Genomic DNA, 57,671 nt, shown 5'->3' on the forward strand with positions numbered 1-57,671 from the left:
TGTATTAGGCACGCCGCCAGCGTTCGTCCTGAGCCAGGATCAAACTCTCCGATAAAAGTTTGAATAGCTCTTTTTTGTAACGATATTCGTTACGGTAAATCTAGAATTAACGTTGACGTGTTGTCTTGTTTTGTTCAGTTTTCAAGGTTCAATTTGTTGCGCGCTCCGTCCGAAGCGACTTTATTAATGTAACACATTTTCAATCGTTGAGTCAACAACTTTTTTAAATTCTTTTTTCAGAATGTCGGTTGTTGTATCAGCGACGTTTATTAATATATCACGCCCTTAATATTATTGCAATATATTTTTTACAAAAAGTTATTTGGATTTCATTTTTTAGACATTCCAGCGGGACAACCATCATATCTATAAGAATAGACTGCATATGAAAGGAGTTAGCGTCTCATGACACTTATACAACTTGCACAATATCTATCTTACTTTATGGCCATTTATCTATTTGCCTACTCATATGTATTGGGTCTGAAGATCAGCGACAGCACTCGACCGGTACGTGGATTCACATTCATCCTTTCGGTAGTGATGGCATTTGTGTTTTCAGGATTTACATACACATTCTCTTAACCACTCCCGTATCCCCAAGTAAGTCAAAATTCAACATTCGCAAACAAAGGGAGAGCCGCAGTTCAATCAGAACTGCGGCTCTTGTCTTTGATTATTATACAGCATACTTCAAGAAATAACTTGCAGCTGTCTTAGGAGTGCCTGCTTGTTTATAAAAGTTAAAGAGTGAAAAGAAGTCCTTCTTCATCATACTCCCTGTCGCCGATCATGATTTTTTGTTCCTTACAGCTTTTAGGTTTGAATGAGTAATAGAAATGCTTTGAGGGATTATCCCTTAACACCCAAACAAGCATATTGGAATAGCCCTGCGACTTTAAGGTATCCATAGCAAACGTAAACAAGCTGCTCCCCAGCCCTTTTCTTTGGTAGTCCTTCAATAGGTAGATGGCATATAACTCACCATCTTGGTGTTCATCCCGTTCCCTCCCAATAGAAACAAAACCGGATATCTCTCCATTATTCATTTCACACACATACGTTTCATGTGGACCAGAGAGGATACCATCCCACCTTACTTTTCTATCCCCCACATTCAATGAATCGAGGTATTCATCCGAGACAATATTTTTATACGTCGTTTTCCAGCTTCCTATATGGACGTTCGCGATTCCTTCTGCATCATCTGGTACAGCTTTTCTAATTTGAAAATCCTTCATTCTTATTCACCTCATTGACTTGTTGAATCATTCTTTTCACTTTTCTTTCTTCTATTAAGAAGAGAGTCACTCCAAAGATGATGATGACCCCTCCCGCGATTTGTGTAAAAAGAATTTTTTCCCCCAATAGCCAAAACGCCAACATAGAGGCACCTATCGGTTCAAAGAGGATCGCCATTGAAATGGTGGATGTGCTCAACCACTTTAGTGACCAGTTAAATAACGTGTGGCCGAGCAGGGTCGGAATGATGGCAAGCATCAGAAAGTAGATCCAGTCTTCTTTCGGATACGGACCGAGACTCTCTCCCCGCATTAGTACATACGCCAGTAAAACTACCGCGCTTATCGCATAAACCAAATATGTGTAGGTAATCAAGGATACTCTTTTGCGTACAGTCTGACCGAATAAGAGATAGCCTGTCACCAATCCACACGCGATGAGCGCGAGGATATCACCCCAAAGGGCGCTGCCACTGATCCGGAAATCACCCCAGCTGATGATGAAACTTCCTGCGATTGCCAAAATGGCGGATAAAACGGCTTTTCCAGTCATCTTTTCCCCAAAGAATAAATAAGCGCCAAGGAACGCAAATAAGGGCTGAAGGGTCACAAGTACCGTGGAACTTGCGACAGAAGTGTAGTTGAGCGATTCAAACCACAAGATGAAATGAAACGCCAAGAACACGCCTGCAATGATTGAATATGCCCAGTCCTTCAAGGTAATAACTTTCAATTCTTTCACATAGGTTAAGAAAAATACAGGCGACATCAGAAGTACCGTAAACAGCAATCTGTAAAATGCCAGTACGCCTGAAGGGGCACTTGATACTTTCACTAATATGGCAGACGTGGAAACGGAAATAACCCCGATAGCCAAGAGAAGATATGGATTTACTTTTGTGTCAGTCATGATTTCATCTCCTGTACCATAAAAATTCAATGCGGTTCCCCGCCTTTTAAACAATGATTGTTTTCATTTTAATCAATTGATTGAGAGATTACTATATCCATTCGTTACTTTTCGGAATTTATTTACTCAGGAGTTGGAGGAGGTCAAAGTGGAGTTCATAGACACAGCACTATATATGAAACTTGGGATTTCTGCTGTCCTTGGATTGATCATTGGGTTGGAAAGAGAATTAAAACGGAAGCCTGTTGGCCTCAAGACTTCTTTGGTCATTTGTATTGTGAGCTGTCTTCTAACCGTTGTGTCGATTGAGTCAGCGTATATAGCCGAAGGTTCAGATCAGGTGAATATTACGATGGATCCGCTTCGTCTGGCTGCACAAATCGTATCAGGGATCGGCTTCCTTGGAGCCGGCGTCATCCTAAGACGTGGAAACGACAGTATTTCGGGATTGACTACAGCAGCCATGATTTGGGGCGCTGCCGGAATCGGGATTGCTGTCGGGGCTGGTTTCTATCTGGAGGCAACCGCAGGGGTCATCCTTCTTATCGTTTCGGTGGAAGTCGTTCCTTCAATCATCACACTCATCGGACCAAAACGATTGCGGGAAAAGGAATTGCATCTTCGGGCAACCATCAAGGAAAAACAGGATATCAGGACGATCATTGAGCGAATAAAAGATGAAGACATCGCAATCGAAAATATCAGAATTAAAGACTTAAAGAACAACCAACATCTTCTCGAATTGAAAATCATCGTTGACTTCAGGAAAAAGACAACGGATATCTATTATACGATTTCTGAAATAAAAGGCATCAAGGATGTTGAAATTGAAAGTTTATAACTAGAAAAGACCCCTGGCAAAAGACAGGGGTCTTTTCAATTAAAAGATTATCTAATCGATTTAAAGCTTGGAATGACTCCCGCTAATTTAACTTCTTTAAAGTCATAAGGAGAAAAGCTTCCCTAAATCGGTTCTTCCCCCACTAGAACACGCCTTTGAAGTCTTGCATGGAATCAGGCAGAGGTGTCTAACAGTGCCAAAAATTAAAACAGAAGGGTTCTACACTCCATAATCTGTATATAAATTCCAAGTAAATAATGAAGGGTACCCTCCGATAAAAAGATATAAGGGTTTATCTAACCATTCACTTAATTATTTTTTTATTCATATTAATTCAGAAGTATATGAAGTAGATCAAACTTCCATTACTACAGCTGTGATGTAAAACAGGAGGGAGAAACAACAAATGAACGAATGGCTTGGCATGATGAACGAGTGGATCAAGAATAATCAACTACTGAGCGTGCATTACTTAAGAATCAAGAAGGGGCCAAGCTCTTTTTCGGGAAGACTGCTACAAATGAATGATGACTATCTGCTTTTCTATGGTGATGACATGAAAGAAGTGATCAACCTGCATATACATCAAATCGATCACATCGAACCTTTTGAGTGATGCCTTTTATCATGATCGCTGATCATGAAAGGAACCATGCCATTCAATACATAGCAAAAAAGCCAGCTCCCAACCGGGAACTGGCTTTTTTCTATAATGGCTTATTCATGATTTTCTTCATGACCGGCTTCAGGATTTTCCGTACTCTTCGGGTTAGGATTCACATATTGGTAATCGTTGCGATCGATTGGTGTGTATCCTTCCGGTTTATAGAAACGGAGTAAATCCTCATATACCACTTTATCGGAAAGCTCAAGTCGTTTTTGAGCATCCTTACTCATATCTTCACAAGCCTGTTTTGCTTCTTCGTTTCCTTCATCCACAGGCTTACCAGTTTCATTGTCGTAGCATGCACCTTTGATGTTTGAATACTTCTCAGTAATAACATCTCCATTACGGAAAGGTACGATTTGCTTTCGTTCTTCAGACAATAAGTCCTGACCAAAGCTTAGATAGTCTTTCGTATCCACTCCAAGAAGGTGCATGACCGTAGGGCGAAGGTCGATCTGACCGCCGTACGTATGGTTGACTCCACCTTCGGCACCAGAGTTCAGGATGAATACTGGTACACGTTGAAGCTGGGCACTTTCATAAGCATTGACTTCTTTGCCAAGGATATCAGACATCGCTTTATTATGGTTGTCGGAAATTCCGTAGTGATCTCCGTACAGGACAATCATCGTGTTGTCATATAGACCTTTTTCTTTTAAATCGTTCACGAAGTTCTCCAGCTGTTCATCCATGTAATGTGCCGTTTGGAAGTAACGATTCACTACACCATCACTTGTTTCAGCCGTTGGGAAGTCCGTATCTTCCTCGTGACGGTCGAATGGGAAGTGGTTGGATAACGTGATGAACTTTGTGTAGAACGGTTGTTTTAAACTTTGGAGCATCGGCATCGATTCTTTAAAGAACGGTTCGTCCTTCAGACCATATGGAAGCTGTTCTTCAGGATTGCTCATATCAAAGTAGGTTGCATCAAAGAACTGATCATAACCGATGGATCGGTACATTTCAGAACGGTTCCAGAATGTCTTGTAGTTACCATGGAACACGGCAGAAGTATACCCTTTATCCTTTAATAAGGCAGGTGCTGACTGATACGTATTATTTGCATGCGTCATGAAGACTGCACCTTGCGGAAGAGGGTATAAAGAGTTTTCAATGATGAACTCGGCATCGGATGTTTTACCCTGCCCTGTTTGATGGAAGAAGTTATCAAAGTACATTGCTTCTTTGCTTCCCACCAGTGAGTTCAGGAATGGTGTAACTTCCTCTCCATTCAACTCTCTTCCAATCATGAATGATTGCAGGGATTCCATCGAGATATAAATGACGTTTTTCCCTTCTGCTTTTCCAAATGCTTCAGGGTTAGGAGCAACTTTGTTGGCTTTGACGAAGTTCTCCACCTCTGAGACCTCGTTGCTATCGGCCATTGCCCGCTTAGCATGGGTCTTAGAATTCTGGACAACATCATAAATCGTAAAGTTCGTCGTCCCCAGATACTTTACCAGATAGTTACGGTCGAAGCTTCGCGTTAGAAGCTCGGGACGATCGATGTTCGCAAGGCCAAGATTCAACAGGAATACGAGAACCGCTGAAGTCATAACAGCGAATACCGCTCGGAAACGCAATTTCTCCTGTGGTTTCACTTTCTTAAGGACCATCAATCCAATGATGATGAATAGATCCGTGAAATAAAGGATATCCACTGGATTCAAGAGTTCCATCGCACTTCCTCCAAGACCGTTGTTGGTCTTAGCCTGTAGGATGACCGGCACCGTGATGAAATCATTAAAGAAACGATAGTACACCACGTTTGCATATAAGATGAAAGACATTAGAAGGTTGATGACGATGAACGCAACGTATCTCCCCCTGCCTTTCCAAAACAGTGCTAATGCAAAGAAAAATAAAGCAGAACTTAATGGGTTGATGAATAATAAAAATTGCTGCATAACATTTTGAATACCAAGATTGAACTCTGCTAAATAGACAACGTAGGTCTTTAACCAGAATAAGATGACTACTGTAAAGAAGAAAGTCAACTTCCCAGCACGCATCTCATTACGCATATCGTTGAAACGGTTCTTTAAGAAGTTCATATTTCAAATCACCTTTTATATTAAGATTTAGTAAACGTAATTTGTAGTTTTTGTAAATTGGATGAGTCAACAAGGAGTATTATAGCAGAAATTAATTTCAGCTGTATAACATTTTGGTATAAATCGTAACAAAAATATTTCATGGAAAATCGACAAATTCAAACCAATCCTTAAGAAAAGCTTTCACACTAATGGATAAAGCGTTTTCATGTTTAAACCTATCCTCTGGGTGGTTGTATGATAATACCACTAATGGAGATACATACTAAGATGATGCCCCACCACAAGTATGTTTTATTACTACCCAAAGCCAACACCCTTTAAACTGAATCAGCGCGTACATTGTCTTTGAAATAAGTTCCAATTGTTTCAACCAGGACGTAAGAAAAGCAGAAAAAAATCCGGAATCATCCAGCTCCTGATTCAGGAATGGATGATGGTCCGGATCTATTCTTCATACAGGACATGTTCGTCCCGTTTTCTTCTATTACTTATTCAATGATTCTGCGGGCAGTAACATAGTTTTCTTGGTACCAGCTTCTATTCAGGCTTCGCTTCACTACGCCCAATGTCTGGCCAGCGGACATGACCACTTCATTATTACCGACGTAAATCGCTGTATTCACTACTTTCCCATCACTTGAAGAATTTGATAAGAAAACAAGGTCTCCTTCTTGCAAGTCGCCTTTGGAGACATAACGTCCTTTTGTCGATTGCCCAATCGATGTTTTGTCCTGTAAATCGATCCCGTTTTGTTTGTATAGATAGTAAGCTAACCCTGAACTATTAAAGCTCATCGTGCTTTCATCATACGAGCGGCCATATTGTGCATTTCCAATTAAGGATTCTGCAAGATTTGAGATGGCGGTGCCTTTATCCTGTTGGACAGGAGCAACATCTTCCTTGTCTTCCGGTTGCTCGACAGGCACCTCAGGCTGGGTTTCCGTTTCTTGTTCCGGCTTGTCTGCAGGTGTTTCTGGCTGAGGATCCGTTACAGTATCAATCGGTGCCTCTGGTTCAGGACTTGTCGTTGATTCTTGGTTCCCTTCCGTTCCTGTAGTAGGTTGATCAGTAGGCTTTTCCTCCACCACTGGCGTTTCACTACCTGTGGAATCCCCGGAGGAAGCAGCGTCAACATCAATCACGCGGCGTGCCGTTACATAGTGTTCGTCATAGTACCCATTCAGGATGACACTTTTCTTAACGCCTGAATCAGAGCCTGCAGCGTGGATGATCTGGTCATTTCCTGCATAGATGCCTACGTGAACGATCTTCCCATCACTTGAGTTGTTTGATAGGAAAACAAGATCACCCTTTTTGAGGTCTTCACGTTTTACCGGTTCGCCAAGCTTTGATTGTTCGATGGCTGTCTTCGATTCAAGGTCGATACCAACCTGTTTGAATGTATAATACGTCATCCCCGCTCCATTGAATGTAAGGGTTCCTTCATTATAAGGAGAACCGTAAGACGCTTTACCGATCAATCCTTCAGCGATTTGGACCACCTTTTCTGCCGTGGAAGACGGAGCCTCGTTGTACATGAATGAAGGCAGTACTCGTCGTGCTGTTTTGTAGTTATTTTGATAATAATCTTTTCCATCTAGGTCCGAGATGAGAATATCATTCTCTTCATCAGCCATATGTATGATCTTATTGTTCCCTATGTAAATTCCATTATGGGTAACAGGGTCATCATCATTGGGATTTGAATCAAAGAATACAAGGTCACCTTTTTGAAGTTCATCCTTTGGCACGTATTCACCCAGCTGCGCCTGGACATTAGTATCCCTTGTCGCTAGGTCGATGCCGTTCTCTTTGAATGCATAATAAATGAATCCGCTACATCCGAATTCATACGGCGGGTTATAGACATATCTTTCATATGTTGCGGTCCCGATCAGGCTCTTGGCCGTCGAGATGATATCGTCCGCCTTCATTTCCACCTCTGTTTGTTGAGGAGCGGTTGCCGCTATCGATTGGGAAATCGGTGGGATCGTAACAGAGCTGAACGTCAAAGCAACTGTACAGACCGTTGTCGTCACTAGTTTCTTCATATTAAACCTCCTGTGAATATCTGTTAATTAAGTGCAATATTCTAAAAATAGCCACAGCAAGTATAACATCCCATTCCTTCCGATGATTTATGTAATAATTGCCAGTACTAAAGCCTTACAAAAGAGTGTAAAGACCAAAGGCCTTTACACCCATTACCAGTGAACTATCCCTTTAGTGACTGTGCAAACTCAATCAGTTCGGTATCCATCATAGACCCCTTAATTAAAAGAATGGTCTCATCGTTCAACAAATTGTTCAGCACACCCTTAATGTGAGCCGGAGACCTTGATGTATGAATCTCCCCTTTAAACCCATATGTTTTCGCCTGTTGTGCCAAGTATTCCGTTTTCTCACCGACCGCAATCAAGATATCGATCCGCTTGGATGCAAGTTGCTTTCCTAAATCATCGTAAATTTCTGTTTCTCCATCACCCAAATAGGCAATATCACCTAATATTAATGCACTTCGCTTTTTAAGCCCGAGGTTTTCAAGGACATCGATTGCAGCAGAAATGGATGTAGGATTTGTGCTCCATGTATCATCTATGATGATCGAGCCATTTATGCCTTTTTCCACTTGTAAGTGTCTTTCTAAGTTCTCGAATGTCCTCAACCGTGCCGAAGCCTCGACTAAGCCTAGACCGATTCTATGGGCCGCTGCCACGGCAAAGAGTGCATTGTAGATTTGATGAGTTCCAAAGCCTGGGATATACATATTGAATTTCTGCTTCTGATGGTGCAAATAAAAGGACATACCGTTCCTTTTGTACTCAATATCGCTTGCACGGTAATCAGCCTTTTCACTCATTCCGCAATAAATGATGTCACCCTCGAACCCATGGAGTGATACCTTTTGAGAGTTTTCATCCTCACTGTTCAATATGAGCGTTCCACCTTTTCTGACCCCTGAGACGATTTCTGATTTGGCTTTGATATAGCCATCAATCGTTTTACATTTATCCAGATGGTCAATGCCGATCATGGTGATGATGCCGATCGTAGGCTGAAACACTTTACAGTGATAGCTCAGGTTCCCCGGTCCCCGCAAGCCTGTTTCAAATACCGCTGCATCTGTTTCTTCATCAATTCCCATTAAATATTGAAAGGACTTTCTGGTGGCGTTTCTGCTTCTGATTGTGGATTGTATGGAGTGCGTTGGAGATAGAAGATGGGAAAGGATCTCTTTCGTAGTGGATTTCCCACATGTTCCGGTTACTGCGACGATCGGTATGTCGATGAGGCTCCGGTAATAGCGGGTAAACTTCCAGAATGCATCATCACAATCCTGTACCTTGACAAGTCCGGCTGCCTCGATTTCTTCAATTTCATCATCATTTTTGTCGGTTACAATGATGTAAGGGGCATACCGTTTCAGCTTTTTCAACTGAAATGGCTTCCTTTTTTTCAAGAATATCAATGTGTTCTTCATTTTGATCCTGTGTAAATGCGCAACCATTGCATCCATCACAACGAAGTCTTCATCTCCGTACACGTACTGCCCATCCATCACATGAATCAAGTCTTTCAATTGCAGTGCTTTCATGTCTTCACTCCTGTCTTTGTTCTATATTGGTTCCGGTTTCTTCATCCGGAATTCTTCAATCACCCCTTTTGTAATAAGGGTGCACCGCCGATTATCAGAGTGATTGAAATTATCCTTCCATCAAGCGTTCTTTAAGTTTCATCAGCGGTTCATCACCACGACGACACTTTATCAGTAGATAAGACTGATCATCCAGGTATCTCATCACTGTCTCTTCAATTCCATCTATAGAGGTGAATGAATGAACAATGAGATCCGGATTTTCTATTTCTGCGGATTTGGCAATATATCTTGCTTTCACACCAAAGGTAATAAGCACATCGATGTTACTTTCTGCCACATACTTACCGATTTCCGAATGAAGTTCATTCGCCTCATCACGGAGCCTTCCAATGCCGCCAAGCAAAGCGATCCGTTTCTTCCCCTTCCCGATGGCATTCAATGTCTTGATGGCTTGCTTTAATGAAGTAGGGTTGATATTCCATGTATCATCCACGATGGTGGAGCCGTTCCTTCCTTCTACTAATTGGAAGTGTCGGTCCAAGTTCCTGAAAGTACTCAATCTTTGGATTCCCGTTTCGATGTCGACTCCGAGCTCCGCAGCTGCACGTAAAGCAGCAAGCCCATTGTATACTTGGTGTTCGCCGACCTCAGGGATGAATCCAGGATATTCTTTACCGTATGCAACCAAGGTAAAGCGTGTCCCTTCTTCGCTGATCCTAATACTGGTACCCCTGAAATCGGAAGGTTTTTGGATACTGAAATAATGAACTTTTCCTTTATATTCGCCGAGGCTGATTTTCGCAATATTCTCATCATCCGCGTTGAGGATCAGTGTGCCTTTGTTCCGGAGTCCCTCAAGCATTTCCGCTTTAGAAGCCAGGTATCGTTCAAAGGTTTTACAACGGTCCAGATGATAGACCCCGATGTTGGTGATGATCCCGATATCAGGTTGATAGACATTACAGTGATAACGCAGATCCCCAGGTCCTCCAAGACCTGTTTCAAACACTCCTACATCCGTCCGTTCATTTATTTTCATCAAGTATTCCAATGAACGATGAGGTGCGTTGTCATTCTGGTCTGTTGAAACGACTGAATGATTTTCTTCCATAATATGTGCAAGCATCTCCCGGGTTGTCGTCTTCCCGCAAGTCCCTGTGATCGCCACAACCGGTACGGGACAGATTCCACGGTAGTAGCTTGTAAACTTGAAGAACGCCTCTCTAACGTCATCAACCTGAATGATGGTCATACCGTTGGCACCCTTCAAGACACCGGGTTCATAATCGGTGATGACGGCACATGGAGCATTTCTTAACATCCTATCCCACTTTTTCTCACTAACGTCCTTCTTTTTGTCAATGAAAACCAGTGTGTTCTTCATCTTAAATTTATGTTGATGAAAGATGATCACATCATGGATATCCATCCTGTCAGAACCACTGACCACCGTTCCGTTCAATGCCTTTCTGACATCCTTTAAATTCAGCGTAATCATGTCATTCCTCCTGTCAATGATTGAGCGTATGGAGCTCTACATCTGTGTATTTCCTTGATCTGCTTGCCTTTTTCTCAAATCCGTAAGACAGAAAGCAGCTCAACGACATTTTCGTACACGATGCTTTTATCACGTGTACTTCCTCGAAATCCTTTATATACTCCAATCTCTTTTCGAACAACAGCCTATAAATGCCTTTGCGTCTGAATTCCTCCCGTACGTAATCACTTTTAAAAACGGCTTTTCCGTGTTTCGTTCTAATATAGCAAGAGACAAAACCTGCTATCTCTCCATCGACCCTTGCACAGAACCAAACGGATCCAGGTACATCTTTCACCCTCATCCCATCTCTTATAGCCATCGAAATGACTGGTTCAAGCTCCTTAAATGAGGATCGTTCTATCGATACAACCACAAGGAGTACACCTCTCTCTCATTCGATTATTTCAAACCTTCGTATTACTTTATGTACAAGTTTCCATTGTGGAAACGGCGAAAGACCATTTGTAGGGATTGCAATGCTTCAATTATGGCAAGAACGCTTGGATAAAGTGCAACCATTGCACCATTCTTGTCCAAAAAGGGCACTTGTCCATCGCATAATGGATGGGTCTCGAATCAACTATAGAAAGGAGGAATTGTATGGAATACAACAAACTTTCTTACGAAACGTTAGTACAACTTATAAAAAAAACGACAAGTAACTCTCCATTCCTTTCTATTTCTTCAATTGGAAAGTCCGTACGCGGAAGGGACATTTGGTGTGTGACAATCCAGAAGCCAGAGCGTACGAAGATGATGAATAAGTGGAAAATAAGCAACCCTTCCAAGAATAAGACCTCGATCGTCATCACCGCTTCAATTCATGGCCATGAGGCCGCGGGATCGTCAGCCATCTTGCGTTTACTGGATCACATCCGGGAGAAAGGTGATAGTCTTCCTTGGATGGATGATTTGGTCATTCATTGTGTAGTGAGCTGCAATCCGGATGGTTATGTGGATAACACTCGTTATAATGCAGCTGGATTCGACCTCAATAGGGACTTTATCACCCAATCACAGCCGGAAACCTTGAGCATCGTAAATCTGATTGTGAAAGAAGAGCCTGCAGTTGTATTGGACTTGCATGGGTATGTTTGGCGAAATGACTCTTATATCGGATTGATCGAACCATGTACCCCCCCACACAATCCCAGCTATGAATATGATTTATACCTGAAAGGAGCATTGCCACTTGCAAAGGCGATGGAAGCCTCTTTAGTGTCAGAAAAAGACACATTCTCATCTGCAAGGTTCAAGTCAATCAAAGGTACTTATATCCCTTATCGAGACGAAGAAAGTGGATGGGACGACTACAGTCCTTTCAGTTGTTCAATGTACTCAATCCTGCAAGGGGCAATCGGGATCACCATCGAATCCCCAAGCCGGTCCGAAGACGGAACCACCTGGTTACTCATCGCCCTCTTATCGGCTCTCACTCACATCTCGAAAAACAAGAAACAATTGAATGACACTCATTCTGCCTTCTTCCGCCGGGGGACTCAACAGAATCATCCCGGACAAGCGCCAGACTATTTCCCGGCTTATTATTATCTAAGTGATAAACCGTTGTTCCCCGATCAACTCGGGAAGCTTTCATCCCACCTGATACAGAATGGGATCCATTTATATTCCACAACGAAACCATTCAAGTCCGGTGGCCATACGTTCCCGACCGGAACGATCGTTGTGCCAATGAATCAACCACGTGCGAATCTTGCGCACTGTTTGCTTTCGCAGGGGGAAAATTTGTCCGATGGTCCAGAAAGAGTGTCCGAGCTTTGTGCCTGGAGCCTCCCATTATGCTGGGGTATTCAAAGTCTCTCCTCATCCGTACGGTTGCATAAAAGGATGATCCCTTACAAAGGAAACAAGGATGACACTCCCCTCCCGTTCTCATACACAGCAAGCTCAGCAAAGAGGGTACGAGTCGGAATCATCATCGATGGAGGCATGTTTCATAAGAAAGCACATGCGGGGCTTGCACTCGCACTTCAAGAAATGAACATCCCCTACACGGAACACGAATCAAAGGAGCTCGCTTCAAGTACAACATTATCCAAAATTGATGTTCTGATTTACAACGGCTACGAGCACCTATTCTATCCAGCGTCCAAAGTACGGAAACAGTACCGTGATTATGTGCTGGAGTCACAGGCACAGCAAGATGCATGCAAAAAAAATCTTCAACAATTCATGAGAAAAGGCGGGAAAATAATCGGAATCGGTGCGGGTGCTTCAAAGGCGTTGACCACCCTCTTTGAGTTATGTGATGCAGAAACACACTCGAGTGGATTCAATAAAAACGCACTCGTGCAAATGAATTATAAAAGGCATGCTCTCACAAAAGGGTTCGAAGCAGAGGATAGCGGATTTGTTTACCGGCCCGCCTGGTTCACGAACACCGGGAACATGGTGGTGGCCGCGACTTACGGGACTGATCCAGAATCCATCCTCGCCGGATATTGGCCGGAATACGGTGAGGCAAAGGGCCTGCCTGCCATCATTACCAGCAGGGACGGCCTCCTCACCCTTTTTGGACTGGAGGTCTGCTTCAGGGGACATACCCGCTATTTTTACAGACTATTGTGGAATAGCATTTATGGGTCCCACAGTTCATAGCGGATCCCCTTGTCACTTAAAGAGGAAACAGCGCTACGATGCTTTTATAAAAAAAGGCTCATGACCCAATACAAGTGTCGTTCCCTATATCGTGTTGTTGTCATTTACTAGTTAGGAAGAAAACATTAAGAGTTATGAAGGAGGTCAATCATTTGATCCGAATTGGAATGCTCCACCATAGAAAGCATCCCGACAGTGTCATTAAATCGTATGCATATGCAGCAGTGGCAAAGGCAGAAGGCACAAAGATGATCTATTTCTCACCTGGTGGAGTGGACTTTACTACCAGAACCATTTCCGGTTATGAATATGAGGACGGGAAATGGGTCCAAGGGACATTTCCGTTCCCTCATGTCATCTATAACACCGGGAGTCCTGAAAAACTTGCAAAATCTAGTGAAGTGATTGAAAAACTGAAACAGGACATTCCGTTTACCACTCATTCAATCGGCAATAAAATGTCCGTTTATAAACGACTGATGGAAGCAGGCGAGTTGACCCAATATTTGATCCCTTCTGAAGTGATCAAAGGGACGAGTCATTTCTTCTCGATGCTCGATGCTTATCGTAAGATTGTGTTTAAACCCGTGAATGGCCGAAAAGGGATGTCGATCATCCTGATTGAACGTGTGGGAAATGATTTCAGGCTATTGATTGACACGGACGAACACCTTTATTCTTATGATGAATTAAAGGAATTTGTTTCTGCTCAACTTGAAGTAGAGGAGTTTCTCGTACAGCCCTATATCAATTGCAGAACGAAAGAAGGCAGTGTGTTCGATTTCCGGCTTCATGTCCAGAAAAACGGTGAAGGCAAATGGGTCATCACAGCGATCTATCCTAGGATCGGTGCACCTGGAACAATTGTCTCGAATATCAATAGCGGTGGTTCGATGAATTATCTTGTCCCTTTCCTGAAACAGGAGTTCGGGGATGAGTATTATAACATCAAGCGCTATTTGGAGAGCTTCTCACTCGTTCTAGCGCGCCATATGGATGATTTGCAAATGGAACACTATTCAGAAACAATCGACGAACTTGGAATTGACGTTGCTTTGGATGACCGTGGAAAGATATGGATTTATGAAGTCAACTGGAGACCTGGATGTCCGCCGACCTTTTATCTTGAAATGGATGTGGTCAAGAATACAATCAGATATTGCATCCATTTAGCCCAAGGGCAACCATTGAAAGGAGGAGTACGATGAGTATAGATTTCTCCGTCGAAAGACCAATCGTTGCAGTGACAGGAAGTGCCGGAAAGACTACGACGAAATCTTTCATCGCATCGATTCTCAGAACACGCTGGATCATATTCGAATCGAGCGATTATTGGAATCGGACCGATCATACCGAAAAACACCAGAGTGAAATCAACTTCATCCATCGAGCAATCGTACTTGAATACGGAATGGCCTATAAGGGCGTCATTGAAAAGCATTGCAGAATCATCCAACCAAATATCGCAGCCATCACCAATATCGGCACTGCCCATATCGGTAATTTCGATGACGGCATCAAAGGCATAGCAGCCGCTAAATCCGAGCTGATCAAAGGGTTGGACCCAGATGGCCATTTGTTCATAAACGGGGACGACAAAAACTCAAAGCTCCTCCATACGAAGAACTTTACGGGCGAGCTTAAAAAGGTAAGCATACACACCCCTTCCGATTATCAGGCAAAGAATGTGAAGGTAAACTGGGAAGGGATTACCTTTGATCTTAAATTGCAAGGGAAATCGCATTCATTCTCCATCCCCTATCACGGTGAATTCCACGTATACAACGCCTTACTTGCGATTGCCGTCGCCGATCTCCTTGGCTTTACGGCAGATGAAATAAAGCAGGGATTGAATGAAGTGAGGAAGCCTAGGCACAGGCTTGATATTGTGAAACTTAAGAAAAACATCACGCTCATTGATGATACGGTACATGCTTTTCCCGATGCGATGAAAGGCGCCCTTGATGTCCTATCAAGCCTGGACGGAAAGAAGAAGGTCGCAGTCCTCGGCAGCATGGCTGGATTCGCTGACCAACATGAAATCGTCCATAAAGACATGGGGAATTATGTCGCTGATAAAAAAGTCGACTATCTCTTTACTTATGGTAATCTTTCAAAGAACATCGGTGTCGGGGCGATTGAAGCGGGAATGGACGCACAACGTGTCTTTCATTTCAACCGTTCCGATATGAAAGAGTTGAATAAAGCATTACTCAAGATGATTCAGCCGGATTGGACCATTCTCATAAAGGGAGCAAGCGGACTCGGGATGGTCGAGACCGTCGATTTCCTAAAAGAAAAGTTGGGGTAACCGCACTCATCTAAAAAAACGCTTGGTTCAGGCTTTCAAGCCTGAACCAAGCGTTTTTGCTTGTCGCTAATTCCGATTGTCACAAGTGTTGAATGCTATTGAATGATCGTCGTGATGTTTTCCCCTGGCGCTTCTTCAATCCAAAAGCGGATCTCGGAAGCGGCCTTCTTTGCATTCATTTCAGCCTCTTCAGGAGTGTCCCCCACAGCGGTCACGTATGCATAGCGATGCCCCATCGATAAAGGCGGAGTCAATGCCTGGCCCCTGCGAGGTTTAACATATACCTCCACTACGCCTTTCGATGCTTTGGCCCTTTTTTTCCCCGTGACCTTCTCAAGCGTCCCTTTTCGATCGACTGTCACATATTGCATATACACATACTTGTTGAATTTCGGCTCCAAATCAGGGGTCTTCCCCATCGCCATCTTTAACGTCTCTTCAACGAGATTGATTCCATAAGCCGCTTTGATCATATTATTCATCCCTGCCCCTGAAATGCGGGCATTGATTTCAATGAGCTTCCACTGCAGTCCTTTCCGGCGCAGCTCCAAGTGACAAGGTCCGTTCTCCAGTCCATGTTGGGAAACGATTTCTTCCACAGCCTTCTTCAGTCCGCTAAAGAAGTTCTTTCCTGGTTTTAACAATAGTTTATATCCCATGACAATGAAGCGTTGACCATACTGAATATCCTGTTTGATCACGGCCATGATCTGGACCTTTCCTTCTACGACCATCACTTCCACAAGATACTGAGGTTCAGGTAAGTATTCTTCTATTAAAACAGGCTGATTTTCATAGGTTTTCGTCAAGGCACGGAACTGCTTTCGATATTCTGTCAGATTCGCGACTTTGTAGACATCTTTCGACCCAGTGGATTGCGGGGATTTCATTATGAGTGGGAATTTTTTTTCGATTTCACCCTCTAGCGCTTTACTTTCATCCGGTGTTGAAACCGTCCAAAATGCCGGCGTGATGGGTGAACTTTTCATCAGTTTCCGAGACTCGATTTTATTTTGGATATTCTTCATCCCTTCTGTTGAAAAGTGATTAATGTTGAACCGGTCGGAAAGCGCGCATGCCATGTAGCTATGTGGATCTACAAAGCTTACAATTGCGGTGGCCTCGATCCCTTTCATGAGCAGCGCTTTCACTTCCTTAATAAGTACATTCATATCACTTAAATCACAGTATTTCATGAAATGGACATCCGGGAAGTCCTCACGTTTGTTGATGAAATTGATTCTTTCCGTGAATAGTACAGTATAATAACCCAATCTCTCAGCCGTCCTGATCGCTTCCCTGCTGGAACCCGATTTATTCGTTTCAATAAAAATGATAGACTTCATTCAAGGTACGCTCCTTCTTTAAACATATTCTCTTTCAAAGCTCAAAAATGGGTACGAGCAATGCTTTACTGTATAGTCTATTCTGCAAGGTTATAAGGGGTATAGGCTGATTCATTGATGTTTCCGCTATTTATTTCATGAAGGGACATGCGCCTCCGTTCTTCAATCCACGCCCCCGTCCAACTGCTCCACTCTATTAAAAAAACCAAAAAAATGCTAGTAACTGCCCATACACCTCTCCGATTGTGTTCATATACTAAACTAACGATACGTCGAACCAATTGAAGGAGCTGTTTTTTTCCATGAGCAATTACATCATCTATATAGGGGCGAACCGTTCCGGATCCACCCTGGACGGTATTGAAGCAGGAAAAAAACTTGGCTATTCCACCATCCTACTCACAAATATAAGAAAGTATTTGAGAGAAAGGGAGCTTTTTCCGGAGGTGGACGAGATGTTCGAAGTTGATATTGAACGGGAAGAGGAGATCAGGAAACAAATTCATTCCCTCCGGCAGAAAGGGAAGAAAATAGCTTGCATCATCAGCTTTCTTGATGACTACGTTTATCTGGCAGCCAAGCTGTCCAATGAATACTGTGGAACCGATCTATCATTGCAGCCCATCGCTGACTGCTTGGATAAAACGGAATTGAGGTCGAAATTAAAAGGAAAAGCGTACTCTCCCATTTTCTTTCCCTTGTCTCCCCCTTTTTCTTATGAGCACATGAGTGACATCCCATATCCCGTCGTGTTAAAATCCCCTGTATCCAACGGATCAAAAGATGTCCTCTTGATCCAAGATGAAGAAGAACTCCAAAGGGGGATTGCAAGATTAAGCAGAAGGAATCCGCCGAGCCTCCTCGTGGAGGAATATTTAGACGGTCCGCAGTATCTGATTGAAACGGTGATCAAAGACGGAACCCCTATCGTCGAGGTTGTCGTCAAACAGGAAATCGACTTCCAGAAACGATTCATCGTGACCGGTTATAGTGTTTCAACGACCCACCACCATCCAGGGTTGCTGAAAGAAGTCAGGGGGATCATTTCCGATCTGGGATTTGAGAATGGAAGTTGTCACTTGGAGATGCGGCTCGTTCAGAACAAGTGGAGACTGGTTGAAATCAATCCCCGGGTATCGGGTGGATCCATGAACAAAATGATCGCCGCAGCCTATGGACTGAGCATTGTTGAAGAAACGCTGAGGGTCTACTTAAAAAAGAATCATGAACCCCGATTCAAATGGGAAAAGCATGTTTATACCAGTTATATGACGGTTAACAAAATGGGAAGCTTGTTGAGGGTTACCGGGGTGGATGAAGCAGAAGTCCAGGAAGGAATCATTGACGTACACGTCAAACCGAATATCGGAAAGATCCTGCGACCACCTACCTCCATGGCACATCGCTACGGATATGTCATGGCGGTTGGAAAGTCCGTTCAGGAATCAGAGATCCGGGCAAAAAATGCCGCTAACTTGATTAAATTTTATATCGAATCAACCTAAACCGTTATATTTGCACTACACCACTTCTCCATCTGAAAATACACTGATAATAAGAGATCGGTGAAAGGAGGAGGAATCGCTTGAAGAGTTGTCACGACGAACATTGCATCTGCAAGGTCTTGACCGAACTATTTCTTGAACAGTCAAAGCTTGCGGCTCAAACCTTCAAATTTATTTGTGAGCATGATCGGATCGATACAATTCCATTCATTTTATATACAAAAGAAAAAAGCGAGCCCTTCAAGGCTCACTTAAAATCCGGTTGTACAATCTTCTTTATGGTGTCTGACATCAACGATGGATGTGTCACGCTGCGTTTATTGGCAGGTGTCGATATTGACGGGTACATCACCGACGATACAGAAGATGTCTTCGCCCTATATAAAACAGATCAATGCATCACGGTTGACTGCAATTGCTTCCTTGGGATCCAGCCCCTCCCTCCGAAATTGGTCAATCGGAAGCTCCCAACCATTCACGGAGGGGACGGGAAAGAATGCATTTCAAACCGATATAAGGCGGAATGACCCTGAATCAATGCCGCAGCCGAGCTTTGGCTTCGGCTTTTTCTATGGAAGGAGATATTTCACAGACTCCCCTAAACCCTGGACAATCTATTCAATACAAACTTTTCGACCACTTCCGCGACACCGTCATCCATATTGGAAGAGGTCACATGGTCCGCCTTTTCCTTGATGTCATCAGGGGCATTGCCCATCGCCACCCCAAGGCCGGCGAACTCGAGCATCGTCAGGTCGTTATAGCTGTCTCCGATGGCAATGACTTCCTCCCTCTTGATCCCTAGCGGCTCTATCAAATAATCAAGGGTCGCACCTTTGGTCACGCCAAGCTGGGTGAATTCAAGGAAATAAGGCTTTGAGCGCATGACGGATAATTCTCCGTCCAGTTCCTCTTGAAGCTTCACTTCCACTTCTTTCAGGCGATCTGCTTCTTTCAGCATGAGCGCCTTTACGACCGGTCCCTTTACCGCTTCCTTGAAATCCGGGACGACCTCCACGGGCAGTCCAGTGAGCCTGCTTTCGATATCGGCGAATTCGTCCGGCTCTTCCACAAGGATGGCATCCTCTGAGTACGTAAGGATCCCGACTCCTTCACGCTTGCTCAGATCGTATAATCGATGAGCGGTCTCCGCAGATAACGCCCTACTATACATTTCTTCATTGGACTTGTAGTTTATGATCTTTGAACCATTGAAAGGCAGGATGTAGCTTCCATAATGATCAAGCTGCAGCTCATCTGCCACCCAGCGCATTCCATACGTCGGTCTCCCTGAAGCGAGGACCACCTTCACGCCTTCTTCCTGTGCCTGAAGAATCGCCTTCTTGGTACGATCCGAAATGGTCTGGTCGTCACGCAGCAATGTATCATCTAAATCAAGAACAATCATTTTATATCCCATGATGGTAAATCCTCTCCCTGTCGGTAGAATAATATTTTCCTACTATAACATCAAAGTGATTTTTAATAAAAGGAAAGGTTTACTAGTCATATACGATTTGGAGCGACTATTTCTTCTCTTTAGAGTTCATACCCTGCAATTCATTCGGAGCATCACGAAATTCCAATGGAGGCATCAGAGGTTCATTAACTCCACTATATCCCCTCGACTCTCCACTTACGGCTCGTTGTGCTGTTCCTTCCTACAATTATCTTTATTCCCACGTACTTATACGGTTTTGTATTTCTTCTAAAGTGGGAAGTGCCGTCATCGCTCCTTTAGTCGATGCAGCAAGAGCCCCAGATATTGATGCAAAACGCGCCATTGCCGCCGCTTCTTCAATGGACATAGCTTCAATCGTCCCCTCATATTGATTAAGGGAATAAAGGATACCGGATACAAATGCATCACCGGCACCAGTAGTATCAACTGCTTGCACTCTCATTGCAGGAACATGCAAACGGACATCGCCTTTAAATAAAAGACTGCCCTCGGCCCCCATAGTAACGATGATGAGGGGGATACCGTATTCCCCAAGCTTTGCTACACCTATATCAATTTCCTTTTCACCGGTAATGAATTCAAGCTCTTCCTCGGAGACCTTCAACACATGCGCGTGCTCTAGCATACTTTTTATGGTTTCCCTTGCCTGTTCCTCTGAATCCCAAAGTCCAAGGCGCAGGTTCGGGTCATAGGAAACGATCATTCCACTTTGTTTGGCGAGCTTCACGGCATACTCAGTGGCTTCCTTTGAAGGACTGCTGATCATTGAAATCGAACCGAAGTGAAGGATCTTATGGGCGATGAAGTCGTCTTCATCGATTTCTTTACTCTCCAAATAACGGTCTGCGCTTGGATCGATGTAGAAATCGAAGCTACGTTCTCCATCTTCTGCATTCGTAACGAAAACAACACCAGTCCGAGTTTCTTTTGTCATTAGCATCTGGTTCGTCCTGACTCCAAAGTCGTTCAGCGTGTCGACTAAGAAGTTCCCCAGAACATCATCCCCTACCTTCCCCAAGAAAGTTGATGTTGCGCCTAAACGGGCCAGCCCTACCGCGACATTGGCCGGGGCCCCACCAGGACTTTTTTGAAACGTGATATTCTCCTTATCCAATGGGATGAAGTCGATCAAGGCTTCCCCGAGAGAGATGATTCCTTTTTTCATTAAGATATCCTCCTCATTACTTTTCTTCTATTGTGTATAGTTACAGTAAGTGGCATGGTCTACCGTATCCTAAAAAGGTACATGGTGCCTCTTCATTATACTGAGAATATCATACATCTTGACGAATTCAGCAAATGAACTATTTTTTCAAAAGTAACCATAATCTTATTGACAACAAAACAACCTATCAATTAAAATATTTTCATAGACGTTAAAGAGTCATACATAGAAACACGGGGCATTAGCTCAGCTGGGAGAGCGTTTGGCTGGCAGCCAAAAGGTCAGCGGTTCGATCCCGCTATGCTCCATACCGAAAAACAGGGAAGACTCATCAGAGTCTTCCCTGTTTTCTTATATATGATCACTTCTCTATGGATAATCAGCTCATCCTGCCCACTCAAAGCTTCTTTGCGTTGTTTGATTGATTTCCGGCTTTATATCGGGTACAGCCGAATCCATCTCCACCCTATCCTTATATCCGGTCATTAATAACGGATCATCAACGATTTTCACGACCGTTCCCAACGGGACGATGTCGAATACGTCCTGAATATCTTCATTACTTAGCCTGATACAGCCCAATGATTGTTCATTCCCAATGGACTCCGTATCATAGGTTCCATGGATTGCGTATTTTCCCATTCCCAAACCCGCGGTGCCATACATATCAGGACGGAATCCGATTGGTTCAGAGACACGCTGTCGGACCGTGAACGTCCCTTGGGGTGTCGAGCCATTCTTCCCGAGCCCTACTGGTTTCAGGGCCATCATGTAGGGAGCACTTTTCACCATAAGAGTGAACGAGTCTTTATCGATGATCACTTCAACCGGATTGAACGGAACCTGTGTGGCATCCGCCACATTGGGATATACCATTTCGGTAATGTTCGAAGCGTTCGGATCATATACCCAGCCGCCTTGACCGGTGAATGCAGGTGAACTGTCGTTGGAATTTCGATACCGTTCCTTCGGGATGTAGCTCAGATAATTTTGAGGATAATCGGCCACGAGGTCGTTCAGTGAATCAGGCGCCTTTCCATGATCTTTCATATAAACTTCGAGGGCGGTCCTCAAAAGGTTCGTTCCTACATACGTGACGGGATGGGAATCACTGAACGCATGTTGACCATTCAAGAAACGGATCTTCACAGAGTCATCAAGGGATGGATTATATTGAGCAATGACAAATGCCTGATCTTTGATTTTCTCACTTCTGACTGGGAATATTTCGTCTGAAAGTGTCCGATCAACAGTCCAGACACCATATAAGAAAAGGGTTTTATTGGAGAGACTTTTCCCTATTCCGATGGCCTTGTTGTATATGGACTCTTCCACTTCTCTCAGGGGAGTATTCTCGGGTATATAAAACACGTACGGTACGTCTTCCGTTTCGTACACAACTTCTTTCCCTGTCCCCCATTCCTTTAACGTAGAAGCGATGGTGTTGATGGAATCCGCCTTATAGAACAGAAAGAGAAGCAAGAAAATATTCAATAGAAGCAAGAAGCTTATGATTGCCTTCATGTAAAGTGGGATCTTTTTTCGAATGGACTTGGCTGGAAGAGTCGGAATCTTGTTCTGTTCCTGGAGCGTCTTGGATGCATTCAGGGCCTTATAATAATAATGGGAATCGGAATCGGCCGCTTTCTGATAATGGTCGTATGCTTTCGCAAGTTCCCCCTCTTCTTCGAATTTCCGTCCTATGTGATAATGTGCTTCTGCACTATCATGGTCCTTATACCGGAGGATTTTCTCATAGTATTGCGGATCATCACGTGACACGTACAAATTCCTGTGAAGCTTCTGTAGATTCTTCTTCACATGACTTTCAAACAATGTCATCACCCGTTCCCCCTTTCATTCTATATTTATTTAAGGATAGCTGCGATTAGACCATTAGGCCCATGCCCTTGATTACCTGAAAACAGCTGATGGGTTGAAAATCTCTTGCAAGCTAAATGCGCTGTTCTTATACTGTTTAATAAGGGAAGGGCAGTGATACACCATGCTATACATATGGAAAATCGAGAAAGTCATCCAGGAGACATTATCCGAGCACAGCTTAAAGATCAACTACGAAGCGAACAACGGGCTCACTGTTCCAATGAGTTATAACGTATCCCATAACATCATTCGATTCAATTATCTAAAGATTAATGGATATATCGCGAAGTTGAATATTAAAGAGTCGGAGGAGAACCTGGTGAGGATTGTTCTTTACAGGGTGCTCGGCTATTATCTGGATTTCAAGAAGAATAGGCACGACACAAGGATTTTGATGTACGGAGATGATAAAGAAAAATCAGATCTTAAGGCGTTAATCGAAAGAAATGCCTGGATTTATGGTCGGACACTCGTGCCAGAAGAGCTGTTACGTGCTTATGATCGTATGCACGAATTGGATAAGGTACTCTTGTAGAATCAGTAAATAAGCACCTGCCGCGAACGTGGCAGGTGCTTTTTCTTATGAATCTTAATTTTGGATATACTTGTTGAAGACTTCCCCAAAATCTTTCCTTGTGTTTGCATTGTAGTGGTCATTGAACCACTGGAAAGCAAAGTTGGTCGTTTGTTTGAATTCATCCGAGATGTCATGATCATGGAAGCGATTGCCAGCAATCAGATCCCTTGCCGTACTCAGGCTTCTTTCCGCAGAGTCGATGATCCGCTTCCCTTCATCCTGGATGTGGGAGATGGCAAGAAGTGACTTGTAAAGATCCGCGATTGCCTCTCCTTCTTTTTTATCGATATCGACTGAGAATGACTGGCTGCCCATCGAGAATTTGATTTCGAGATCAAGGTCGATGGTGCCCGCCGTTTCAATGGAAACGTTGCTGATCGGGTGTTTGTAATAATCATAGCGATAGAGATTGCGTTTGCTACTGGATGCTTTTTCACCGTCCAAGTGAATGAGTGCACGGTTGGTGAAGCAGTATTCGTCGGTCTTTGACTTGATGAGGAAATGGATTTTCTCTCCGTCTTCGCTTAGTACATAATCGTCTGATTGGGTTTTGTCGAAATCTTCCCGTTTGATGATTTTTCCGATGTCACTGATGCCAAGTGCATCACTTGCGAATTTTTTTAGCATAATTGATACCCTCTTTTCGTTTTGAAGATGTAGTAAATAAACAATTCGCTGTTGAAACCATAGCGTGTTAAAGCCGCCTTCTAATGCCGCTGTTGATTTCCGTGGAAGGCTACGCTTTCCGCGGGCGGTTGGTGAGCCTCCTCGGCTTCGCCTGCGGGGTCTCACCTAACTCGCTTCTGCCGCAGGAGTCTTCGCCTTCCACTCCAATCAACAGCTAGAACCGTTTATCATCCAAGAAACTAACCTTCAATCCATAATTAACAAACCTCTTACACTACCATGCTACCAAGAAAGAAAAAAATATGTAAGTAATATGGTAGGTGAAAACATTATGAATGATATGCAGAGATGGAATTTTTCAACAACAAAAAACCAAAGGCAGGTCGGCCTTTGGTTCTTTGTTTTGCTCTGTTAGTAGATTAGATAGTGTTCACGGACTTGTTTGAATTGGTCGAGTTCAGGTTTCCATTCGGCTACCATTTCTTCTACGCTCCTTCCTTGTTCGATTCCTTCACGGATCCAGCCGTTTCCGATGAGGTTGTCGAAGAAGGAGATGCCAGCGCTATTTTCTGTACGGAATTCGAAGTCTTCCGGATACATGTCATGGATGGTTTTCACGATGTGAAGTCCTGTCTCGACAGGCTTGAATGCTTTTCTGTCCGTGACATGGATCTGGATACCGTGTGACAGCTTGCCTGCGTGTTTGGATGACGCCGGTGTGAACGATGTCGCCCTGAACGTGACCCCGTCAAGTTCCAGGTCATTCAGTCCTGCTGCAAGATTGGCCGCATTGATGTACGGTGCCCCAATCAATTCGAATGGCTTCGTTGTTCCCCGGCCTTCTGAGACATTTGTTCCTTCAATCAATGCAGCCCCCGGATAGACCAAAGCCGTTTCGAGCGTTGGCATGTTTGGTGACGGCATGACGAATTCAAGCGGAGTCTCATCATAATACATGTTTCGTTTCCAGCCTTCCATTTCTACGACGGTCAAGTCGGCGCCGATGTCAAATTCTGTGTTGAACAACTTGGCAAGTTCGCCGACTGTCATGCCATGACGAAGCGGAATGCTGTATTTACCGACGAAAGAAGAGTATTCCATCTCAAGGACCGGTCCTTCCACTTCATTACCACTAAGTGGGTTAGGACGGTCGAGGACGATGATCGGAATATCATTTTCCTTTGCAGCTTCCATTGCATATGCCATCGTGTAGATGTATGTGTAAAAGCGCGTCCCTACGTCCTGGATATCAAACAACAGGACTTCGACATTTTCAAGCATTTCAGGAGTAGGCTTTTTTGTCGCACCATATAAGCTGTATACCGGCAGTCCCGTTCTTTCATCTGTATAAAATTCAACATATTGACCGGCTTGGGCATCCCCTCTCACTCCGTGTTCCGGTCCATATAGGGCAGTCAATTCAACATCGGGATCGTTATACAATGTGTCAACGATGCTATTCAACCCTTGATCCACTCCGGTTGGGTTCGTAATCAGACCGACTTTTTTTCCTTTGATAAGCTCCTTTTCTTCATGGAGCAACCGCTCTACACCAAGTGAAAATTCCTTATGCTTGCCTTTCCACTTTCCATGCTCATTGTCATGACCACGGTTTTCGTGAGCAGATCCCGCTGACATCGTTGATAGAAGCAGAACGATTGTTAGTAGTGTAATCATCCACTTTTTCATGTTCTTCCCCTCCCATATAGTTAGATGAAGCTGGTGATTTCAATCCATGCGCCCGTTGTGAGGGTGAAGGTGGGACTTGCCTTTCCCCCCGCCTGTAGTCCCCCACTTCGAGCGACAGCCAGTGTATTAATAGTTCAATTCATGACCGAATTTGTATAACGTACCTTCACTCACTCCCGGGATCGATACCGGCAGCTTGCCTCCAGGTGCATTCTCCCCGAAGATCGTCGCAGCTGATGCTTTGAAGCTTGCTGTACGGAAGCCGTATTGAGCAAGATATGCATCCACTTCGTTGTCATAAGCCATGATGTCATAAGGATTGCGAATACCAAGTGCGATCACAGGGGCATCCGATTCTTCTTTCAATGCTTTCACCAACTGCATTTGTGGACTCTCTGGTGATCTGCCAGAAACATTGTACGTATATGTTCCAACAATGATGGCAGATGCTTCCCTTATCTCACTTTTCTGTGCTTCGGTCAGCTGATAATTTGATGGTGCTTCAATGATGGATGTGTTTTCATGCTCTTCTCTCACGGCATTTCCAAGATCCTCTACAAACGATCTACCGATTACGACTACCTTTTCATCTGCTGATGGATTCAAAGGCAGGCCCCCTTCGTTCTTCACGAGTGTGATTGAGCGCTCTGCCGCCTCTTTTTCCACCTGTTTATGTGCTTCGGATCCGACAACTCTGCTTGCTTGAGCGATTTTTTCTTCGGGCGGTAGAGGGGTTTCCTCCTTGATGATTCCACGCTTGATTTTCAAGGAGAGGATGCGTTCAACTGATGCCTCGATCCGATCAACTGTCAGTTCTCCGCTCTCGACCGCATCCAGTAATCCTTGCCTGACTTCACTTAATCCGACGGGCATCAGGACGATGTCCGTACCCGCTTTGACGGCCCTAACAGCAGCCTCAACCGCTCCGAAATGATCGGCGATTGCATTCATATTCATCGCATCCGTCGTGATGAGCCCTTCATATCCCATCTCTTCACGCATCAATTCCGTCAATACTTTATGAGAAAGTGTGGCTGGTACGGCGATTTCTTCACCTGTTTTTTTCGAAATGGCCACCGAATCATCAATCTTCGGGAAAGTGACATGCGCGGTCATGATCGCGTCGATCCCTTCATCCATTGCCTGCTGGAACGGATACAACTCAACTTCTTTTAGACGTTCTTTGTCGTGCGGCACTTCAGGAAGTCCGATGTGGGAATCGACTGCAGTATCCCCATGACCCGGAAAATGCTTGGCGGTAGCAGCTACTCCCGCTGATTGAAGGCCCTTCGTATAAGCGACTCCCATTTCGGCAACCAATTCAGGATCCTCCCCGAATGAACGTACGCCGATGACCGGATTGTCAGGGTTGATGTTCACGTCCATGACTGGTGCAAAGTTAACGTTCAATCCAAGTGAGTGGAGCTCTTCCCCGATCGATTTTCCGACGTTAAACGCAATTTCCGGGGATCGTGTTGCACCAAGTGCCATGTTTCCTGGAAAGTCCGTACCCGACTGAAGGCGCGTCACAATCCCGCCCTCTTGGTCGATTGTCATGAACAGACCGTATTTCTCCGCTGCTTCTTGGTAATCAGCAACTAGTTTTGTCGTTTGTTCCGTTGTCACGACATTTTCCCTGAATAAAATGACGCCACCAAGATGATAGTCCTTCACCATTTGCTCGATTTCAGGTAACATTTCCGTTACGTTTTCTCCATTCCAGTTCCTGAAATCAGGCATCAGCATCTGACCGATCTTTTCCTCGATTGTCATGTTTGCAACGGCTTCATGGACAAGGTCATATCGTTTCCCTTCCTCCTTCAAAAACGTTGCCTCTGTCGAAGGAGTTCCTTTATCCCCTTTATCCGGGTCCGGTTTCACCTGTATCGCAATCCGGTCCGTATAAGTTCCGTTCGTTACCTCTATGAACGTTTTTCCGGGGTGGCCGCTGATGGACACGTTCCCCTCACCATCAACCGATGCTACATTCTTGTTTGAAGTACTCCATTCCACGTTTTCCGTAACGAACGTAAAGTGCCCATCCCTATAAACATTCATGGCTTTCAATTCAATGTTCTCTTCACCAGTAGACGCCTCCACTCCTGTGACGTTTTGATAGATGATGAGATCCTTCAGTCCACTCTCTGCTTTTGCGATATTCATGGGCAGCCCTGAAATGATCATTGTCAGCGCAAGGACTGTTAATGAAATAATCTTATATGCACGTTTCATCGTTTCTCCTCCTTTTTTCTATGTTCAATAGCTTCTCTTCTCCCAACCTTTGAAATGTGGATGAATCTTGTCACCACCGGCAAGGTTCAGTTCGGTATCTTTCACGTACCAGCCGCGAGAATTTGCATAGGAGTCTGTTACGTAGTTAAATCGGATATATTTTGTCCCAGCGGGGATCATGATTTCTTCACGCGACCATTCTTCATGGGTTCCAGTATAAGGAGTCGCTGCCCCAGTCCACGTTTCGCCATCCGGTGATGTTTCGACATACCCGAAATCGGAATCATGTTCGATCCGGTACCAAGTATCGAATGATAATGAAGCTTCTTCCTCTACATTCACTTCCGCCGTCAGGGTACGATGGAGACCATCTCCATATCCAGAGAACCAAGCATCTTCTTTTTTCGGCATTTCAACTGGAATCGAATCTGCTACCAGGCGTGCAAAAGGGCGCCTCGCCGTATTCGTGGATACCGTACTACGAGATGGATGAACCCTGTTGGTCAAAAGGATCGCGATGGTGTCGTTATCCCGATTGATGACAATGGAGGTTCCGGTGTAACCGGTGTGTCCAAGAGAATCTTCATCTGATAATCCATCCATGAACCATCCCTGGTTCAATTCCCAGCCTAGCCCATGATCATCTCCCGGAAACTCGGGGATTTGATTTTCCGAAAGCAATTTGACCGTTTCAGGTTTCAGGATTTGTTTATCCCCATAGCGTCCATCTTTCACGAACATGTGAGCGAATTTAGCCAGGTCTTCAGCCGTCGAGAATACACCTGCATGACCTGCAACCCCGTCCAGGGACCAGGCATTTTCATCATGCACTTCCCCCCATACAAGGCCACGTCCGATCGCCGGCTGATATTCAGTGGCAGCGATTCGCTCCTTCAGGGAAGGTGGTGGATTATACATCGTATCCTCCATCCCGATTGGTTCGGTGATGGTTTCTTTCACGAATTCATCAAGACGCTTACCTGATAATCGTTCAACGATGGCACCGAGGGTTATCATGTTCAAGTCACTGTATGTATACGTGGTGCCTGGTTCGTTCGCCAGCGGTTGATTGAACACGATCTGCAATCTGTCTTCCCTATCATTCCCTTGTCTGTATAGGGGAATCCATGCCGTGAATCCAGACGTATGGGTCATGAGCTGCCGGATGGTCACATCTTCTTTGCCATTCGCTGCAAATTCAGGGATATAATCGGCGACCGGGTCATCCAGATTGAATTTCCCCTCTTCATACAGGATCATCGCTGCTGTCGTAGTGAAGATTTTACTGATCGAAGCAAGGTCGAAAATCGTATCCTTTTCCATGTTGATCGGCCTTTCCGCTTCCGTGAAATCACCATCCGTGTAGCGATAGGCATCACCGTATGCATCATGCTTCACAACCACGCCGCTCCTCGCGACAAGGGCCACCGCTCCAGGCATGACTCCTTCCTCGATCTTCCCTTCAAGCAATGGATCAATCTCATCCAGGGTCGACTGGATCATCCCAGCACCCCTTGCAGAACCAGGATGCAGCACAGGTGACGACGGGGCCGGGTTCCCCCAAGTGAATACCGGATGGGCCAGTACATTCCTCGCGGCCAGTGCTTCCTTCCCGTCCTCTCCTCCTTGAGCGAGAACACCCGGGCTCAGTAACGACGTACACATCAAAGCAGATAAAGCGATTGTCATCGATTTCTTATTCATTCATCTTTCCCTCCTTTTGGACAACCATGAAAGGGCTTCCAATTACTCTTCTACTCTAGTTTATGGAAATATAAGTATAGATGTCTATACCACATAAGTCCCGTTCATTCTCGTAACATCGGAATTACGTATGACCATTTAACTATTTTGAATTTTTAGATAAATAATTCGATAAAAAAGGCTGACGAGATGATCGCCAGCCTTCTTACACCTATTTCGTTTTTGTCAGGAATCGTTCTACGATTCCATTATATACTTCGGGTTGATCGATATTTGCTGTGTGTCCTGCATCGGGGATCAGTGCTATTGAAATATTTGGGTTGTGTTTTTTCATGAACAGCGCGGATTCCACTTCATACAATTCTTCACTCCCATTTAAAACCAGGGCAGGGGAATGTAGACTTTCAATCTCTTTTCCACTTACTGAGGGATAATGGTACGTCATTTTTTCGAGAACATTCTTGATCGTCGTCTTCCATTTATCACCGTGTAGGTTCTTGAATTGCTCTGCTGCTTCTTGGTCATGCTCCTCAATTTGCAGAAAATACTGATATTGCTTTTCCATCAGCTCTTGAAACTCCTCCGGAATGAACGGGGAATATCCTGTCAGGATGATGCCCTTCACCAGGTCCCGCTCCCTCATTGCAATATGAATGGCAAGGGATGCCCCCAGTGACAGACCCATGATATATCCTTTTCCCTTCTGTTTCATCAAATTTAGGACAAATTGGATTGTCTCCTCTATGTAATTCTCGGCAGCAGTCACAGTTGAGGCACCATGGCCAGGCAGGTCGATGGCCACCACTTCATATGAATCTTTAAACCTTTCAATCTGATTCATGAAATGGGTCTCTGCGGTACCCATGAATCCGTGAAGCATATAAATTTTATCCACTTCAATTCCCCCTTTTATCTTCCACTTTACATTTTAACATATTATTCCATGTTATCTCTTTCCATTTAGGAACATGCTAACAAAAACACATTGGATTTTGAATGACGAACGGCTTCTATATATACTTTCACTAACAAACTTATTAGAAAGAGAGGCATGACCATAGCATGAAGAAGCCGATCATCGTACTGATCAGACAAGATTTAAGGTTGCATGATCACCCGGCTCTTTATCACGCTTCTGAAGGAGGGGCCGTTATCCCTCTTTATATCCATGATGAAAGCCGGGAAGGGACAGGTGAAGCAAAAAGATGGTGGCTCTACCGCAATCTACTCCAATTTCAGCAGTCACTCCAATCAATCGGAGGGACTCTATTCATTGATAAGGGAAAACTTGAGGACAAGCTTCCGGAATGGATCAAAAAATCGGGGGCACAGGCTGTGTATTGGAACCGGGTATACGAACCCGATACGTTCGGTAAAGATAAGAAATTAGCAGAAGATCTGCATGCCCAAGGGATCACCGTGAAGACTTTTGAGGGGGCATTGCTGCTTCCCCCCTGGACAATCAAAAAGGAGGACGGATCTCCTTATAAAGTGTACACCTCCTACTATAAGGCCTTAAGAAAGAAGGAAATCCCCAAACCAGTACCTAACGTGACGAGGTTCGATGGACCAAGTAACCTGGAATCCCCACTCTCGCTCAAAGATCTGAACCTAAAGCCCGACATCGAATGGTATAAGGTGATGGAGGCGATTTGGGAACCTGGTGAAGCTGCTGCCATCAGGCGATTAAAACGGTTCATCGGTGAGATCAATCAGTATGATGACGGTCGTGACCACCCTGCTAAAGGGTTCCATTCCACGCTTTCTCCCTATCTTGCAATCGGGGCCATTTCGGTAAGAAGTGTGTTTCACTATGTCTCGGACCGGGTGAACGAACATACCGAACCATTCATCAAGCAGCTTATATGGAGGGACTTCTCGTACTCTGTCCTTATGCATTTCCCTCGGTCGATGCATGAACCCATACACGCAAAGTTCAAAGAGTTTCAATGGGAAGAGGATTCTGAGGACTGGGACTCTTGGATTAAAGGGCAAACGGGATACCCGATCGTGGATGCTGGCATGAGGGAATTGTGGGCGACCGGCTTCATGCACAACCGCGTTAGGATGATTACCGCCTCGTTCCTGACGAAGCATTTATTGATTCCGTGGCAAAAAGGGGCAGATTGGTTTCTCGATACGTTGATCGATGCCGATCTTGCCAATAATACGATGGGCTGGCAATGGGTCGCGGGCAGCGGCCTCGACTCCTCCCCTTACTTCCGGATCTTCAATCCTACCTTGCAGAGTGAAAAATTTGATGGAGCGGGCGAGTACATCCGAAAGTGGGTGCCTGAACTAAAGCACCTGACAGATAAATACATCCACTCCCCATCCACTGCCCCGGAAGAGGTTATGAAAGATGCGGGCATTACCCTCGGCGAGGATTATCCCGCACCCATCGTTGACCATAAGGCAGCCAGAAAAAGGGCGCTGGAGAGATTCGAAGACATTAAATAATGAGAGCCATGCCATTCACCGAACGAATGGCATGGCTCTTTTCACAAGTCAAAATGATCATCAGAGAAATGCCGCTAGAAAAGCGGTTCCCCAACTTCCTGTTAAAAATAGTAGGCTTGCAATAAAATACACATTCATACCGGAGGATGATGCCGCCTCGTATTGATGCTTGTATGCATTGTTCGTGATGAATTTTGCAATTGTGCCTTCCGTATTCAGATTCGCCCTCTGTGTGATATTCGTGATCCAGCCAATACCGAAAAAGCACATACTGGTGACAAAAATGGTATCCATGAACGTCCAGCTCCCCAAGATGCTAATCATATAAGACCCACTCGTCATAAGCAGAAGGAGGATGAAAATGATGGTTCCTGTAAGGTATTTTTGACTGATCTTTTTATGCAGATATGAATTGATATGATTGATTGCAAAAGCCACTAATGTCAGCAAGATTAGCAGGACAATGGTAAAGATCACATTTACATAGTAGTTCATACAGCGCCTCCATTCACGTTTCTTTGTAACTACTCTTTTTTTTACGGAGTGAAAATGGAAAAAGTTTCAAAGTAATATGTTTTTTCCACAAATTTCAAAACTTTTCCCCATTGGCCCCCGTCAAATTGATAGAATGGAGAGGACGAAAGCAGGTGATTTTTTGCAGGAAAACCGTAACGCAGCCTCTCCTGATGCTTCAAGGGACCTTATTCTGGAGAAGGCGATGAGGGATTATGGGAATGACATCTATTACATCGTGTATTCGTATGTGAAAGACCACAGCCTGGCAGAGGATCTGACGCAGGAAGTATTTGTAAAGGTCTATAAGAAGATGGATTCCTTCCGGGAAGAATCTTCGTTGAAGACATGGATCGTCCGGATGGCGATCAACCATTGCAAGGATCATCTGCGGCGCTGGGACACAAGGATGATCTCTTTCACGAATACAATCAATGATATGGTCAAGGGTAAATTCGGCACACCGGAGCAAAGCATGATCGAGGAAGAAACCAAGAGTGAGCTCATCAAGCATTTATTATCATTGCCGGTCAAATATAGGGAAATCATCTTTCTGTTTTATTTTGAGGAAATGAAACTTTCAGAGATTGCAGATTGCATGGACCTCAACATTAACACCGTCAAGACACGCTTGGCCAAGGGCAGGAAGTTGTTGGGTGCCACATACCAGAAGAGTGAGGTGTATAACAATGGATGAACTTAACCGTCTGCGGAGTATGATGAAGGAAGAAACATTTAAGAACCATGGTTTCACTGAAAAGATGAGAAAAAATATACTTAAAGAAATTCATTCCGACAAAGGGAAATCCCCGATCATCAAGAAGCCTTTACTCGCCCCTGTCCTTTCATCGGTATTCATGCTTGCATGCCTTACTGTGTTTATCTATTTCGGTGGCACTCAGCTAGGGCTATTCCAAGGGATGAATAATGCGGGACAAATCGATTTCACTAAAATGGAATGGACAGACAATGATGGGGATGCAAAGTGGAGTGAGCAGATCGAGCTGCCGACACTCGTACCTTTTGAAGTGGTCGACCGCACTTATAAGAATACACACATGGATGAATACGACATGGTGTCCATTAAATTGATGGGGCCCGAGAAGCAAAGGTTGACGATCATTATGGATGTCGGCATTGAATCGGGTACGCCTGCCATGTACGAACAGGTCAAAATCGGTGATGTGACCGGTAGTTACCGGTTCAATGAAGAGTGGAAAAACAGTCATCTCGTCTGGTTTAAAGGTGGCATCATGTACTACCTCGACTACACTCCCGGCACTTCGGGCATCGTTCTCGATAAAGGTGATATGAAACGGATTGCGGAATCATTCCAAAAATGACTATGTCTGCTGACATAGTCATTTTTTGTTTAAAGAGATCCATATGTGGTTTTAATATAAGTACCTCGAAGGTCATAGTACACTTTTTTCCAATACTCGCGACTCGTATCATGATACGTATAGATCGTGTATGAAGACGTCCTGTTGATCGTTTCATACTCCCATGATAAACTGCCGTATCCCCCCGGCGGCCCTTCGATGCTTCTGCCGTAATCTCCCGAACCGATACCGGAGTTTCCACTCACTGATGCCGGGCCGGCGAAGATTAACAACACAGCCAGTATTTTAATACCAAACTTGAGAACTTTCACATATTCCACCCCTTTTCCCATCAAATCAACTAGTCTTTCTTCCTTAGTTTACTTCCATTATCTGTATCTATCAATCTGTATTTTTATCTAATACAGGTACAGATCATCTTCACGCTTCTTCGATCTTATATTTTTCTAAATCTTCTCTATTTTCAACCACACTCATGATATACTCGTCTTAAAGGGGAGATGACGATGAGGACAACAACCTATCCAATTTTTGAAACGGAGCGCTTGATCTTAAGACAGATAACCAGTGAAGATGTCAATTTTCTGTTTAAGCATTATTCTTCCAGGGAAGTGCTTCAATATTTCGGCATGAGCCCCCTCTCTTCTAAGGAACTGGCAGAGAAGATGGTGGAGAATTATGAAAAGCAGCTTGAAGTGGGCGGTCCGATGCGTTGGGCCATCGTGGACAAGAACATCGATACGATGATGGGGACGTGCGGATTCCATGGAATTGCAAAACCTTATAGGCGATGCGAAATCGGCTATGATCTTCACCCTGACTATTGGGGGAATGGAGTCATGAGTGAAGCATTGAAGCCCCTCCTTACATACCTGTTCATAGAAAGGGAGATGAACCGGATCGGGGCGGTGATCGTTCCGAATAATCAAGCTTCCTCAAGGGTTGTGGAGAAGCTTGGATTCCGTCGAGAGGGGCTGCTTCGTGATTATATCCTCCAGGAAGACACGATGTATGACGCCTATATGTACAGTTTATTGAAGAAAGAATGGCTTGATTAGTTATGAAGTGAGGCTGTTTGGGCAATAATGTTCGTGCAGAAAACAAATGCACAAGCACCTGTAACAGCCCTACAGTGAGAAAGCGAGCCTGCCGGAAAGGCATCATCCTTTCCGGCAGGCTCGCTTTTATCATATACAAGGACTCGTGTGCCGGCATTATTTTCACTCACCCCACATAAGGAGGCTGGTTGAATGGTACAGCAGCTATTTCATCAATTCTTGCGCTGGCCTTTATTAGTCCGGATCTTTCTCATCGCCCTAGGTCTTATGGCTTTCTTTGGCACGCTTATCCACTTCATCGAACCGGACACGTTCCCTACATACTATGATGGTATTTGGTGGGCCATCATCACCATGTCCACAGTCGGCTACGGAGACTTTGTACCGGCTACGAGCGAAGGGAGATTCTTCGGCATCCTTCTCATTTTGGTGGGCGCGGGTTTCCTGTCGACTTATTTCATTACATTGGCAACGAACACCGTCATGCACCAGAATGCTTATCTTGAAGGAAAAGCCACCTTCAGCGGGAAAGATCACGTAGTCATCATCGGATGGAATGAACGGGCCCGGGAGATCATCGATCAACTCAACTCTCTTCACTTCCGTCGCCAAATCATCCTGATTGATGAAACGCTTGAAAAAAACCCTTATCGCAATCATCACATCCACTTCATCAAAGGGACTCCTTTCAAGGACAAAGTATTAAAAAAAGCGAGCCTGCACGACGCATCGCTTGCCATCGTCACCGCGGATCAGAACCTCAATGAAATGGAGGCAGACATGCACACTGTCCTGACCCTGCTTGCCATTAAAGGGATTCACAACAACATCTATACAGTCGTTGAAATCCTTCAGAAGGACCAAGTCATCAATGCCGAACGTGCAGGAGCAGATGAAGTGATCCAAACCAATATGCAATCAAGCTATGTGATGATCAACAGCATCATTTCACAAGGAATGTCCAAAGCGATCCTGAAGCTATTGAATCATCTGAAAGGCAACCACCTGCAATTTATCCCTGTATCAGAAGAATGGATGAATGAAACGTTCCAATCCATCAGTGAAACATTACTGAAAAGAAACATCATCCTTCTCGGGATCAAGAAAGGCGACGATACTTCCGTGAACCCTCCACTGAAGACCGTAGTGGAAGAGAAGGATGAATTGCTCGTCATCATGGACTAGAATCAATTGCAAGAAAGCGGACTCGGGGTCGGGGGCCGCTTTCTTTTTCATAAGTGACTTTCGATTTCTGCTCCTTCGGTTAATTCCGTTAACCACGCACTATACTCGGATTGCAATTTTTGGTCAGAGAGCAAATCCTTGATTTCCTCCTTATGATCTTCAAAGAGCGGTGCCTTTGCCTCGGCCTTCTCCACAACCTTGATGATATGATAGCCGAATTCCGTTTCCACCGGGTCACTTATCTCTCCCGTTTCCATTGAAAACGCTGCTTCTTCAAATTCAGGAACCATCTCTCCTTCACCGAAGAATCCCAGATCCCCGCCTTGTTCTTTACTGCTGTCGGTCGAGTATTCCTTCGCAAGTGCAGCAAAGTCCTCTCCACTATCTAATTTTCCTTTGACTTCTTTCGCTGTTTCTTCATCATCCACCAGGATATGACTTGCCTTCACCTGCTTGCCTTGGGCAAACGATTCTTCATTTTCTTCGAAATAGGCTTTCATCTCTTCATCTGTCACTGAAATCCGGGGGTTCAACAACTTCTCTGTCTTCAAGTATGTGACGATATCTTCCTTGACTTCTGATTGAGTCACACCATTTGCTGAAATCGCTTCTTTGAAAGCGTCTTCCCCTCCATAGGAAGCCATCAGGGCATTGAACTCCGTATCGATGGCATCTTCCGGGATTGAGATATTCTGTTTGTTTAATTCCTGTTTGACGATCATATCTGAAATCAACCCGTCCAATGTTTGCTGGCCGTACTGAGCAACCATCGTTTCATAAAGATCTTCCTTGCTGATTTCTTTTCCATTCACCTTCGCCACGATGACTTTTTCAGGTGCGTTGATCCATACGATCACTACAGCGATTGCGACTACGAAGACCATTGCAATACTCCACTTATGTTTCTTTAAATTTTTTACCATATTCTTTTCCTTTCTGTATCGGTTTGTCACCATTCTAAAGGTAAGGTATGACGAAACGATGAACAAACAAGGAATAGAATATGATATTTATGACAAGCTGGATGGAAACCGGAACTGCACACTTTCTTTTACGTTCACATAAAAAAAGGAGCAACCACTCTTAGTGATTCTCCTCCGTGCCACTCATTCAATTTGTAAAAATGACATCTTCAAGCTCTTTGACCAGTTCCTGGCCCACTTCTACATATTCATCAGGAATGCTCGAATCCGGGTCTACCGGCTCCGAGAACTGATTGAGCGTCCCTGAAAAGTCACCGGTCGCGGCATAGTCATCCAGACCCCTTTGATATTTATGACCAAGCAGGAACGGCTTCCCGAATTCAACGGTAGCCCCCCGTGAGTCAAGCTGTCCATCAACGGCTCTGAATGGCACACGCAAAAACTGGTAACCGACTTCGTCATCAATTTTATAGTCAAAGTATCCGTGATCATAATCCCAGTTGCCGCCGATTGTATATCCCAGTGGTTTCAGAAGCTGTTCAAGCTTATAGAGTTGATAATGTGTCCCTTCAAGTTTTGATGAAAGTTCAATCACTCGAATCAATCCCCTTTCTTTAGGTGTAGTTTTTCCAAACGAGGGGGATTAATGTATTAAAAAGAGCAAGGGACATCATCGAGGCCCCTTGCTCTTTGTTCAAGTGATTATTTTAATCGTTTTTCAAGCTCCGCTTTCTTTTCTTCGAATCCAGGTTTGCCTAGAAGGGCGAACATGTTCACTTTGTATGCTTCAACTCCAGGCTGATCGAATGGATTGACACCAAGCAGGTAACCGCTCATTGCACATGCTTTTTCGAAGAAGTAAACTAAGTAACCAAATGTATATGCATCCATTGCCGGAATTTCAACGATCAGGTTCGGCACTCCGCCATCCGTATGTGCAAGGAGTGTTCCCTCGAAAGCTTTGTTGTTCACAAAGTCGACTGTTTCCCCTGCAAGATAGTTCAAGCCGTCAAGGTCACTTTCCGCTTTCTCGATGGTAAGCTCATGACGCGGCTCCTGAACTTTGATGACCGTTTCAAACAAATCACGGCGTCCTTCCTGCACGTATTGTCCAAGAGAATGAAGATCTGTCGAGAAGTTTGCGGATGAAGGGAAGATCCCTTTCTGATCTTTTCCTTCACTCTCGCCGAACAGCTGCTTCCACCACTCGGAGAAATATTGCAGGCCAGGCTCATAGTTGATGAGCATTTCAATCGTTTTGCCTTTGTTGTACAGGACATTGCGGACTGCCGCATATTGATAGGCAGGATTCTCCGTAAGTTCAGACTTACTGAAGTCTTCACGTGCCTCTGCAGCCCCCTTCATCATCTGATCGATTTCCACACCGCTCACTGCGATTGGCAGAAGTCCAACCGCTGTAAGAACAGAGTAACGGCCACCGACATCATCAGGTACGACGAATGTTTCATAGCCTTCATCGTTGGCAAGTGTCTTTAATGCACCTTTCGATTTGTCCGTTGTCGCATAGATGCGCTTGCGTGCTTCTTCCACACCATACTTCTCTTCCAACATCTTGCGGAAGATACGGAATGCGATTGCAGGCTCAGTCGTTGTTCCTGACTTAGAGATGACGTTGATCGAGAAATCCTTCCCATCTAGAAGATCCATCAAATCTTTCATGTAAGTAGAGCTGATGTTTTGTCCAAGGAACAGGACCTGTGGAGTCGAACGCTTTTCTTTCGGAAGCGCATTATAGAAACTGTGGTTCAGCATCTCGATTGCCGCACGCGCACCTAGGTAAGATCCACCGATCCCGATGACAAGTAGGATATCAGAATCGTTTTTAATCTTTTCCGCAGATTTCTTGATGCGGGAGAATTCTTCTTTATCATAGTCCACAGGGAGGTCGACCCAGCCTAGGAAGTCGCTTCCGGCACCTGTTTGTTCGTGTAGGGAATGATGCGCAACCTTTACTGCATCACTTAAGTATGTAAGTTCATGTTCTCCAAAAAACGATAACGCTTTTGAATAATCAAAACGAATGTGTGTCATAACCATCCTCCGATTAATTTATTTTCTTCTATCCCACTTTATCGAATGCTGGGATGATAATCAAGAATGCTCCCTTTTTGAAAGCGCAGTCATATTGAATTTTTTCTAGAAACAACCTTTCTAACTGATTTTGCCCTGTTTTTGGTGTTTTAAAACAAAGGATGCACTTTGAATGCCGCTGTTGATTTCCGTGGAAGACTTCGCTTTCCGCGGGTGACCCGTGAGCCTCCGGGTAGAAAAGCGGAAGCGGCTTGCTCAGAGGCGACAAGCATAAGACAGGGCAGCCATAAAGGCGCTTTTTGCCTTTTTGGCTGGCATGACTTATGTCTCGAGCCTCTAGCCGCTGAAGCTGGACACGTCTCACATTGGCCACTTCTCCCGCAGGAGTCTTCGTCTTCCACTCCAATCAACAGCTGGAATCAGACTGAAAACAAACAACTTAGGTTCAATCTAAACACAATCCATTAGAAGTCCAATTCATCAGTAAATGGCTTTCTTCATTACATAGAAATCTTTCAATTAAAAAAAGAGCAGCCATTACGGCTGCCCTTTTCAAGTGAGATCTTATAAAGAAGCTCTTAGAATGGAAAGAACGTCTTCTTTGTTGAGTGGGTTGAAGTTACCGAATTCTCCGTTTACCATCGCTTTGTCAGCCATTAGGTCAAGTTTGCTGTCATCGATGTCGTAGTCGGCAAGTCTTGATGGTGCTCCGATTGAACTCCAGAATTCACGGAGTTTTGCAATTCCTTCAAGCGCTGTTTCTTCTTCTGTTTTGCCTGTAGGATCGACATCGAATACGCGTTCTGCCATTTGTGCAAAACGGGATGGGTTCACTTTCAGGTTATGCTTCATCCAGTTAGGGAAGATGATCGCAAGTCCGCCTGCATGCGGGATGTCATAAACAGCTGAAACAGCGTGCTCGATGTTATGACTTGCCCAGTCACCGCGGTAACCCATTTGAAGCATACCATTCAATGCAATCGTTCCTGAGTAAAGGATCGTTTCACGCAGTTCATAATTTTCAAGGTCATTGATCAGCTTTGGAGCTGTTTCGATGACCGTTCTCAACGTGCTCTCACACATACGGTCCTGTAAAGGAGTGTTTGTCGCATCATTGAAGTATTGTTCGAATACGTGCGACATCATATCGACCATTCCGTAAATTGTATGGTTTTTCGGTACCGTGAATGTATTCACAGGATCAAGGATTGAGAATTGAGGGAATGTAACAGGACTTCCCCATCCGTATTTCTCCTGTGTTTCCCAGTTTGTGATAACCGATCCGGCATTCATTTCAGATCCCGTTGCAGCAAGCGTCAACACTGTTCCGAAAGGTAGCGCTTCATGTGCAATGGCTTTCTTCGTCACAAGATCCCATGCGTCGCCATCATACTTGGCACCGGCAGCAATTGCTTTCGTACAGTCGATAACACTTCCTCCGCCGACAGCAAGAAGGAAATCAATATCATTTTCCTTACAGATTTTCACACCTTCTCTTACAGAAGAGAGTCTAGGGTTCGGATCTACACCTGATAATTCGTGTACTTCTGCATCGATGCTATTTAAAATGGCTACCACTTCATCATATAGGCCATTACGTTTAATGCTTCCTCCACCATATACAAGAAGCACTTTCTTACCATATTGAGGTACCAATTCTTTCAGTTGTTCAACTTGTCCCTTACCGAAGATCAACTTGGTCGGGTTATAATACGTAAAAGTATTCATGCAATGTACCCTCCTTCAATAATTGGGCATATCATAGACAGCCCGGTTTCAACACCTTTCTATTATCGAATATATCTTTCCCAAAATGCAAAGAAAGTGCACAGGGAAAAAACATTCCCATCTGGAATAAGAAGAAAGGGATTGGACATCTTATAAATGAGCCATTGTTTAAGGAGGAAATTGACATGAGTGCAATTCAACGTATTGCTCTGGTTCTAACGATTATCGGTGCTATTAACTGGGGTCTGATCGGCTTCTTCCAATTCGACCTGGTTGCGGCGATCTTTGGCGGACAGGATGCTGCCCTATCCCGTATCATTTATGGATTAGTCGGAATCGCAGGTCTCATAAATCTTGGATTACTTTTCAAACCAACAGAAGAGATCGAAAGAGAACCACATACAGAGCCTACACACTAATAACAAGGCCCGTCCCTCGCTGCTTTAAAGCAATGGGGGACGGGCCTTTTTCATATATGCCTTGATGACTTATTTCATTAATCTTTTAAGGATCTTCAATCCGAATTTCGCATTTGGGTAGCGGAAGCTGAAATCAAATTTAGTTGTCTGTTTAAGGACACTTTTGTAATGCGAAAAAGTGGAGAAGCTTGATTCCCCGTGGTAGTTTCCGATGCCGCTTTCCCCTACGCCCCCGAACGGAAGATAGGGAGTGGCTAAATGCATGAGCGTATCGTTTACGCAACCACCGCCGTACGAGAGGGAACCGGTGACCTTTGTTTCCACTTCTTCATCATCGGTGAATAAATACAGGGCCAACGGCTTTGGACGCTCACGAATGAAATCGATCACTTCATCCAGGTCCTGATACTCCAAGATTGGAAAGATTGGACCGAAAATCTCATCCTGCATGACCGGTACTTTATCGTCTTTCGGGATCATGAGGGTCGGCTCGATTTTTAAAGTCGCATGGTCCACCCGTCCACCTGTCACGATCTCGCCATCCTGTAGGTACCCCGTAATCCGATTGAAATGACGCTCATTCACGATTTTGCCATAGGCATCATTCATGAGAGGATTATCCCCATAAAAAGAACGAACGGCTTTGCTGAACTCTTCGATGAACGCATCCTTTACCTTATGATGGACAAACAGATAATCAGGTGCGACACAGGTCTGACCAGCGTTCGTCACTTTGCCGAACGCAACACGCTTCGCAGATAACGGGATGTCAGCAGACTCATCAATAATGCACGGACTTTTTCCACCAAGCTCGAGCGTAACAGGGATCAATTGCTTCGCTGCTGCTTCCATGATCACCTTGCCGACAGGGACACTTCCCGTAAAGAAAATATAATCAAACGGCTGCTGGAGCAAGATTTGTGTCGTCTCCACTCCACCTTCGACAACCGTGATGTACTCTTCCTCAAAGTGATTTGCAATCAATTCTGCTATCAAATTGGATGTATGAGGTGTCAGTTCAGAAGGCTTGATGACGACCGTATTCCCGGCTGCAATTGCACCGATGACTGGTGAGAGTGCAAGCTGTATGGGATAATTCCAAGGTGCAATGATGAGCGCCGCTCCGTAGGGCTCTGGAACCTTATACCCTTTGGATCCGACATGCGTTTTCGCCGTTTTCACTTTGACCGGGGCAGCCCATTCGTCAAGATGCTTCAGCGTGAATTTAATTTCTTCCAGCAGCATGCCGATCTCCGTTGCATAAGTTTCCATCTCCGACTTATTCAGGTCCAGCTTCAGTGCTTGCCGGATTTCCTTTTCGTGTCTTTTAATGACGGATGACAATTTCCGGAGCACCTGCTTACGAACATCCAGCGACTTTGTCCCGCCTTCTTTGAAGAATTTCTTCTGACCGATTAAGGCTGTTTCAATGCATGCCCTGGACGATTCTTCTACGATTGCAGTCAATCTTATCCCTCCCCTTTTTTTCTTCCGCATTTATAGGTTCTTACTCTAAATATAGCACGATTCGTAATCACATTAGAAATGTATTGCGTTGTATTCTTATTCAAGCCATCCCGATTACAGGATAAACATCTTTAGGCTGTAAAAGACAAAAAGAACCTGTTTCCGATTGAATCGGTAACAGGTTCTTCCTTTGCGATGGGTTATACCCAACCTCTGAATCTTGACGCCTCTGCCATTTTGCGTGCGCCGACCATATATGCGGCTAGGCGCATATTGACACGGCGATTCTGGGATGTTTCGTATACATTGTTGAATGCATCGACTAGTTTAGCTTCAAGCTTCTCATTTACTTCTTCTTCAGACCAGTAGTACCCTTGATTGTTCTGTACCCATTCGAAGTAGGATACCGTTACCCCTCCTGCACTTGCAAGTACATCGGGAACAAGGAGGATGCCTCTTTCTGACAGGATCCTCGTCGCTTCAAGGGTCGTCGGTCCGTTCGCAGCTTCTACCACAATGGATGCTTTGATGTCATGAACATTCTTTTCCGTGATTTGATTCGAAATCGCTGCCGGTACCAGGATGTCACAGTCCAACTCCAACAGTTCTTTATTCGTGATCGTATTCTCAAATAAGGTCGTCACCGTTCCAAAGCTGTCGCGGCGGTCCAGCAGATAATCAATGTCGAGCCCTTCAGGATCGTGCAGTGCACCGTGAGCATCGGAAATGGCAATCACTTTGGCACCGGCATCATGCATGAACTTTGCAAGGAAGCTCCCTGCATTCCCAAACCCCTGAATGACAACACGGGCACCTTTGATCTCGATGCCGCGTTTCTTGGCGGCTTGCTCGATGCAGATGGTCACTCCTTGAGCCGTAGCTTTCTCGCGTCCCTGGGAACCACCAAGTACGATCGGCTTTCCGGTGATGAACCCAGGTGAATCATTTTCACGAAGACGGCTGTATTCATCCATCATCCAAGCCATGATCTGGGAATTCGTATAAACGTCAGGGGCAGGGATATCCTTTGTCGGACCCACAATCTGACTGATTGCACGAACATATCCCCTGCTCAGTTTCTCAAGCTCAGTGAACGACATCGTACGTGGGTCACAGACGATCCCGCCTTTCCCCCCGCCATATGGAAGGTCGACGATTCCGCATTTCAAACTCATCCACATGGATAAGGCTTTTACTTCCTCTTCATCCACTTCAGGGTGAAAGCGGACGCCTCCCTTGGTCGGTCCGACGGCATCATTATGCTGGGCACGATAACCGGTGAATACCTTGATGCTGCCGTCATCCATACGTACAGGAATCCGGACAGTCAGCATACGGATCGGTTCTTTCAAGAGTTCATACATTTCCTCTGAGTAACCTAATTTAGATAAAGCATCATTAATGACATGCTGTGTAGAAGTAAACAGATTAAGGTTTTCTCCCATGTAAACATTCGCCTCTTTATTATGTGATCTAAAAACGTAGTTATTGTAACACAATACCTTGTACGAAACCATTGGCTTCATTAAAATAATTACATTCTTTCGTACGCACTTAATAGGGACACTAATGGTCTATTCACCGTGCGTCAAAAACGTGAATGCCGCCATGCTTCCTACTTCCCCCCAGAGTGGGACATCATTTGGAAAGGACTTTTTGAATACGTTCGATCGCCCAGTCCAGTTCGTCTTGAGAAATGACGAGAGGAGGCGCAAAACGGATGACGGTATCATGTGTTTCCTTACATAGCAGTCCTTCCTCTTTCAATTCTTCACAATACTTACGTGCCGGTTCATGAAGCTCGACTCCGATGAACAACCCTCTTCCACGAACTTCCTTAATCATAGGATTGTCTATCTCACGGAGTTTACTCATAAAGTATTCTCCCAGTTCCAATGAACGGTCCGCTAGTTTCTCATCAAGAAGGACATCAAGGGAAGCGACCGATACCGCACACGCCATCGGATTCCCACCAAATGTCGACCCGTGGGAGCCTGGATTGAACACGCCAAGCACTTCGTTGCTTGCCACAACACATGAGATCGGGAATACCCCTCCTCCAAGTGCTTTTCCTAGGATGTACATATCTGGATCTACACCCTCCCACTCACAAGCAAACATCTTACCTGAGCGGGCAAGACCTGCCTGGATTTCATCAGCAATGAACAGTACGTTATTCTCCTTACATAGATCGTACGCAGCTTTCAGGAAACCTGCTGGCGGAATGACGATTCCTGCTTCCCCCTGGATCGGCTCGATCAAGAATGCAGCTGTATTAGGTGTGATTGCTTCTTTTAGCGCATCCAAGTCACCATAGTTGATGAGATTGATGCCAGGTAGCATCGGACCGAATCCGCGCTTGTATTCCTCTTCCGAAGAAAGGGAAACGGCTGTCATCGTTCTTCCGTGGAAGTTCCCGTTACATGCGATGATTTCCGCTCTGTTTTCCTCCACGCCCTTCACATCATACGCCCACCTGCGTGCCGTTTTGATCGCTGTTTCAACCGCTTCGGCACCCGTATTCATCGGAAGCGCCATGTCTTTACCTGTTAGCTCGCAGATTTTTGCATACCATGGAGCAAGCTGATCGTTATGGAATGCACGTGAAGTCAATGTCACACGATCCGCCTGGTCTTTCAGCGCCTGTATGATCTTTGGATGACGGTGCCCCTGATTGACCGCTGAATAGGCACTCAGCATATCCATATACTTATTACCTTCAGGGTCCTTTACCCATACACCCTCCGCTTCAGAGATGACGATTGGAAGTGGATGATAGTTCTTCGCTCCATACTTTTCAGTTTGTTCGATAATGGAATGTGTACTCACTGTCATGTTAAAGTTCCTCCCTAACTAAAATTGCAGATACTTTTTCAAAAAAAGTTGCAGCTTACGGAAATCCTCCTGCCACTGCAACATCTCAATTGCTTAAAAGGATGGAGCCGTTGTATACAAATGCCCCTTCTTACCGGTAACAGGCACGCAAAAAATATTTGCATTTAGAAAACCCTTACACTTATAATAATGCAAAAGATGATTGCATTTTTCAAGAGTTTTTTAAAAATTTTTTCATTAAGCGTTTACACCAAATAAAATTATATCAAGATAGCAATTCACGCCATTTATTAAGACTGATAGACTAGGGAATTGCACGTTCTATGATGAGGAGAGAGATTTCATGCACGAATCCGAAAAACGTTTATATATGTATGAAAAAGTAGCTGAACATCTCGCATCAGGTGTTCACGTAATCGACTCGAGGGGCAGGACCATCATCTACAATCGCAAAATGCGTGAGATCGAGGGGATGGAAATTGAGGACGTCCTTGATAAGAACCTACTGGATGTATTCCAATTTCACTCAGAGGAAGAAAGCACCCTTCTACAAGTCCTGAAGACGAAAGAACCGGCACTCAATGTCAAACAGACTTATTTCAATATAAACGGGTTCGAAATCACGACCATAAACGATACCTTTCCGGTCTTTCATGACGATGTTCTGATCGGGGCAATCGAAATTGCCAGGGACGTCACGATGCTTGAAAAGATGATGCGCGACAATCTGAACAAACGGACGAACAGCCTTTATACATTCGACAGTATCCTTGGAGAAGATGTCCGGCTATTGGAAGCGGTCGAAACAGGGAAGAGAGCCACAAGAATATCTTCCCCAGTGTTGATATGCGGTGAAGCAGGGACTGGAAAAGAGCTGTTCGCGCATAGTATCCACAATGGCAGCTCCCGCTCGGATCGCCCATTCATCGCCCAGAACTGCGCCTCATTACCCGAAGACATGCTGGAAAGCCTTCTTTTCGGAGTGAATGGCACAGAAGCCGGGATGGTTGATGCAGAGAATCACCAGACCCTCTTTCAGCAGGCACAGGGTGGGACATTACTGCTCGATGAGATCAACTCATTATCCCCTTCCCTTCAACAGAAGCTTGTAAACATCCTGCAGGGCGGGACAGAGCTTCCCTTTGATGTCCGGCTGATTGCAACGGTGAACGAAGACCCCATCGATGCAATCGCAGAAGGGCGTCTCCTGAAGGATTTATATTATCGTTTGAGCATTGTTTCCATCTTCATTCCATCGCTTCGTGACCGGAAACAAGATATGAATAACCTGATATGCTTCTTCATCAACCAATTCAACCACCACTTCGCCATGAACATCAAAGGGGTGACGGAAGAGGTTGCTACGATATTCAGGGAGTATGACTGGCCGGGGAATGTAAGGGAACTGGAGCATGTGATAGAAGGAGCATTCAACCTAGTCGGCTTAGAAGAGTGGATTGATTTCAATCACCTGCCGATTGGATTCAGGCAACGGCTGCAGCATGGAACTTCCAGCGGGGAAGTTCAGGAGGAAACCGAGTTCCTGTACCAAACGGGGAGCGACATCAAGCCACTGGAAATCTTTGTGGAAGAAGCAGAAACATATTATATTCAGAAAGCATTGAAGCATCATGAATACAATATTACCCAGACTGCAAAATCCCTTGGCATGAGTCGTCAAAATCTGCAGTACCGGATCAGAAAGTATGGAATCGAGCGTGGAACGGGATATTGAGTGATATTTGTTTGATGACGAAGAAAACGGCCATGCCCAGATTTGGGTGTGGCCGTTTTTGTTTAGAGCGAAATTGAAATAAAGTATGAACCAGGCCGCCCCGTAATGGCCGGGTACAGCCTGGCTCTCTGATCATGTTATTTTACGTATTGCAAATAAGGAGTCAAATCCACCCCTACCCCTTCTGCGACCTTCTTACCAAGCTCCTCATCCGCACGGTAGAAATTACAGATCGCGCGTAGGGCAATCCGGTCGCTGACAGTGCTCAACTCCGCAGTTAAATTCTTGATCAGCTGTTCTTTCACTTCAGGCGAGTAGCTCCGATACACACTGCCTGCCTGACCGAAATCGTCCGTTTTTTCGATTTTTTGACGACCTCGTTCACCTTTCATCGGCTGGTTCACTTCCGTGTAACCTTCCACTTCCTTCGGTTCATCGCCGTAGCTGTTCGGTTCGTAGTTGATCGGGCTCGCTTGTTGTTTGATCGGCATCGCACCGTCTCTTTGATTGTTATGGACGTCTGCAAACGGACAGTTGACCGGCAGCTGCTGATAGTTCGCCCCGATGCGGTAGCGCTGCGTATCGGAATAGGAGAACAGTCGTCCCTGCAACAACTTATCTTCTGACGGAAGCATGCCGTTCACCAATACACCTGGATTGAAGCCGATGGATTCCGTTTCTGCAAACACATTCTCAGGGTTTTTGTTCAAGACCATCGTGCCTACGAAATGAGATGCTATCTCGTCTTCCGGCCAGTCCTTTGTCGCATCCAGCGGATCGAAATCGAATGCGTCCATCTCCATGGGATCCAATACTTGGACATGTAAATCCCACTCGGGGTAATTCCCTTTCTCAATCGCCTCGAATAGATCGCGGCTTGCGTGATTGAAGTCTTGCGCCTGTATTTCCGCAGCTTCCTCAGAGGAAAGATTGACGACACCCTGTTTTGATTTCCATTTCAATTTCACATAGACAGTGTTGCCTGCCTCATTCACCCATTTGAAGGAATGGACACTGGAACCCCTCATCTGGCGGTAATTCGCAGGGATTCCTTCATCGGTGAAAAGATGGATGAGCATATTGGTGGACTCGGGTGTCAACGACATGAAATCCCAGTATCTCTCCCCGTCCTGGATATTCGTGCGTGGATCCGGCTTTAATGAATGGACCATATCAGGAAACTTCATGGCATCCCGGATAAAGAAGACAGGCAGGTTATTCCCTACAAAGTCCCAATTTCCTTCTTCCGTATAAAACTTAACGGCAAACCCGCGTGGATCCCTCAACGTCTCAGGTGAATGCTGTCCATGAATGACCGTAGAAAAACGGGCAAACACTGGTGTCTCAGTGCCTGGGTTTTGGAGGAATTTTGCTTTGGTGTATTTTTTCATGCTGTTTTTTGTGATGAATACTCCATGAGCCCCCGCTCCCCTCGCGTGAACAACCCGTTCTGGTACCCGCTCCCTGTCGAAATGTGCCAGCTTTTCAATCAGTTGATAATCCTCGAGCAGTGATGGACCCCTGCGGCCAGCCGTCATCGAATGTTGATTATCACCGATCGGCGCACCTTGATTTGTCGTTAATTTCTTTCTATCCATATTGAACACCCCTTCAGATTAGAATTATTAAGTAAGTATATTTTCATTCTGCTTAATTGAGAAAAAAAGATTATAATCAATTAAAATAAATAACCATTAAAAAAAGACAACCTATACAAATAAGTTGTCTTTTCAACATTATTATTCTCTTTTTAAAAATAGAACCGCTCTTAAAAACTAAGACCTCATCAATTCGGAGTCCGTGATGAACCTCATTCCTTCAGTGGACTCCAATGAGAAGACGCCACCTCTTCCAGGTTTTACGTCCAATATGATCTTGAAATGCTTCCAATATTCATACTGCTGTGAATTCATATAGAAAGGACAATCGGCTGCAGTACCCACTAACACGTCGCTATCACCTATGATCAAATCATCCTGGCTCAAACACATCGGGGAACTTCCATCACAACATCCTCCTGATTGATGGAAAAGCAGAGGTCCATGTTTGCTCTTAAGCTTTTCAATCAATTGAAGGGCCTGTTCTGTCGCCTCCAGTCTGTTTTCCATTTTAGAAGAATCCTAACTTCTTAGGGCTGTAGCTTACAAGAAGGTTCTTCGTTTGCTGATAGTGAGACAGCATCATCTTGTGCGTTTCACGGCCGATACCAGACATTTTGTATCCTCCGAATGCCGCATGTGCAGGATAGGCGTGGTAGCAGTTTGTCCACACGCGTCCAGCCTGGATTTCACGTCCGAAACGGTAAGCCGTGTTCATATCACGTGTCCATACACCCGCTCCTAGTCCATAAAGTGTATCATTGGCAATTTCAAGTGCTTCTTCCTTTGTTTTGAAGGTTGTAACGGAAACAACCGGTCCAAAGATTTCTTCCTGGAAGATACGCATGGAATTGTCGCCTTTGAAGACAGTCGGTTTTACATAGTAACCGGATTCGTGGTCACCCTCCAGTTTATTCTGTTCACCACCGATCAGGCACTCTGCTCCTTCTTGTTTACCGATTTCGATATAAGAAAGAATCTTATCAAGCTGTTCTTCGGAAGCCTGAGCCCCAAGCATTGTGTCTGTATCCAACGGGTTGCCCTGCTTGATTTGTTTCACGCGCTCGATCGCTCTTTCCATGAACTTGTCATAGATGGATTCCTGGATCAACGCCCTTGAAGGACATGTACATACTTCTCCTTGATTAAGAGCGAACATGACGAAACCTTCCACCGCTTTATCAAGGAAATCATCATCTTCATTCATTACATCTTCAAAGAAGATATTCGGTGACTTACCGCCAAGCTCAAGTGTCACCGGAATGATGTTCTGTGAAGCGTATTGCATGATCAAGCGACCAGTCGTCGTTTCACCAGTGAACGCAACCTTCCCTACACGCTTACTTTGGGCAAGCGGCTTCCCTGCTTCAACACCGAAACCTTGAACCACGTTCAATACACCCTTAGGAAGGAGGTCTTGAATCAGTTCGACAAGGACCATGATGGAAGCCGGGGTCTGCTCTGCAGGCTTCAATACGACACAGTTCCCTGCAGCGAGAGCCGGAGCGATTTTCCAAACAGCCATCAAGATAGGGAAGTTCCAAGGGATGATCTGGGCGACAACCCCGATTGGCTCATGGAAATGATAAGAAACCGTATCATTGTCGATCTCGCCTACCGTGCCTTCCTGGCCTCTGATGCAGCCTGCGAAATAACGGAAATGATCGATGGCAAGCGGCATGTCCGCCGCAAGCGTTTCACGTACCGGCTTACCATTATCCCATGTTTCTGCTACGGCAAGCATTTCCAGGTTTTCTTCCATACGGTCGGCAATCTTATTTAAAATAGAAGCTCTCTCTGCAACGGATGTTTTCCCCCATGCGTCCTTCGCTGCATGCGCAGCATCAAGTGCCTTTTCTACATCCGCTTCATTTGATCGGGCAATTTTCGTAAATATTTTCCCTGTCACAGGCGACACATTCTCGAAGTACTCTCCGCTTGTTGGCGGAACGAATTCCCCACCGATGAAGTTATCATATTTCTCTTTGAATTGAACCAGTGAACCTTTTGTATTCGGATTATTATAAAGCATTCCAGTCCCTCCCGATTGTTATGTATTTCTAACTAGTAAAGCGCTTTCATTTTTCATTATATTCGATGAGAGTTGTACGGACAAGTATATTTTTTAAAAATTCTTTATTTTCTATTTTTACGAGAGGCCGATTTTATAAAAAGATCTTTTCGTAAAGTCTGTTGTTTTTTCATGGCTCTGTTCATTACGGTCTAGATTTCCGCACAAGATTTCGCTTTCCACGGGTAGTCCGTAAGCCACGCGAAAAGCAGTCACCTGGAGCGCAAATCTATACGATTATCTTCTTTGAAAGCAACAATGTTTCCCAACGATAACATCTCTATAGAAAAAGCGATGAATCACATAGTCTTGGATTCATCGCCTTTATGTTTACGGTTTGATTTTCGCATAAAGCTTGGATTCAGTGAGATTCTCATCACTCATGATGTAGGGGTGGCTTCTCTCTAAGATCGACTGCATGTCTGCAGGCATTTTTTCTGATTCATATGCACATATAAGTTTAAGCCTTTGTTCGTTCACCATTTTATCCGTATCCTGTTCGAACCAATCTACGATGTGTGTAGGATCTTCCAGTCTTCCCCATTCTACGTTTGTCCAGGTTCGATATGGGGCACTGCCCTCGAAATAAGGTGTGTAGATTTTCATTAATTGTTCGTAGATCGCAGGAGGATGGTAGCTTCCGCTTGATAGGTAGAATTCGAAATTACTGATTGTATGGACTTGATTTAATTGCGATTCTGTCAGATTCTTTTTTAAACGATCGAGTATCATTTTCAGGTTTTTCTCACTTTCAATGAGTATGACGGTTTCACCTGACTGAATTCCATCGATAAGGTAAGCAATGACATTCTTCAAATACAGCTCTTTGTTTTGGTAACAGTATAGGATGTGTGTGCATGGATTGGTCTTCAAAAGGCGATTCACTTCTTCCATAATGTTACACCTCCCTTTATTCCCCAATATAGTATGTATTCGTGAAAAGTCTTTGAAATCCTTTATCTACATAAAAAGACCGCCCTCACAAATGGGGCGGTCTTAGGTTTATTACTTCTTGATTAGATCTTCGCGTTCTGATTGCTCGATCCACTCTTCAAGCTTATCTTTAAGTGTGTTGAATCCTGCTGGAGTTGTTTCTTCAGCAGCAGGCTTCACACTGCCTTGACGGCGTGGTTTCTTTGCAGCTGGCTTTTCCTGTTGTGCAGGAGCTTCCTCAGTTGCACGGATTGAAAGGCTGATCTTACCAGCAGCTTCGTCCACTGATAATACTTTAACCTTTACTTCATCTCCTACTGAAAGGTGCTCACTTACGTCTTTTACAAAGCCGTGTGTGATTTCAGAGATATGGACAAGTCCTTGAGTTTCTTCATCTAGTGCAACAAATGCACCGTATGGTTGGATACCTGTAACTTTACCTGTTACGACAGATCCTGTTTCGAATTTTGTAGTCATGGTAACACTCCTAGTATATATATTATTTTTCTCTTTTACACGCAATTTTAGATTATACCATAGTTTATGGTTTTCAGCAAAAGGAAATCATTCCTCTTCTTTATCTAAAATGGCGTTTCTCACTAGGTATGATTCCCTATTCTTCACATTCTTAAGCTTTTACTTCTGATGAAAGAATGACCGGGGGGTGCTGGATCCATCGCTCAGGCCTCATAAAATCCGTTTTCTTAAGTTCTTTCAATACCTCTTTTATGCTCTCCGCCGTTTTATATGAAGGATACTGGTTTACACTATATTCATAAGCATGACGAACTTCTTCCTTTAACTTTCCTTCGGCTGTAAAGATCGGCTGATTCACGCCTCCTGTCACAAAATAACCATACAGCGTCTCATACTCAAGCCTCACCTCATCCCTGAAGCGGGAATTCTCGGGCAGGTCCCGTAACAGCTTTTCAAGCAGCATCAGGCGGTCCCCCGCACCATTCCAATCAACGGTGAATTCGCCCGCTTCAAGGATCGGCGATTGTTTCATCTCCAAGTAAGAGACATAAACTTCTGGAAGGGCATGGTCTGATAACATATTTACATACTCCTGATCGATCGAGGCATAGAGCTCATCATCCACTTCGTCGTAGCTCAGTTTGACGGCATTATTTGTGATGCCATCAAGAAGAACGCGAAACTCCTTGGGATAGTGCTGGATGCCATTCAGGCTTTTCACATTCAACTTACCATCCTCGATATGGGGCTTCCACCACTCCTTATATTGCCGGAGCTTTTCTTGATAAATCGGGAGGAGGTCCCGTTGATCCTCGAGAAACTGTCCTGTCCATGCTTCCGATTCCATGATCGTCATGCCCCGCTTCAAACTTCCGATCATCATATCAGGGGTCCTTAATGAATCTTCTATCCAACTTTCCCCTTTTTCCACCCATTCAAGCTTTTGTTCCACCGGGTAATCCCTTTTAGGGATTGATTCAACGAACAGTAAATGTTTCTGTGCATCCTGATCCATCAGGGTGCCACTGAACGCGGACTCAGAAAGTCCAAGGCGGGCCATTGCCTGGGTTTTGCGGAGCTCGTAAAGCTGATGGGCACTTTCGATCCTCGCATTCAATTCTTCACTTGTGGCGCCTGTATAGGAGTCATGAGATCCAGTTCGGTCCGTTTGTTGGGGTTCACTCATCCCCCCGTTGCCGATGATCAACTGCAGTGCAAGTACCGTCCCTATTAGGAACACACCTATGAAACTGGCGGCGTAAGGCCAATGGATCCGCGGCCTTGAGCGCTTTTTCACTTCCGATTCCTCCGCCTTTATCTCTTTGATGATCTGGTCAGCATTCGTCTGGAGAGGCAGCTTTTTATAGGAACGGTCCAAGAATTCAAGCCTTTTTTCAAGCATTTTATCATCCATTTTCCTTACCCTCCCCTCGTTCCGCTTCCTCAAGCATTTTTTTCAATAAGCTTTTCCCTCTTAATAGCCTTGTCTTAAGGGTAGAAAGATTGATTGCAAGGATCGCGGCCATCTCCTCATATTTTTTCTCGTGAAAGTAGTACAAGATGATCGGGACCCGATATTTTTCATCCAGCATCTGAATGCACTCGTGAAGGACACGGTCCTCTTCCTCTCTAATGAAGTGTTTATGGTCATGGGAGGGTTCTTCCCTTGGTTCATTCATAACTTTCTGAATGCGTTTCGTATATTGACGATCCTTCCTCTTGAAGTCCTTCGAAACATTCAATGTAATCTTATATAACCATGTCGAAAACTTCGCATGGGTGAAACCATCCAGGAATCTGTACACCCTGATGAACACCTCTTGACTGATGTCCTGAATGTCATCTATGTTATTCCCCATTTGATAGGCGAAGCGTTCCACAATGGGGGAATAATCCCGGATGAGTTGACTGTAAGCCGTCAAGTCCCCGTGCTTCGCCTTTTCAATCAGTTGAGATTCGTCCAATGCTCATGACTCCTCCTTTCGTACCTTCTCCTATTAATGTAACGCAGTCTGATCTCATTTTGTTTCAATAAATGGGCAAAAAAAAATAAATCCCCCGATTTGAGGGATTTATTTTTCTGTGTGGACTTTTCGCGCTTCCATCATTTTCTTCCTTTGCTTCCGGATATAAGGTGCGGCATAAAGCCAGAACGCTGCAAAATGAGCAAATGCGAAGTTGAAGACAAACAAGCTCCAGAATGTCACGTGTCCCCATCCACCCATCTCAGGAACGGCCACATAGTAGATGAAGATTGCCCATAAAGCTAACAGGAATGGAATATGGACCAAGGCCCATTTCCTATGTTCGATCCATAAAAACAACGGGGTAGCCGTTGCAACAAATAAATACACCATAAACATATCCATACATGATCCCTCCAAGTTAAGCGCTTTCAATTTTGACTAATTATTGACGAAAAATTGTCTAATTTGTGAACGATTCTTACCATTAGTATACTATACTTTGCTAAGATTTCCAGCCCGTTTTACTTTTTTTCAGAAAAATAGGAAGAATTTCATGATTTGAAACGCTTTCAAGCATACTAAGTGAAGAAACTTCACATACTGTTCGTTTCAACTGATTTACAGCAACTTTTCATCTAGATTGAAAATTTGAAAATCCGGTGTACACAGCTACAAAAACATAGTAGTATGAAAAAATCATTTTTATTTGTAGAAAGGAGCATCGTCATGGCAAAAAAACAACAATGGTCTTCAAAACTCGGTTTCATTCTGGCTGCAGCCGGATCTGCCATCGGACTCGGTGCAATTTGGAAATTCCCTTATATGGCAGGAGCGAATGGTGGAGGGGTTTTCTTCGTGCTCTTCATCATTTTTACGATTCTGATCGGTACGCCCATCCTGCTTGCGGAATTCGTCATCGGTCGAAGGACCGGTGCTGATGCGATTACTTCATATAAGAAGCTCGCCCCCGGTTCCGCCTGGCACTTGATCGGCTATCTTGGGACCATCGTTTCGTTTATCATTCTGTCCTTTTACAGTGTAGTGGGAGGCTGGATATTATCTTATCTTACCCGCAGCTTCACGGGGGCATTATCGGGTAAAACCCAGGAACAATATGGGGCATTATTTGAAAGCATCATTGCAAGCCCATGGGAAGTCCTAGTTACACAATTCCTGTTCATCATCCTGACTGTGATGGTCGTACAAGGGGGGATCCAGAAAGGAATTGAGCGTGCGAGCCGCTACATGATGCCGTCTTTATTTATTTTATTTCTTATCCTGTTGGCACGTTCACTCACACTTGATGGAGCCATGGAAGGGGTCAGCTTCCTTCTCGTACCGGACTGGGGTTACTTGACTGGCGAGACGGCCTTACTTGCATTGGGCCAAGCCTTCTTCTCCCTGAGCGTCGGTCTTTCCGTCATGGTCACTTATGCATCGTATCTTTCCAAGGAAGATAGCATGCCACGTTCGGCGATGTCGGTTTCAGGACTGAATATCTTCATTTCCTTGTTGGCTGGCCTGGTGATCTTCCCTTCGGTGTACGCACTCGGGTTCAAGCCAGATGAAGGTCCGGGGATTGCATTCGTCGTGCTTCCAGCCGTATTCAATGAAATGGCTTTCGGAGGTATTTTCCTGACTGTATTCTTGATTCTTTTATTATTTGCGACGCTGACATCCGCATTTTCAATCCTTGAAATCGGAGTTGCCGCGCTGACAAAAGGAAATCAGAAAAAGAGAATGCCTTATACATGGCTGATGGGGATCCTCGTATTCATCGCAGGCATTCCAAGTGCACTCTCATTCGGCGTATTCAGCGATTTCACCATCCTGGGCCGCAACTTCTTTGATTTTGCAGACTATCTCACCAGCAGCTTCGGGTTACCGATTGGTGCGTTATTAATCAGCATCTTCGTATCATACAAGCTAAAGACCGAGGATGTACGCAACGAACTTCAGCAGGGCTCGTCCATTTCACCGGGAATATTCAACCTGTGGATCAACCTGCTCCGCTACATCGTCCCGATAGCCATCATACTCGTATTCTTATCCAAATAAGAAGGTACGTCCCGCATCGCTTTAAAGCGATGCGGGACGTACCTTTATTTTTAACATTTTGTTCACGAGTAGACCGTCTACTTTATTTGGTTTGGTGATAAACTAAAGGAAAGAAGATGATGAATATTTGGGAGGGGTTCTGATATGTCACATTTTGGAGAGAACTTGAGGAGAGTACGGGAAGATCGAAATATTTCTCAACGTGAATTAGCATTGAAAGCCCGCTTGGGGCTGGGGACGATTGAAAAGTATGAAAACGATGAACAAATCCCCGATACGCAAACCATTTTAAAACTCTCAACCGTGCTTGATATCCCTGCTTCAGAATTATTGGAACGGGAAGTGAACGACCACCACTCATCCGGAATCGATGCGGAAATCGAACAACTGATCAATGAAATCGGCCAGAAACGCACAAAGCTGATCCTCCGAAAAGCAAAGGAATTCTCAGAAGAAGATTTCCTGAGAGTCATGCAAATGCTGTATGAAGTGAAATATGAAAAATAAAATTTGATACCATGTATAATTTTCCATATCAGGGGCGATACTGAAACTAAGCTTTCTAAGTATTCCCCCTTTTGTTTTCATTTGCTGGACGATCTTGTATCGTCCTATTTTTTTTTGCCCTCAGTCTTCGAAAAGCGGAAGTGGGCGTTTTTCTCCCTTTGAAAAATGTTCTTCGGCTTTAGAGGCATTATTGCCACAAAAGTCGTAGGTTGATTTTCAAACGGGAGCAGACCACTGGAGCTAGAATAAAAACAGTTAAAAACCCGAACCAATTTGGCTTCCAACAGCCAAATTGGTTCGGGTTTTACTTTGTCTGAAACACTCTTGTCCAAGACTCGTCTACTGTGTCAATCAGCCGCCATTCTTA

52 protein-coding genes and 1 tRNA gene (1 of these 53 running past the window's edge) are annotated in these 57,671 nt (G+C 44.6%); 19 read left to right on the forward strand and 34 right to left on the reverse strand.

The genetic code is table 11. The features are described from left to right. Nucleotides 1–405: 405 nt before the first annotated feature. Nucleotides 406–585 (forward strand): hypothetical protein, encoded by a 180-nt coding sequence (locus LCM10_RS19720; RefSeq protein WP_224878155.1) that lies wholly within the window; start codon nt 406–408, stop codon nt 583–585. Nucleotides 586–743: 158 nt separating this feature from the next. Here the strand turns inward: LCM10_RS19720 and LCM10_RS19725 are convergent, their stop codons facing one another. Further along, nucleotides 744–1,241, reverse strand: coding sequence for a GNAT family N-acetyltransferase (locus tag LCM10_RS19725; protein ID WP_224878157.1), 498 nt, complete (start codon nt 1,239–1,241; stop codon nt 744–746). Further along, a complete protein-coding gene (locus LCM10_RS19730) occupies nt 1,222–2,151 on the reverse strand; it encodes a DMT family transporter (RefSeq protein ID WP_224878159.1) in 930 nt (309 codons plus the stop codon). Before LCM10_RS19730 ends, LCM10_RS19725 begins: the two co-directional genes overlap by 20 nt. A 157-nt stretch (nt 2,152–2,308) precedes the next feature. On the opposite strand from LCM10_RS19730, the gene LCM10_RS19735 reads away from it, so the two are divergent. After that, nucleotides 2,309–2,992 carry an MgtC/SapB family protein gene (locus LCM10_RS19735; protein ID WP_412103427.1) on the forward strand — a complete coding sequence of 228 codons (684 nt, stop codon included), beginning with the start codon at nt 2,309–2,311 and terminating at the stop codon, nt 2,990–2,992. Between the two features lie 406 nt (nt 2,993–3,398). Then, nucleotides 3,399–3,608, forward strand: a complete 210-nt coding sequence (locus tag LCM10_RS19740; RefSeq protein ID WP_224878161.1) for a hypothetical protein — start codon at nt 3,399–3,401, stop codon at nt 3,606–3,608. A 101-nt stretch (nt 3,609–3,709) separates the two neighbouring features. Here the strand turns inward: LCM10_RS19740 and LCM10_RS19745 are convergent, their stop codons facing one another. The 5 genes from LCM10_RS19745 to LCM10_RS19765 all read right to left on the reverse strand — a co-directional run bounded on the left by LCM10_RS19745 (nt 3,710) and on the right by LCM10_RS19765 (nt 11,227). Beyond that, a complete protein-coding gene (locus tag LCM10_RS19745; RefSeq protein ID WP_224878260.1) occupies nt 3,710–5,683 on the reverse strand; it encodes an LTA synthase family protein in 1,974 nt (657 codons plus the stop codon). A 521-nt stretch (nt 5,684–6,204) separates the two neighbouring features. Beyond that, nucleotides 6,205–7,767, reverse strand: a complete 1,563-nt coding sequence (locus LCM10_RS19750; RefSeq protein ID WP_224878163.1) for a C40 family peptidase — start codon at nt 7,765–7,767, stop codon at nt 6,205–6,207. 164 nt (nt 7,768–7,931) lie between these two features. Beyond that, nucleotides 7,932–9,311, reverse strand: a complete 1,380-nt coding sequence (locus LCM10_RS19755; RefSeq protein ID WP_224878165.1) for a Mur ligase family protein — start codon at nt 9,309–9,311, stop codon at nt 7,932–7,934. 109 nt (nt 9,312–9,420) lie between these two features. Then, a complete protein-coding gene (locus LCM10_RS19760) occupies nt 9,421–10,812 on the reverse strand; it encodes a UDP-N-acetylmuramoyl-tripeptide--D-alanyl-D-alanine ligase (protein ID WP_224878167.1) in 1,392 nt (463 codons plus the stop codon). Between the two features lie 13 nt (nt 10,813–10,825). Continuing rightward, nucleotides 10,826–11,227 (reverse strand): GNAT family N-acetyltransferase, encoded by a 402-nt coding sequence (locus LCM10_RS19765; RefSeq protein ID WP_224878168.1) that lies wholly within the window; start codon nt 11,225–11,227, stop codon nt 10,826–10,828. A gap of 227 nt (nt 11,228–11,454) precedes the next feature. On the opposite strand from LCM10_RS19765, the gene LCM10_RS19770 reads away from it, so the two are divergent. From LCM10_RS19770 to LCM10_RS19780, 3 genes are all read left to right on the forward strand, one after another. Beyond that, entirely contained in the window at nt 11,455–13,473 is a 2,019-nt protein-coding gene (locus tag LCM10_RS19770; RefSeq protein ID WP_224878170.1) for a M14 family zinc carboxypeptidase, read from the forward strand. Nucleotides 13,474–13,625: 152 nt separating this feature from the next. After that, on the forward strand, nt 13,626–14,681 hold the full coding sequence (locus tag LCM10_RS19775; RefSeq protein WP_224878172.1) for a YheC/YheD family protein: 1,056 nt from the start codon (nt 13,626–13,628) through the stop codon (nt 14,679–14,681). Further along, nucleotides 14,678–15,784 carry a UDP-N-acetylmuramoyl-tripeptide--D-alanyl-D-alanine ligase gene (locus tag LCM10_RS19780; protein ID WP_224878174.1) on the forward strand — a complete coding sequence of 369 codons (1,107 nt, stop codon included), beginning with the start codon at nt 14,678–14,680 and terminating at the stop codon, nt 15,782–15,784. The genes LCM10_RS19775 and LCM10_RS19780 overlap by 4 nt, the downstream gene beginning before the upstream one ends. Nucleotides 15,785–15,879: 95 nt before the next feature. On the opposite strand, the gene LCM10_RS19785 is transcribed toward LCM10_RS19780, so the two are convergent. Then, the gene (locus tag LCM10_RS19785) at nt 15,880–17,130 is read right to left on the reverse strand and encodes an ATP-grasp domain-containing protein (RefSeq protein WP_224878176.1); all 1,251 of its coding nucleotides are present in this window, start codon (nt 17,128–17,130) and stop codon (nt 15,880–15,882) included. Between the two features lie 302 nt (nt 17,131–17,432). Between LCM10_RS19785 and LCM10_RS19790 the strand changes: the two genes are divergently transcribed. Together LCM10_RS19790 and LCM10_RS19795 are read left to right on the forward strand one after the other, a co-directional pair. Beyond that, nucleotides 17,433–18,635 (forward strand): ATP-grasp domain-containing protein, encoded by a 1,203-nt coding sequence (locus tag LCM10_RS19790; RefSeq protein WP_224878178.1) that lies wholly within the window; start codon nt 17,433–17,435, stop codon nt 18,633–18,635. An 80-nt stretch (nt 18,636–18,715) separates the two neighbouring features. After that, complete coding sequence (locus LCM10_RS19795) at nt 18,716–19,162, forward strand: CotY/CotZ family spore coat protein (RefSeq protein WP_224878180.1); 447 nt, start codon at nt 18,716–18,718, stop codon at nt 19,160–19,162. A 71-nt stretch (nt 19,163–19,233) separates the two neighbouring features. Here the strand turns inward: LCM10_RS19795 and LCM10_RS19800 are convergent, their stop codons facing one another. Next, nucleotides 19,234–20,055 (reverse strand): Cof-type HAD-IIB family hydrolase, encoded by an 822-nt coding sequence (locus tag LCM10_RS19800; protein ID WP_224878182.1) that lies wholly within the window; start codon nt 20,053–20,055, stop codon nt 19,234–19,236. Between the two features lie 253 nt (nt 20,056–20,308). Continuing rightward, a complete protein-coding gene (locus LCM10_RS19805; RefSeq protein WP_224878183.1) occupies nt 20,309–21,262 on the reverse strand; it encodes an aminoimidazole riboside kinase in 954 nt (317 codons plus the stop codon). A gap of 235 nt (nt 21,263–21,497) precedes the next feature. Between LCM10_RS19805 and LCM10_RS19810 the strand changes: the two genes are divergently transcribed. After that, nucleotides 21,498–21,570: transfer RNA gene (locus LCM10_RS19810), tRNA-Ala, on the forward strand. 76 nt (nt 21,571–21,646) lie between these two features. On the opposite strand, the gene LCM10_RS19815 is transcribed toward LCM10_RS19810, so the two are convergent. Next, nucleotides 21,647–23,104, reverse strand: coding sequence for a L,D-transpeptidase family protein (locus LCM10_RS19815; RefSeq protein ID WP_224878185.1), 1,458 nt, complete (start codon nt 23,102–23,104; stop codon nt 21,647–21,649). A 163-nt stretch (nt 23,105–23,267) separates the two neighbouring features. Between LCM10_RS19815 and LCM10_RS19820 the strand changes: the two genes are divergently transcribed. Then, nucleotides 23,268–23,681, forward strand: coding sequence for a hypothetical protein (locus LCM10_RS19820; RefSeq protein WP_224878188.1), 414 nt, complete (start codon nt 23,268–23,270; stop codon nt 23,679–23,681). Nucleotides 23,682–23,735: 54 nt separating this feature from the next. On the opposite strand, the gene LCM10_RS19825 is transcribed toward LCM10_RS19820, so the two are convergent. From LCM10_RS19825 to LCM10_RS19845, 5 genes are all read right to left on the reverse strand, one after another. After that, nucleotides 23,736–24,350 carry a PH domain-containing protein gene (locus LCM10_RS19825; protein ID WP_224878190.1) on the reverse strand — a complete coding sequence of 205 codons (615 nt, stop codon included), beginning with the start codon at nt 24,348–24,350 and terminating at the stop codon, nt 23,736–23,738. Nucleotides 24,351–24,761: 411 nt separating this feature from the next. Further along, nucleotides 24,762–26,039 carry an exo-beta-N-acetylmuramidase NamZ domain-containing protein gene (locus tag LCM10_RS19830; protein ID WP_224878192.1) on the reverse strand — a complete coding sequence of 426 codons (1,278 nt, stop codon included), beginning with the start codon at nt 26,037–26,039 and terminating at the stop codon, nt 24,762–24,764. A gap of 126 nt (nt 26,040–26,165) precedes the next feature. Then, nucleotides 26,166–28,271 (reverse strand): glycoside hydrolase family 3 N-terminal domain-containing protein, encoded by a 2,106-nt coding sequence (locus LCM10_RS19835; RefSeq protein WP_412103426.1) that lies wholly within the window; start codon nt 28,269–28,271, stop codon nt 26,166–26,168. 24 nt (nt 28,272–28,295) lie between these two features. Then, the gene (locus tag LCM10_RS19840; protein ID WP_224878194.1) at nt 28,296–29,975 is read right to left on the reverse strand and encodes a serine hydrolase domain-containing protein; all 1,680 of its coding nucleotides are present in this window, start codon (nt 29,973–29,975) and stop codon (nt 28,296–28,298) included. Nucleotides 29,976–30,186: 211 nt separating this feature from the next. Next, a complete protein-coding gene (locus LCM10_RS19845) occupies nt 30,187–30,870 on the reverse strand; it encodes an alpha/beta fold hydrolase (RefSeq protein WP_224878196.1) in 684 nt (227 codons plus the stop codon). Nucleotides 30,871–31,037: 167 nt separating this feature from the next. On the opposite strand from LCM10_RS19845, the gene LCM10_RS19850 reads away from it, so the two are divergent. Beyond that, complete coding sequence (locus LCM10_RS19850; RefSeq protein ID WP_224878198.1) at nt 31,038–32,435, forward strand: cryptochrome/photolyase family protein; 1,398 nt, start codon at nt 31,038–31,040, stop codon at nt 32,433–32,435. A gap of 60 nt (nt 32,436–32,495) precedes the next feature. Here the strand turns inward: LCM10_RS19850 and LCM10_RS19855 are convergent, their stop codons facing one another. Then, nucleotides 32,496–32,930: a hypothetical protein gene (locus LCM10_RS19855; protein ID WP_224878199.1), complete on the reverse strand. Its 435-nt coding sequence runs from the start codon at nt 32,928–32,930 to the stop codon at nt 32,496–32,498. A 160-nt stretch (nt 32,931–33,090) separates the two neighbouring features. On the opposite strand from LCM10_RS19855, the gene LCM10_RS19860 reads away from it, so the two are divergent. Both LCM10_RS19860 and LCM10_RS19865 read left to right on the forward strand, forming a co-directional pair. Then, a complete protein-coding gene (locus LCM10_RS19860) occupies nt 33,091–33,645 on the forward strand; it encodes a sigma-70 family RNA polymerase sigma factor (RefSeq protein WP_224878201.1) in 555 nt (184 codons plus the stop codon). Continuing rightward, nucleotides 33,638–34,291, forward strand: coding sequence for a hypothetical protein (locus tag LCM10_RS19865; RefSeq protein ID WP_224878203.1), 654 nt, complete (start codon nt 33,638–33,640; stop codon nt 34,289–34,291). The genes LCM10_RS19860 and LCM10_RS19865 overlap by 8 nt, the downstream gene beginning before the upstream one ends. Nucleotides 34,292–34,320: 29 nt before the next feature. Here the strand turns inward: LCM10_RS19865 and LCM10_RS19870 are convergent, their stop codons facing one another. After that, nucleotides 34,321–34,602, reverse strand: coding sequence for a hypothetical protein (locus tag LCM10_RS19870; RefSeq protein WP_224878206.1), 282 nt, complete (start codon nt 34,600–34,602; stop codon nt 34,321–34,323). A gap of 195 nt (nt 34,603–34,797) precedes the next feature. Here LCM10_RS19870 and LCM10_RS19875 point away from each other — a divergent pair, with 195 nt between their 5' ends. Then, nucleotides 34,798–35,349 (forward strand): GNAT family N-acetyltransferase, encoded by a 552-nt coding sequence (locus LCM10_RS19875; protein WP_224878208.1) that lies wholly within the window; start codon nt 34,798–34,800, stop codon nt 35,347–35,349. 192 nt (nt 35,350–35,541) lie between these two features. After that, nucleotides 35,542–36,534, forward strand: coding sequence for a potassium channel family protein (locus LCM10_RS19880; RefSeq protein ID WP_224878209.1), 993 nt, complete (start codon nt 35,542–35,544; stop codon nt 36,532–36,534). A gap of 47 nt (nt 36,535–36,581) precedes the next feature. Here the strand turns inward: LCM10_RS19880 and LCM10_RS19885 are convergent, their stop codons facing one another. The 4 genes from LCM10_RS19885 to LCM10_RS19900 all read right to left on the reverse strand — a co-directional run bounded on the left by LCM10_RS19885 (nt 36,582) and on the right by LCM10_RS19900 (nt 41,237). Further along, a complete protein-coding gene (locus tag LCM10_RS19885) occupies nt 36,582–37,457 on the reverse strand; it encodes a peptidylprolyl isomerase (RefSeq protein WP_224878211.1) in 876 nt (291 codons plus the stop codon). A 187-nt stretch (nt 37,458–37,644) separates the two neighbouring features. Further along, entirely contained in the window at nt 37,645–38,052 is a 408-nt protein-coding gene (locus tag LCM10_RS19890) for a YugN-like family protein (RefSeq protein WP_224878213.1), read from the reverse strand. Between the two features lie 107 nt (nt 38,053–38,159). Continuing rightward, complete coding sequence (locus tag LCM10_RS19895) at nt 38,160–39,509, reverse strand: glucose-6-phosphate isomerase (RefSeq protein ID WP_224878215.1); 1,350 nt, start codon at nt 39,507–39,509, stop codon at nt 38,160–38,162. Nucleotides 39,510–40,073: 564 nt separating this feature from the next. Beyond that, on the reverse strand, nt 40,074–41,237 hold the full coding sequence (locus LCM10_RS19900) for an iron-containing alcohol dehydrogenase (RefSeq protein ID WP_224878217.1): 1,164 nt from the start codon (nt 41,235–41,237) through the stop codon (nt 40,074–40,076). Nucleotides 41,238–41,422: 185 nt separating this feature from the next. Between LCM10_RS19900 and LCM10_RS19905 the strand changes: the two genes are divergently transcribed. Continuing rightward, nucleotides 41,423–41,656: a DUF378 domain-containing protein gene (locus tag LCM10_RS19905; RefSeq protein WP_224878219.1), complete on the forward strand. Its 234-nt coding sequence runs from the start codon at nt 41,423–41,425 to the stop codon at nt 41,654–41,656. 69 nt (nt 41,657–41,725) lie between these two features. On the opposite strand, the gene LCM10_RS19910 is transcribed toward LCM10_RS19905, so the two are convergent. The 3 genes from LCM10_RS19910 to LCM10_RS19920 all read right to left on the reverse strand — a co-directional run bounded on the left by LCM10_RS19910 (nt 41,726) and on the right by LCM10_RS19920 (nt 45,958). Further along, nucleotides 41,726–43,123 carry an aldehyde dehydrogenase gene (locus LCM10_RS19910; RefSeq protein ID WP_224878221.1) on the reverse strand — a complete coding sequence of 466 codons (1,398 nt, stop codon included), beginning with the start codon at nt 43,121–43,123 and terminating at the stop codon, nt 41,726–41,728. Between the two features lie 200 nt (nt 43,124–43,323). Continuing rightward, nucleotides 43,324–44,568 (reverse strand): Glu/Leu/Phe/Val family dehydrogenase, encoded by a 1,245-nt coding sequence (locus LCM10_RS19915; protein ID WP_224878223.1) that lies wholly within the window; start codon nt 44,566–44,568, stop codon nt 43,324–43,326. Nucleotides 44,569–44,761: 193 nt separating this feature from the next. After that, the gene (locus LCM10_RS19920; RefSeq protein WP_224878225.1) at nt 44,762–45,958 is read right to left on the reverse strand and encodes an ornithine--oxo-acid transaminase; all 1,197 of its coding nucleotides are present in this window, start codon (nt 45,956–45,958) and stop codon (nt 44,762–44,764) included. Nucleotides 45,959–46,301: 343 nt separating this feature from the next. Here LCM10_RS19920 and LCM10_RS19925 point away from each other — a divergent pair, with 343 nt between their 5' ends. Continuing rightward, the gene (locus LCM10_RS19925) at nt 46,302–47,693 is read left to right on the forward strand and encodes a sigma-54 interaction domain-containing protein (protein ID WP_224878227.1); all 1,392 of its coding nucleotides are present in this window, start codon (nt 46,302–46,304) and stop codon (nt 47,691–47,693) included. A 137-nt stretch (nt 47,694–47,830) separates the two neighbouring features. On the opposite strand, the gene LCM10_RS19930 is transcribed toward LCM10_RS19925, so the two are convergent. From LCM10_RS19930 to LCM10_RS19965, 8 genes are all read right to left on the reverse strand, one after another. Then, nucleotides 47,831–49,291 carry a catalase gene (locus LCM10_RS19930; RefSeq protein ID WP_224878229.1) on the reverse strand — a complete coding sequence of 487 codons (1,461 nt, stop codon included), beginning with the start codon at nt 49,289–49,291 and terminating at the stop codon, nt 47,831–47,833. 177 nt (nt 49,292–49,468) lie between these two features. Next, nucleotides 49,469–49,801, reverse strand: coding sequence for a DUF779 domain-containing protein (locus tag LCM10_RS19935; RefSeq protein WP_224878231.1), 333 nt, complete (start codon nt 49,799–49,801; stop codon nt 49,469–49,471). A 1-nt stretch (nt 49,802) separates the two neighbouring features. After that, nucleotides 49,803–51,323, reverse strand: coding sequence for an aldehyde dehydrogenase (adh, locus tag LCM10_RS19940; RefSeq protein ID WP_224878232.1), 1,521 nt, complete (start codon nt 51,321–51,323; stop codon nt 49,803–49,805). A 369-nt stretch (nt 51,324–51,692) separates the two neighbouring features. After that, nucleotides 51,693–52,256, reverse strand: coding sequence for an MEDS domain-containing protein (locus LCM10_RS19945; protein ID WP_224878234.1), 564 nt, complete (start codon nt 52,254–52,256; stop codon nt 51,693–51,695). A 111-nt stretch (nt 52,257–52,367) separates the two neighbouring features. Then, nucleotides 52,368–52,772 (reverse strand): S1 domain-containing post-transcriptional regulator GSP13, encoded by a 405-nt coding sequence (gene yugI, locus LCM10_RS19950; RefSeq protein WP_224878236.1) that lies wholly within the window; start codon nt 52,770–52,772, stop codon nt 52,368–52,370. Nucleotides 52,773–52,923: 151 nt separating this feature from the next. Continuing rightward, entirely contained in the window at nt 52,924–54,186 is a 1,263-nt protein-coding gene (locus LCM10_RS19955) for a hypothetical protein (RefSeq protein ID WP_224878238.1), read from the reverse strand. Next, nucleotides 54,179–54,736: an RNA polymerase sigma factor gene (locus LCM10_RS19960; protein ID WP_224878240.1), complete on the reverse strand. Its 558-nt coding sequence runs from the start codon at nt 54,734–54,736 to the stop codon at nt 54,179–54,181. Before LCM10_RS19960 ends, LCM10_RS19955 begins: the two co-directional genes overlap by 8 nt. A gap of 108 nt (nt 54,737–54,844) precedes the next feature. Continuing rightward, nucleotides 54,845–55,141, reverse strand: a complete 297-nt coding sequence (locus tag LCM10_RS19965) for a spore morphogenesis/germination protein YwcE (RefSeq protein ID WP_224878242.1) — start codon at nt 55,139–55,141, stop codon at nt 54,845–54,847. A gap of 324 nt (nt 55,142–55,465) precedes the next feature. On the opposite strand from LCM10_RS19965, the gene LCM10_RS19970 reads away from it, so the two are divergent. Both LCM10_RS19970 and LCM10_RS19975 read left to right on the forward strand, forming a co-directional pair. Further along, entirely contained in the window at nt 55,466–56,797 is a 1,332-nt protein-coding gene (locus LCM10_RS19970) for a sodium-dependent transporter (protein WP_224878244.1), read from the forward strand. A gap of 144 nt (nt 56,798–56,941) precedes the next feature. Then, nucleotides 56,942–57,304: a helix-turn-helix domain-containing protein gene (locus tag LCM10_RS19975; protein ID WP_224878245.1), complete on the forward strand. Its 363-nt coding sequence runs from the start codon at nt 56,942–56,944 to the stop codon at nt 57,302–57,304. A 351-nt stretch (nt 57,305–57,655) separates the two neighbouring features. On the opposite strand, the gene LCM10_RS19980 is transcribed toward LCM10_RS19975, so the two are convergent. Continuing rightward, nucleotides 57,656–57,671: the final stretch of an aminotransferase gene (locus tag LCM10_RS19980; RefSeq protein WP_224878247.1), read on the reverse strand. Its footprint extends 1,157 nt past the window's final position; 16 of the gene's 1,173 nt are visible here — the last part of the coding sequence; the start codon falls outside the window, past its right edge — the gene reads right to left on this strand; the stop codon is at nt 57,656–57,658.

Origin of the sequence: Rossellomorea aquimaris (genome assembly GCF_020171925.1) — a bacterium.
Lineage (GTDB): Bacteria > Bacillota > Bacilli > Bacillales > Bacillaceae_B > Rossellomorea > Rossellomorea aquimaris_F.

Excerpts from the sequence above, each read along its gene's own strand:
- LCM10_RS19815 (WP_224878185.1), bottom strand. The coding sequence starts at position 23,104 with ATGACATTGTTTGAAAGTCATGTGAAGAAGAATCTACAGAAGCTTCAC.
- LCM10_RS19755 (WP_224878165.1), bottom strand. The coding sequence starts at position 9,311 with ATGAAAGCACTGCAATTGAAAGACTTGATTCATGTGATGGATGGGCAG.
- yugI (WP_224878236.1), bottom strand. The coding sequence starts at position 52,772 with ATGACTACAAAATTCGAAACAGGATCTGTCGTAACAGGTAAAGTTACA.
- LCM10_RS19865 (WP_224878203.1), top strand. The coding sequence starts at position 33,638 with ATGGATGAACTTAACCGTCTGCGGAGTATGATGAAGGAAGAAACATTT.
- LCM10_RS19770 (WP_224878170.1), top strand. The coding sequence starts at position 11,455 with ATGGAATACAACAAACTTTCTTACGAAACGTTAGTACAACTTATAAAA.
- LCM10_RS19850 (WP_224878198.1), top strand. The coding sequence starts at position 31,038 with ATGAAGAAGCCGATCATCGTACTGATCAGACAAGATTTAAGGTTGCAT.
- LCM10_RS19905 (WP_224878219.1), top strand. The coding sequence starts at position 41,423 with ATGAGTGCAATTCAACGTATTGCTCTGGTTCTAACGATTATCGGTGCT.
- LCM10_RS19730 (WP_224878159.1), bottom strand. The coding sequence starts at position 2,151 with ATGACTGACACAAAAGTAAATCCATATCTTCTCTTGGCTATCGGGGTT.
- LCM10_RS19740 (WP_224878161.1), top strand. The coding sequence starts at position 3,399 with ATGAACGAATGGCTTGGCATGATGAACGAGTGGATCAAGAATAATCAA.
- LCM10_RS19925 (WP_224878227.1), top strand. The coding sequence starts at position 46,302 with ATGCACGAATCCGAAAAACGTTTATATATGTATGAAAAAGTAGCTGAA.
- LCM10_RS19820 (WP_224878188.1), top strand. The coding sequence starts at position 23,268 with ATGCTATACATATGGAAAATCGAGAAAGTCATCCAGGAGACATTATCC.
- LCM10_RS19825 (WP_224878190.1), bottom strand. The coding sequence starts at position 24,350 with ATGCTAAAAAAATTCGCAAGTGATGCACTTGGCATCAGTGACATCGGA.
- LCM10_RS19805 (WP_224878183.1), bottom strand. The coding sequence starts at position 21,262 with ATGAAAAAAGGAATCATCTCTCTCGGGGAAGCCTTGATCGACTTCATC.
- LCM10_RS19875 (WP_224878208.1), top strand. The coding sequence starts at position 34,798 with ATGAGGACAACAACCTATCCAATTTTTGAAACGGAGCGCTTGATCTTA.
- LCM10_RS19785 (WP_224878176.1), bottom strand. The coding sequence starts at position 17,130 with ATGAAGTCTATCATTTTTATTGAAACGAATAAATCGGGTTCCAGCAGG.
- adh (WP_224878232.1), bottom strand. The coding sequence starts at position 51,323 with ATGCTTTATAATAATCCGAATACAAAAGGTTCACTGGTTCAATTCAAA.
- LCM10_RS19800 (WP_224878182.1), bottom strand. The coding sequence starts at position 20,055 with ATGGGATATAAAATGATTGTTCTTGATTTAGATGATACATTGCTGCGT.
- LCM10_RS19930 (WP_224878229.1), bottom strand. The coding sequence starts at position 49,291 with ATGGATAGAAAGAAATTAACGACAAATCAAGGTGCGCCGATCGGTGAT.
- LCM10_RS19970 (WP_224878244.1), top strand. The coding sequence starts at position 55,466 with ATGGCAAAAAAACAACAATGGTCTTCAAAACTCGGTTTCATTCTGGCT.
- LCM10_RS19920 (WP_224878225.1), bottom strand. The coding sequence starts at position 45,958 with ATGACAGTGAGTACACATTCCATTATCGAACAAACTGAAAAGTATGGA.
- LCM10_RS19915 (WP_224878223.1), bottom strand. The coding sequence starts at position 44,568 with ATGGGAGAAAACCTTAATCTGTTTACTTCTACACAGCATGTCATTAAT.
- LCM10_RS19840 (WP_224878194.1), bottom strand. The coding sequence starts at position 29,975 with ATGAATAAGAAATCGATGACAATCGCTTTATCTGCTTTGATGTGTACG.
- LCM10_RS19880 (WP_224878209.1), top strand. The coding sequence starts at position 35,542 with ATGGTACAGCAGCTATTTCATCAATTCTTGCGCTGGCCTTTATTAGTC.
- LCM10_RS19745 (WP_224878260.1), bottom strand. The coding sequence starts at position 5,683 with ATGCGTAATGAGATGCGTGCTGGGAAGTTGACTTTCTTCTTTACAGTA.
- LCM10_RS19945 (WP_224878234.1), bottom strand. The coding sequence starts at position 52,256 with ATGGAAGAAGTGAATCGCCTTTTGAAGACCAATCCATGCACACACATC.
- LCM10_RS19965 (WP_224878242.1), bottom strand. The coding sequence starts at position 55,141 with ATGGATATGTTTATGGTGTATTTATTTGTTGCAACGGCTACCCCGTTG.
- LCM10_RS19780 (WP_224878174.1), top strand. The coding sequence starts at position 14,678 with ATGAGTATAGATTTCTCCGTCGAAAGACCAATCGTTGCAGTGACAGGA.
- LCM10_RS19855 (WP_224878199.1), bottom strand. The coding sequence starts at position 32,930 with ATGAACTACTATGTAAATGTGATCTTTACCATTGTCCTGCTAATCTTG.
- LCM10_RS19895 (WP_224878215.1), bottom strand. The coding sequence starts at position 39,509 with ATGACACACATTCGTTTTGATTATTCAAAAGCGTTATCGTTTTTTGGA.
- LCM10_RS19975 (WP_224878245.1), top strand. The coding sequence starts at position 56,942 with ATGTCACATTTTGGAGAGAACTTGAGGAGAGTACGGGAAGATCGAAAT.
- LCM10_RS19725 (WP_224878157.1), bottom strand. The coding sequence starts at position 1,241 with ATGAAGGATTTTCAAATTAGAAAAGCTGTACCAGATGATGCAGAAGGA.
- LCM10_RS19955 (WP_224878238.1), bottom strand. The coding sequence starts at position 54,186 with ATGGATGATAAAATGCTTGAAAAAAGGCTTGAATTCTTGGACCGTTCC.
- LCM10_RS19760 (WP_224878167.1), bottom strand. The coding sequence starts at position 10,812 with ATGATTACGCTGAATTTAAAGGATGTCAGAAAGGCATTGAACGGAACG.
- LCM10_RS19720 (WP_224878155.1), top strand. The coding sequence starts at position 406 with ATGACACTTATACAACTTGCACAATATCTATCTTACTTTATGGCCATT.
- LCM10_RS19750 (WP_224878163.1), bottom strand. The coding sequence starts at position 7,767 with ATGAAGAAACTAGTGACGACAACGGTCTGTACAGTTGCTTTGACGTTC.
- LCM10_RS19885 (WP_224878211.1), bottom strand. The coding sequence starts at position 37,457 with ATGGTAAAAAATTTAAAGAAACATAAGTGGAGTATTGCAATGGTCTTC.
- LCM10_RS19835 (WP_412103426.1), bottom strand. The coding sequence starts at position 28,271 with ATGAAACGTGCATATAAGATTATTTCATTAACAGTCCTTGCGCTGACA.
- LCM10_RS19935 (WP_224878231.1), bottom strand. The coding sequence starts at position 49,801 with ATGGAAAACAGACTGGAGGCGACAGAACAGGCCCTTCAATTGATTGAA.
- LCM10_RS19900 (WP_224878217.1), bottom strand. The coding sequence starts at position 41,237 with ATGAATACTTTTACGTATTATAACCCGACCAAGTTGATCTTCGGTAAG.
- LCM10_RS19790 (WP_224878178.1), top strand. The coding sequence starts at position 17,433 with ATGAGCAATTACATCATCTATATAGGGGCGAACCGTTCCGGATCCACC.
- LCM10_RS19830 (WP_224878192.1), bottom strand. The coding sequence starts at position 26,039 with ATGAAAAAGTGGATGATTACACTACTAACAATCGTTCTGCTTCTATCA.